We start from the raw sequence: 41,009 nt of genomic DNA, 5'->3' as shown, positions 1-41,009 counted from the left end.
GCGCCCGTCTTCGGACTGGAGACGGCGACCACCGAGTGGGTGATGTTCGACGAGCCGAGCGCGGCGTAGTCGCAGTACGTGCCGAAGGTGCTCGGGCCGCCGTCGGCGCTGAACCAGTAGCGCAGCTTCACCGTCGACAGGTCGATCGGGGCGTTGCCCGTGTTCAGTACCTGGAGTCCCAGCCTGATCTGGTTGTCACCGGTGGCGGAGTCACTGTTCTTGTACCGGACCTTCACCGCGCCGGTACCGGTCGAGCCGCCCGTCTTCGTGGTGGCGGTGACCGCGGCCGACAGGGCCGAGGTGTTGCCGCCCGCGTCCCGTGCCGCGACGGTGTAGCTGTACTGGGTGGCCGCGGCGAGGTCCGGGTCCGTGAACGTCCGGGTGGTGGCGTTCCCCGCCAGCACCCCGTTGCGGTACACGTCGTAGCCGGTCACGGCGACGTTGTCGGTGGAGGCCGACCAGGAGAGCGAGACGCTGGTGGCGGTCGTCGCCGTCACGGTGAGGCCCGTCGGGGCCGTCGGCGCCTCGGTGTCCCCGCCCGGCCCGCCGCCGCCCTCCACCAGCAGCTCGGCGTAGATCGCGAACGCCAGGGCGAGCGCCGCCTGGGCCCAGAACCGGTGGTAGGTGAACGTGGGGGCGGCGCCGCCGTCCAGGTAGGCCTGCACCTTCGGCCAGTCGGGGTCGTCCTTGTACCAGCTGCGGATGTCGATGAAGGTCGACCCCGGCTCGATGGTGTCGCCGTTCGGCATCGTGCCCGACCATCCGGCCGGGATGTACACCTCGTCGTTGAACCGGTTGTAGTCCCGCCGGGTCTCCGGTACGGAGATGCCCTTCGCGGTGGCGTTCAGGGCCATCGCGTCCAGCAGCGCCTTGGCCAGCGCGGCAGCGTCCTCGTCGCCCGACTTGGCGGCGTAGTAGGTGAGCGTCTTGACGTACGCGGCGCCCACACCGACGTCGTTGGCGTAGTCCACCACCGTGACGTGCAGGCCCGCGTTGTTCCCGGGGGACGCGGCGTTCCAGGTGTCGGGCCGGCCCGTCCAGTTGAGGGTGGAGGGGAAGCGGAAGCTGCCGTCGGCGCCCACCGTCGTCTCGGACGAAGCCCAGGCGACCCACTTGGACAGCACCGCCTCGGCGGCCGCGTTGCCCGTCTCGTGGTAGTACGCCGCGAGGCGCTCCATGCCCCACGCCTGGAAGCCGAACCAGTTGTTGCTCGGCGGGTCGTGGTACACCGGCTGCCAGTCGTACGCCATCCCGTAGAAGGTGGGCGTACCGGCAGGCGGCGCGCTGTAACTTCCCTCCCAGCTGTTGGTGCAGCCGCCCGCGAAGGCGCCCTCACTCGACTGCAGCCAGGTCAGGAACTCCAGCTGCCGGGTCAGGCTCTTGGACCAGTCGGTCCTGGCCGTCGCCGACTTGGGGGTGAGCGACGGTACGTTGGACAGAGCCCACGCGGCCAGCGGGTTCTGGTAACCCTGGTGCGAGGCGCCGTCACCGATGCGCCAGGCCCAGCCGCCGCCACTGCCCGCCGCGGCACCGCCCCAGGCGTAGTACCAGGACAGCAGGTAGTGCTGGGAGTCACGGCCGGTGGCTGCCGGGCAGGACGCCGGGTCGGTGCAGTTGCCGACCCGCTTGAAGTACTTGTCGAACATGGCGTAGCGAAGGTAGTCGCCCATCTTGGCGGCCTTCGCCACCGAGCTCGCGACCTCGCTCGCCTTGCCCTGGGCCGACGCCCAGCGGTACGCCCAGTAGGCGGCCTGCACCGCGCGGGCGTCGGCGTCCGGCGCATTCGTGTACTTCCACTGCTTGGCATAACTGGCGTCGCCGACGAACAGATCGAGATATCCGTTGGGGCCGCCGTACTTGAACAGGTCCGTGGTGGGCTGCGGAACCGTCTCCCACACCGACTCCTGAGCACCGCGCTGGTACGTGTTGATGAAAGAGGCCCCGGCGCCCGGCCCGGACTCGCCGCCGGTGCCCGGCTTGTTGCCGTAGCCGTAGACGTTGTCGAGGTCCATCAGCCAGTGCATGCCGTAGACGTCCATTGTCCCGTAGGACGAGGCGAGTTCGGTGGCGAGCGGGTCCGTGCCGACCTTGACCGTCCCGTCCAGTGCGGAGGGGTAGCCGCTGGGCAGCGGATGCTCCGGGGCGTAGGTCGCGGGAGCCGACGGGTTGTAGGAGCCGGCGGTCGACTGGTCCGCGTGCTGGGGAATGATGGTCTTCTCGGCCACGGCCCAGGCCGCGTTGAAGGGCGCCCAGTCTCCGGTCACCCTGCCGTACGCGGCCTCCAGCCACATCCAGAAGCTGACGGCCTCCGACGTGGTCTGGTGCCCGTGGTCGGGGGCCTCGACCATCAGTGTCTCGACCGAGTGGTACGGCAGGCCGTCCGGGCTGAAGTAGCCGTTGGCAGACGACTTGATCTTGCCGTACTGGGTGAGGAAGGCCTGGGTGTAAGGGTCGTCGGCCGCAGCTGCGCGAGCGCCGGTGCCGGCCGCCGGGGAGGCGGGCTTCGCGGCGGCGATGCCCTGTGTCATACCCATGGCGAGGAGGCTGCCACCCAGGGCGCTGCTGAATGTTCTACGTGATATCGACACAAATCCTCCATTGGCGGGTGTCGTTGGGGAAGGGGGGCGGTGGAGGGGAGAGCGATTGCGCAGGGGCGGGTGAGCCGGAGCGGCTCATGTGGCCGACGGTCAGGGTTCGATGCCCCAGGCAGGCTCGCCGTCCAGGTAGACGGTGACCTTCGGAGCGTCCGCGTAGGGTGCGACGGTGTCGTGGCTGTAGTCGTCCGACTCGTCGAAGTTCGACCAGTCCGTCTTGTTCAGGCGGAGCTGGATCTCGCCGGTCGAGGCACCCGGGGCCAGGCTGCCGCCGGAGAAGCCCACTTCGAGGTAGTGGTCGGCGCCGGTCTTCGGGTTTCCCGGAGCGGTCACCCGGTGGGTCACCCGGGAACAGCCGAGCTGTGACCAGTCGCACCAAGTGCTGTATGTGGAAGCCCCGCTGCCGGAGGTGAACCAGTAACGGACCTTCACGTCCGGGAGGCTGATCGTCGTGCCGCCGGTGTTCACGAGTTGGAGGCCGGGCTTGATCTGGTTGTCGCCGGCAGAGGAGTCGTTGTTGCGGTACTGCGCCTTGAGCACGCCGGGATCACCACCCTCCCCCGGGTCGCCGTCGTCGCCCAGAGCGGTGCGCACGGCGGCGTGGGCGGGCTTCGGCAGCAGGTTCTCGTCGTACAGATTGGCCGCCCCCTGACCGGGGAACGTGCTCGGAACCCAGGAGTACTTGTCGGTGTAGTCCCAGACCGTGATGCCGACACAGCGCTCGACCGCCAGGCAGGCTTCGACCACTTGCCGGTAGTACGCGGACTGCGTAACGGTCTTGGCGGCGTCGGCGGGCAGCTGCATGCGCACGTCGAGCTCCGTGACGGCGACGTCGAGGCCGAGGTCGGCGAACCGCTGCATGTTCGCCTGCATCTGGTACGGGAAGCCGTACTGGACGGCCAGATGCGCCTGCATCCCGACCCCGTGGAGAGGGACGCCCTCGTCGAGCAGTTCGCTCACCAGTGCGTACATGGCGTCGCTCTTCGCGCCGAGCCCTTCGATGTTGTAGTCGTTGAGGTACAGCTCGGCGTCCGGATCCGCGGCATGGGCGGCGCGCAGGGCGGTGGCGATGTAGTCGCTGCCCATCGCGGTGTGGAAGGGGCTCGTGCGGAAGGTCCCGTCCTCGTTGAACGGCTCGTTCACCACGTCCCACGCGGTGACCTCGCCGCGGTAGTGCGTGGCCACCTCGGTGATGTGGCCGGTCATCGCCGCCTCTACCTGCCCCGACGGCAGGGCTCCGACCCAGCCCGGCAGCTGGCTGTGCCAGACGAGGGTGTGCCCGCGCACCGTCTGGCCGTGCTGCGCCGCGAAGTCGGTGATCACGTCACCCTTGGCGAAGTCGAACCGGCCCTGGGCGGGCTCGGTGGTGTCCCACTTCATGGAGTTGCCGGGCGTGATCTGTCCGAACTCGGAGCCGAGGACGGCCGCATAGGCGGCATCGGGAAGTTCGGGGTTGTCGGTGGCGGAACCGAAGTACCTGCCCTGGGCGGCTGCCAGTTCGTGCAGCGTGCCCTGCTGGGCGGCGGCAGCCGGTCCGCCCGTCGGAGCGACGATGAGGGCGAGACCGAGGGCTCCGGCCAGGAGGGCCGACAGCCCACTGGTACGGCTGGGTCTGCAGCACTTCACCGAGCTCATGGCAACGCCTTCCTCTGTCGGGCGGGGTGGAGCGTGGCGGGGAGCGCGTCTGCGCCCCCGTCACGCCCTTTGTCCGCCCGGTGCTGGGGGAGAAGGGGAGGGGATTGGAGCGTGCTGTGCAAGCCGTACTGTGGGAGCGCTCCCAAGGTGGCGTGGTGATGGGCACCTGTCAAGTCTTAAATCACAACTGCCTTACGGGCGCGTTAACGCGGCTACACCTTGAACGGGCGCCCCACTGTGCTCAGTTGCCTGCCATGAGGGTGCTGTGCCGTCCGCCGGAGTGGTGATTCCAGCCGGTGCCGGGGGTGACTTCGCGCCGCAGTCGAGGTGTGCCCGGGAGGCGCGGCGAGCGGCCCCGGGGCCGCTCGCATCAGGTCTACGCGCAGCTGTGGCGTGCCGTGCCGGTGACATCGGGAGTGGACACGTTGGGTGACACAGGTGTGCCCTGCGGGAGTCGGTGCATCGGCGTCGGCCACTTTCGGTGGATGACTCGCACGGCGTGCGGCCGATGCCCGTCGCCAGGCGGTGCCGGGAGCCGGGAAGGTCCTGAAGTGACTGGCAGGAGGCGTGGGTGAGTGTGAGCAGCGGGGTGAAAGCGCGAGCGCGGTGGGGGAGCCGGCGACGTGTGCGGGCCCGGATCCGGAACGCGGCGTGGCTCTGCCTGTTCGCGTCCCGATGCTCACGGAGAGTGCATGCGGGTGGCCGGGTGCCGGAACGGTGATCCGCTCCTGGCGGCGTACGCGAAGACGTCCGCGGGGCTGTAGGGCCGCCGGGGGGCCGGGGATGCGGGCGAGCGACGACCTGTCTCCGGCCGGCGGGTGAACGGTGCCCGGGCCGGCCGCGGTCGGAGGCGCTGCGGGGGCTGTCCTCGGCTCTCCCGGTCTCCGGCTCGGCCGCGGGTGATGGTCGTGATCGCGTCCGCCTGTCATCATGTGCCTGACACATAGTCGAATCCCAGGAGCGCCACCGATCATGCGCATGCCCCGCCCTGCTACCGCCGTTCTCGCTACCGCGCTCGGCTTCGCCGGCATTCTCGTCACCGCCCCCGTCGCCGGTGCTGCGGCCCAGGCCGGCTGCCAGTACAAGGTCGTGTGGCCGACCGCCGGTGTCTACGAGAACCCGAATCCGAACAGTGTGGTCGTCAAGACCAAGTACGCCGGTGACATCGTCGGCGCATCAACCTGCGAGGGCGCCTCTTACAACGAGTACGGCTACGTGCTGGTCACCACCGACGCGGCAGCTGACGGACGGGGCTGGGTGCGGGAAGGGGCGGTCGTCCCGGTCTGACGGACCTTCGCGCGCAAGTGCGGTCAGGGCCCAGGAGACCGGCATGGTCACCGGGCCCCGGTGCGGTCGTCGACGTGGAGGGCAGGCACTGCCCTCCACGTTCACCGGCGTCCCGGCCCTCGGGTCGCCCGCCTTCCCCTCACGCTCCCCCCTGAGTGCGGGGAAGGGGCGAGCGCCTCTCGTTCCGGCCGTCCGGCGTGCGTAGTGCTCCACGTGGTCATCGGGTCGACGCGGTCATGACCCGCTCGGCCCACCGGGCGTCCGACGCCGATCTCCGGCCCAGGCCTCGGGCCCCGCGCGGACGCCGAATCAGGCCCGGGCCCGGCGCGGACACCTCTTCGCAGCCGCCATTCGGGACGGCGACATTGCCGCGCTCCTCGGCCGGGTGTCCTGCCGGGCCGCTGTTCAACCGCCTTCGGCGGTGCGCGCACGGTTTCAGTGCGCGCGGACGACAGCGCGGACGCTGTCGATGCTGCCGCAGTCGGCCTTCACGTGCTTCTCCCGGTCGCGGAGGAAGGTCGCGCCGAGTTCGGCGCGGCGCTCCTCCGGCACGTTCTCCCGGGCGCCGTTGAGGATCGTGCGTTCCTCCTCGTCGAGGTGGTGCGTGACGGCTTTCGCGAGCTCCTCCAGCTTCTCGTCCCACTCGTCGGAGCCCACTTCTCGCACTTCCATCAGGGCGAGGAGCGCTTCGTTCCCCTCGTGGTGCTCTTCCTCCCCGTGCTCGATCTCCTCGTTGTCCACGTTGCGGAACCGCTTGAGCGCCGGGTACACCTCGGCTTCCTCGGCCTCTCCGTGAGCGATCAGGAGCGTGGCGAACTCGCTCAGAGCCGCCCGCCGGTCCTCCTCGACACTCCTCATTCGGCGCAGCAGTTCCTCCATGCTGCGATGGTCCGCAAGAATCTCGGCTACCACGTCACGCGTCTCGGACACCACAATCTCCTCTTCTGGACGGTGCTTCGCTGCTACCCCCAGGAGAGGCGGACAAGCGAGACGGCCGCTGGGGGCTTTCCCGGGCCGACATGGAAGAGCAGGAGCACCGCCCGGACAGGGTCCTGGGGCGCCGGTCCCGGGCCGCGCCTCGTCACGGCATCGGCGGCTGCCGGCGGTAGTCGCCCGGTGGCACACCCACGACCCGCTTGAAAGCGACGCTCAGGGCGCTCTCCGAGCCGTATCCGACGGAGTGCGCGATGGCGGCGAGCGTCTCCCTGCCGTCCCGTAGCTGCCGGGCCGCAAGCTCGATGCGCCAGCGGGTGAGGTACTCCAAGGGGCCCTGGCCGACCGTCGCCTTGAAGCGGGCGGCCAGAGTCGAGCGGGAGACCGCTGCGGTGCTTGCCAGTTCGGCCACGGTCCAACGACGCGCGGGGTCCCGGTGGAGGCAGGTCAGGGCCGCGGCGATCACGGGATCGCCGAGACCGGCCAGCCAGCCGGACGCCGCACGGGGATTGCGTGCGAGGTGCAGCCGCAGTACATGCACGAGCATGACGACGGCGAGATGCTCGGCCACCAGCGTGGCGGCCATCGGCCGTTCCGAGAGCTCCTGTTCGATGGCGGTCAGCGCCCATCGCACCGTCTCCGCGTGCTGGGTCTCGGACGGGATATGGATGACCGGCGGCAGTCGGTCGAGCAGCAGTTCCTGGGCACGGGTACCGAAGGAGAATGCACCGCCGATGAGGAACACGTCGTCGCCGTCGCCCACCTGTGCGACGTCGCCCCCTGCCGCGGCGAACACCGGGCCGGCGTCGACGGGCGGGGCCTCCATGTCGCTGCGGAGGGTGAATGCGCGAGGACGGGTGAGCAGGTAGCAGTCGCCCTCCGCCAGGCCGACCGGCTGGTCGACACCGTCGACCTCCAGCAGGCAGGAGCCGCGTCGCACCGCGTTGAACTTCACGGCCTCGGGAGCCTCGAACCGTACGGCCCACTGTCCCCCCGCCGCCATGCTCGCGGACAGACGACCGCGCGGCTGCAGCAGGGTCAGCACATCCTCAAGTGGATCCACGGCACCTTCCAGTCTGGACGCCGGCTGAAGAAACACGGACTTCCAACCATAGATCGTCCAGATCGCTCGACGTAGCGTGGAGCCATGACAACGAACCACCTCCATCCCCGCAACGCCGCGAACGGCGAGTCCGCCCTCCTCACCACTCCCTTCGGCCCCCGCGCCTCGGCAGGCGAGGTGATCGATGGCGTGGACCTCACCGGCCGCCGTGCCGTGGTCACCGGAGGCGCCTCCGGCATCGGTGCCGCTACGGTCCGCGCCCTGGCCGTCGCAGGCGCAGAGGTCACGATCGCCACACGCCGCCCGGAGTCCGCCGAACCGCTGGTCAGAGAGCTGGCCACGGTCGGCGGCGCGGGCCGCGTGCACACGGAGGCCCTCGACCTGTCCGACCCCGCCTCGGCCGTCGCGTTCGCGCGGGAATGGCGCGGGCCACTCGACATCCTCGTCGCGAACGCAGGGATCATGGCCCTTCCCACACGCACTCTCACCGCGGGCGGCTGGGAGGCGCAGTTCGCCACCAACCACCTCGGCCACTTCGCGCTGGCCACCGGCCTGCGCACGGCCATGGCGGATTCCGGCTCCGCCCGGATCGTGGTCGTCAGCTCCGGCGCCCACCGGGACGTGCCCTTCGATTTCGAGGACCCCCACTTCGCGCGGAGGCCCTACGACCCATGGGTCGCCTACGGGCAGTCCAAGACCGCCGGGGTGCTGTTCACGGTCGGCGCCCGCCGCTGGGAGGCCGACGGCATCACGGCCAACGCGCTCAACCCCGGCTACATCCTCACGCGCCTCCAGCGGCACCTCGACGACGACACCATGCGCTCGTTCGGTGTGATGGACGACGCCGGCAACCTGACACCGCTGCCGTACTACAAGACTCCCGAGCAGGGCGCCGCCACCTCGGTCCTCCTGGCGGCCTCACCCCTGGTGGAGGACATCACGGGTAGGTACTTCGAGGACAACCAGGAGGCGCCGACCGTTCGGGACGACGACGATCAGCCCGGCGGCGTCGGCGCCCACGCACTGGCCCAGGAGGCGGCGGACCGGCTCTGGGAGTACAGCACCGAGGCACTCCGCGGAGCTTGACCCGCTCTTGGTCAGCGGGAGCAGGCTTCCTGCTTCGGCTCCGCCACCGGACGAATCCTCAGGGTCGAGGCGTCAGTGCCCGCTCGCCGGGGCGAGCGCCGTGAACCGACGTCACTCGGTGATCTGTGTGTGTGCCGGTCCCGAGCCGTAGCGGTCGAGGAACTCGTCTCCCGGTAGGTCGAGCGCATGAAGTCTGGAGATGGAGAACACCTCCGTACCCTCGCCCACCTCGTCGCCGTCGGGGATTCGGTAGGCCTGCACCATGCCGAGGACCTCGAAGCCGCCCTCCCCGGCGTACTCGGCAGACTCCCGCTCGGCACAGGCGACGGCCTCGTCGAGGGACCGCGCCCGGAACAGCACGACACGTTCCTCGTAGGGACGGTCTTCCCAGGTCAGCCACCTGTGGAAGGTTCTGGCCCCGTACCGGGCCTTGGGCTCTTGCTCCGTTGCCCTGCTGTCATCCCCTCGCGCCACATCGTGATCGTCGCAAAGAGGGATTCACCTCCGCAACAGGCTTCTCGCCGTTGTTGATCGCGTAGGCGACGTCTCAGCCGTTCTCCTGGTGGAGGTGGCCGGCGTGCCGCCGCCGATGAGGTCGAATCCCTCGGTGACGCCGAACGCCCCCGTCCAGACTCCGTGAGACCGGACGACCGCCGCACCGGAGCGTGCGGCGGTCGCCCGCGTCACCGGGTCCGGTCCGTGAGCGGACCGGACCCGCTCACCTCAGTTCCGGCCGCCCATGGCGGGCGGGGCGGCGTCGGCGCCCCATGCCGTAGGCCTGTCGGAGAGCTTGATCGAGATCGTGCCGGAACGCAGCAGGTCCTCGTGGGAGAGCCAGCTCCGACGCAGGTTGCCCCGGAGAGTGGAGACGGAGGAGACGTACTGGAGCTTCGAGGCGTTCGCGCCCGGGGCCACGATGCGGATCTTCCGGCCGTGCTCGGGCCGGATCTCGACCTTCTCGAACATGGGCGCGCTGACGATGTAGGTCGCGGAGCCGGGCTGGGCCTCGAAGACGCCGGCCATGGCGAACACGAGCAGCGACGAGGTGGCGCCGAGATCGTCGTTGCCGGGCATGCCGTACGCGTCGTCGGTGAACAGCGTCCGCATCGCGCGCAGCACGGCCGAGGTCTTCCACGGCGCGCCGGTCCACGCGTACATCCACGGCGTGTGGAAGTCAGGCTCGTTGTTCGGGTTGAAGGCGAAGTTGTTGTGGTAGTCGTACGCGCCGGTCACCCAGGACTCCGAAGCGGCCTTCGCCGGATCGGAGAGCACGGTCGGCAGATCGAAGAACGTGTCGAGCCGCTGCTCGGCCTTGTCCTCTCCGCCCATCAGGCCGAAGAGGGTCTGCGGGTCCTGCTGGGCCAGCCACTGGTACTGCCACGCCGTGCCCTCGTGGAAGGCGCCGGACTGGGTGGGGTCCGGATCCCCGGCGACGGTACCGTCCGCGTTCTTCGTGACCGGGAAACCGGTGAAGCCCTGCGAGGTGACGTCGGTGTCCCAGAGCGTGGCGAAGTTGTCGCAGCGCGCGGCGAGCGTCGCGGCCTCGGCGTGATGGCCGAGGCCGTCGGCCATCGTGGACAGTGCGCAGTCGGCGAGTGCGTACTCGAGCGTGGCCGAGCCCGCCTGGCGGCTGTCGCCGTACAGGTAACCGGGCAGGTTCTGGTAGCCGACCCAGCCGTTCTCGACGTATGTCGGGTTGCCGTCGCGACCCCGGAAGAGGGACTGGTCCGAGGGGACGTCGTTGACGTTCTTCCAGAGCGCGTCGAAGAGTTGACGCGAGGTGCGGTCGTCGAGCAGGCCGCGGTTGTAGAGGTCGACGATCCACGGGGTGACGGGATCGCCGCTCATCACGTTGGTCTCGCCGTTGCCCAGTCCCCAGCGGGGCAGCCAGCCGCCGTCCTGGTGGACGCGCAGCACGGATGCGGCCATGTCGGCGGCCTTGTCCGGGTTCAGCAGGGCCACCAGCTGGTTCTGCGAGCGGTAGGTGTCCCACAGCGAGAACATCTGGTAATACGTGGCGTCCGCGCGGTGCACCTTGTCGTCGAAGCCCCGGTAACGCTTGTCGACGTCGGACCCGATCGAAGGGTGCAGCAGCGAGTGGTAGAGGGCGCTGTAGTACGTGCGCTGATCGGCGGTGCTGCCGCCGGCCACCCGCATGCGGTTCAGCTCGTCCTGCCAGGCGTCGTGCGCCCCGGTGCGGGCCTTGCCGAACGAGGACGGCTGCTCAGCCTTGCGGTTGAGCCGCGCGCCGTCGACCGAGGTGTAGGACAGGCCCACCGATGCGCCGACCCGGTCGCCCTCGGACGGGTCGAACGTCAGCCAGGCGCCCGCGCGCTTGGTGCCGCGCGAGGCTTCGCGCTGGTTCGGGGTGAGGGTGTCGTCGGACCAGGTGCCGAACTTCGAGAACTTCCTGTCGAACGTGGCGCTGAAGAAGACCCGGTAGCGCTCCTTGCCCGTCTCGCCGCAGAAGTTGCCGCCCTGGAGCCACCCTTCGACGGTGTCGTCGCCGACCACCTTGATGCCGCCGGCATACGTGCTGCCGTTGCTCTCGCCGGTCTCGATGAGGACGTTCTCCTCGTCCGAGCCGGCGGGGAAGGTGTAGCGGTGCTGACCGGTTCGTTCTGTCGCGCTGAGCTCGGACCGGATGCCGTTGGCGAACTTCACGCCGTAGTAGCCCGGTGCGCGGGTCTCCTCGTCGTGGCTGAACTTCGCAGCGTACTGGGCCGGATCGGACGAGGTGACCGCCCCGGTGGTCGGCATGAACCGGACATTGCCCATCGTCTGGCAGCCGACGCCCGAGAGGTGCGTATGACTGAAACCGAGGATGGTGTCCTGCGCGTAGTCATAGGACGCGTACTTGTTCAACTGAGTGTCGGGGCTCAGCTGAACCATGCCGAACGGGGCGGCGGCACCCGGGAAGGTGGTCCCGTCGCCGTTGTTGCCGATCGACGTGTCGACGAGCGTGGTGGGGTCATCGGCGAATACCGGTCCCTGTTCCCTGGCATCGGCGACTCCGGAGGTGACGGACGCGGCGGTCAGGGTGGTGGTGATCAACAGGACGGTGAACGCGCGCTTCAGCGCTCTCATCGGGCGAGCCTCTCTTAGACAACGTTGTCAAACTCGATTCGATGATCTTTGCCTTCGTGATGCTGTCCCGTCAACCCGTTGTCGATCACGTTCGGTCCACGAATGCCGCCGTAGGCGTATCCACGGCGCAGGTCCTCGGACGCCGGGATGACGCCGACGCCGACGTGGCCGTGGGCGATCGCGGCGTGCAGTCCGGCACGGTCAGCTTGCTCCGGATACCCGGCGGGATCCATGAAGTCACGGCGGGGGATCCTTGACCGGGTTCACCCGTGCGCGCTGAGTGCACGGCTCGCGGACCCGCGACAGCGCGTCCGGCACGACGTCTCCTTGCTGCCCGTCAGGGTCAGGGGGACGCAGGCGTGTTTCTGGCAGTTCGATCCGGAGGGAAATCGCATGACACCGCAGATCCTGCGCGCCGAGGACAGGGTGCCGACGCCGTGGAGCAACGGCGGAGGCGTGACGTCGGAGGTCGCGGTTCATCCGATGGGCGCGGCGACGGACGACTTCGCGTGGCGGGTCAGCGTCGCCGATGTGGAGCGCGGCGGGCCGTTCTCCGCGTTCCCGGGGGTCGACAGGATCATCACCGTCGTCGACGGACCGGGCGTGACCCTCACCGTCGACGGGGCCCCGCACACGATGGACGCACCGTACGAGCCGTTCGTCCTGTCCGGCGACGCGGTCACGGAGTGCCGGCTGCTCGACGGACCGGTGGTCGCCTTCAACGTGATGGCACGGCGTGCCGAGATGACGGCGCGGGTTCGCGTGGTGCGCTCCGGCACAGCCGTGTCGCCCGCGGCCGGGACCCGTGTGCTGGCAATCGTCCTGGACGGGTCCGCCGTGCTCGAGCGGGCCTCTGTCCGCCTCGGCCGCCTCGACGCCGTCCTGCTCCCGGACGGGCACGGCGAAAGCTTCGGCGTCGAGGGGGTCTTGGCGCTCGTGGACCTCGTGGCCCGCCCCGGTGGCTGACCGCGCCTGCGTCAGGACCTCGAACGCGGCCGTCAGGACCTGCGGCAGGGCCGGCTGCCGGCCTGCTGTCCCACCCCGCGGTGTCATCGCCGCGCCACCGCCCCGGCAGGAGCACGCCGTCGTACGCTGCTGGCGTGCACAGTGTGGAACTGCTTCCCGACGAGGCGACCGACCGGGCCGTCCGGGACGTGTGGCGTCGTCTGGCGGACCTGGGCCTGCCCAGCCAGGCCACGCACCAGCATCCGACGAACCGGCCACACCTCACGCTCGCAACGGCGGACGCCCTGCCGGTAGAGGTCCACGTTCAGCTGCGGCGGACGTTCGCAGGCCTTCCCGTCCCGCTGCGCCTCGATGGGCTCCTGCGCTTCTCAGGCCGCACGCAGGTGCTGGCCTGGGCGGTTCGGCCCGACGACGTCCTGCTGAACCTGCACCGGACGGTGTGGCGCATCGTGGCTGAGGCGTCACCGAGCGGGCGGCTCAACCCGCTGCTCGACCCCGTCCGGTGGGTCCCGCACATCACGCTCGGCCGTGGACGACCCACGGCGTGGGGCGCCCTCGACGCCGGGCCGCTCGTCGTCACGGCGGACGCTTCGGCTTCATCGAGGGGCCGTTGGACCGAAGCCCGGTACTACGACTCGCTCACCCGTACGACGGGCTGTCTGAGCCCAGGTCCGGAGTGACTGCGTCGACCAGGATCTCCGGCCGGCGTCCGGGCGTTGCTCACGCCTGAACACAACAAGGCCGAAGTCGGCTGGGCGGTGGCGGTGACCTCGGCGATGAGCAGGTGAGGACGGCCTGCCGTGCCGAGGACGGCCGCGGTGCGCCCACCACTCTGGCCGGCTCCCCTCCCGGCCACTTCGGCCTGAACCGGCCCTTGGAGCTCGCCGAAGCGGTCCACCGCGGGGAGATAACGCGCACCCGGCTGATGGAGCTCGCGCCGCTGGTCCTCGCTGCGGCCGACGACGGTGACGCCGTGGCCTGCACGCTGGTGGACCGGCTCGCTGCCGAGGCCGTCGCCTTCGTCGCCGCCACCACGGCCCGGCCCGGCTGCGGACCGGACGCGGTGCCGCTGGTCCTGGGTGGCGGACTGCTGCGGTCAGGGTGCGTCCGGCTCCACACCGGCATACGGGAGGCACTGCACGCGGCGCACGGGGACCCGCAGATCGTCATCCCCGACACTCCGCCCGTCGTCGGCGCTCTCACGCTCGCCCTGGACGCGGCGGCGGCGCGTACGCCGGGGGCCGTGCCCGACGTGTCCCTCGACTCCCTCGCTGCCCGGGTCGGACGCTTCCTCGGCTGACACCCGGCGCGGGTGATCGGCGATTTCTTCCGATATGGGCAAACCTTCCCTCCGGCTGTTTCGAATGCCTGGTAGGAAGCGCTGCAGGAATCCCGCATCGAGTGGGTCGACCGTACAGGCGTCCGGCCGCGGATCGAGCTACTTCCGTGGCTGGTGAACCACCCACGGTCAGGGAGATACCCCGTCCGGGTTGCCGACCGCCCGGGCCGCAGCGCCGACGACCGAACCGGAGAGCCGAAGCATTCTCGCGAGGGAGCCCCCATGAGCGGCAAGAAGGTCGCCACACTGTCCCCGCCTCCTGGAGGCGCCCCGCCGCGGGGCGATCCACTGGACGGCATACCGGCGGCGGGTACCGAGAGGATCCTGGCGCAGGTACTGGCCGACGTGATGCATCTGGACCATGTGGCCGCGGACAGTGACTTCTTCAAGGACCTGGGTGCCGATTCGCTGGTGATGGCTCATTTCTGCGCGCGGGCAAGGAAGCGTGCGGACGTTCCGCCGATCTCGATGCGAGACGTCTACGCGCACCCCACCGTCGGCGGTCTGGCCTCGGCGCTCGTGCCTGGCGAGCCTTGTGTTTCCGTCCGGTCCGCTCCCGCTTCCCCGGACGTCTCGGTGTCGCCACCCACGGATGCGACGGGCCGGGCCAGGTACGTCCTGTGCGGGACCCTCCAGCTGCTGACCTTCCTCGCCTACTCATGCCTCATCGGCTTTCTGGGGGTCCGGGGCTACGAGTGGATCTCCGCGGGCTCCGGCGTGACCGATGTGTATCTCCGGTCGGTGGTCGTCGGCGCAGCGGCGTTCTCGGGCCTGGCGGTCCTGCCGGTGGCGGTGAAGTGGATCCTCGTGGGGCGGTGGAAGCCCCAGCAGATCCGCATCTGGAGCCTGGCGTACTTCCGGCTCTGGGTGGTCAGGACACTCACCCGGTCGAACCCCCTCGTGCTCTTCGTCGGATCGCCCGTCTACACCTTCTACCTGAGGGCTCTGGGCGCGCGGATCGGCGCAGGGACGGTCGTCTTCTCCCGCCACGTTCCCCTGTGCACCGACCTGCTGTCCCTGGGAAGTCGCGCCGTCATCCGCAAGGACTCGTTCTTCACCTGCTACCGCGCCCGTGACGGCATGATCGAGACCGGCACGGTCACGCTCGGGGACGATGCTGTCGTAGCCGAGGCATCCGTTCTCGACATCGGGACGTCTCTCGGCGAGCGCGCGCGGCTGGCTCATGCGTCGGCTCTGCACCGTGGGCAGGCGGTTCCCCCGGGCGAGCATTGGCACGGTTCCCCGGCTGAGCGCGCGGACGAGCCGTACGAGGTGGTGGACCCCGCGCCCTGCGGCCCGATGCGCAGGTCGCTCCACGGCTTCGTGCAGTTGCTGAGTGCCCTGCTGGTCTATCTGCCGCTGACGGTGGGCGGCCTGGGGATACTTCTCGCCGAAGCCCCGCAGCTCTCGGCTGTGCTGGAACCCGGACCGTCCATCCTGACGACCTGGGTGTTCTACCGCGACGCGCTGCTCGCCTCGTTCGTACTGCTCTTCGTCGTCGTGCCCCTCGGATTCCTCGTGCTGGCCATCGTCCCGCGGCTGCTCAGCCGCACCATCGTGCCGGACAGGGTCTATCCCCTCTACGGGTTCCACTACGGGGCGCACCGGGCGATCACCCTGCTGAGCAACCGCCGCTTCCTCACCCGGCTCTTCGGCGACAGCTCCGCCGTGGTCCCTTACCTCCGACTGCTCGGGTACGACCTCTCACGCGTGGAGCAGACGGGGTCGAACTTCGGGACCGAGGTGAAGCACGAGACCCCCTACCTGAGCACCGTGGGCACGGGCACGATGGTCGCCGACGGGCTGTCCGTCAACAACGCCGAATTCTCCAGCACCTCCTTCCGCGTCTCCCGCGCCGCTGTGGGTCCCCGGAACTTCCTGGGCAACAGGATCGCGTACCCCTCACGGAGCCGGACCGGTGCCAACTGTCTGCTGGCGACGAAGGTCATGGTCCCGGTGAGCGGAAAGGTCAGGGAGGGCGTGGGCCTCCTCGGCTCGCCGGCCTTCGAGATTCCCCGGTCGGTCCAGCGGGACAGCAGTTTCGACCGCATGAAGGACGGCGAGGAGCTGCGCCACGGCCTGGCCGCCAAGAACAGGCACAACGCCGCTTCCATGGGGCTGTATCTGCTGGTCCGGTGGATCTACGCATTCCTTGTCACCCTGACCGTGTCGGCCTCCGCCGAGCTCTACACCTCGGTCGGTGCCGTGGCGGTCGGGCTGGGCAACGTCCTCGTCGTTCTCGTCAGTACCGCCTACTTCGTGCTGGTGGAACGCGCGGTCACGTCGTTCCACCCGCCGGGCCCGCTGTTCTCCTCGATCTACGACCTGCGCTTCTGGCGGCGTGAGCGCTTCTGGAAGGTGCCGTCGGAGACGTATCTCCAGCTCTTCAACGGGACGCCCTTCAAGAGCCAGATATGGCGGCTGCTCGGCGTGCGGATCGGGCGCCGGGTCTTCGACGACGGCTGCTACCTGACGGAGCGCACGATGGTCTCCATCGGCGACGGCTCCACGCTCAACGCCGGGAGTGTGGTCCAGTGCCATTCGCAGGAGGACGGCACCTTCAAGTCCGACCACTCCACTGTCGGTGCCGGCTGCACGCTCGGGGTCGGGGCGTTCGTCCATTACGGAGTGACGATCGGTGACGGAGCGGAACTCGCTCCCGACTCCTTCCTGATGAAGGGGGAGTCCGTCCCCGAGGGCAGCCTGTGGGGCGGCAATCCGGCCCGCCAGAACGACCGAATCGCCGCTCGGGACCAGGAGGCGACACGATGAACAGGGCCACGGGCAAGGACGCGGAGTACTGGCGGGATGTTCTCACGGCTGGAGGCTTCACCTCTGTGCCGCGCTGGACACGTGCCCCGGAACCCGGCCACGCGGTCGTGGACGTCGACGTTCCCGACGCGCTCGTCACCGGCCTGGAGGCGCTGACGCGGTCGCTGGACGTCTCTCCCACGTCGCCGCTGCTGGCCGCACACGCCAAGGTGCTGTCCTCGCTGTCCGGGGAGCAGGGCGTGACCACGGGCTACATGACTGATTCCGGGCCGATGCCGTGCCGGCTCACCACGCTGCCCGTCACATGGCGGGCGCTGGTACTGCGAGCGGACAGGACGGAGAGGGAACTCCTGGCCCACCAGGACTACCCGGTGGAAGCTCTTCGCAGGGAACTCGGCCTCCCCGCGATCGCTCCCGAGGCGGTGTTCGATCCGGCGGGCGGCGGCGTCACGGTCCGGGACGCGGCGCTGCAGGTGGCGGTCGTCCCGCACGACGACGGGCCGGTGCTGCGGCTGCGATACAGGACGGACCTTCTCGACGAGGAGTGCGCGACCCGGATCGCCGGCTACCACCTCACCGCGCTCACCATGATGGCTGCCGACCCTGGTGCGGTACACGGGCGGCAGAGCCTGCTGTCGCACGAGGAGCACCTCCACCAGGTGGACGGGCTCGCGGGACCGCACCGTGTCCTTCCCGACCTGCGGTTCCACGAGTTGTTCGCACAGCGGGTACGCATGCATCCGGACCGGGTCGCGGCGGTCCAGGGCGAGCGGCGCTGGACCTACCGAGATCTCGACATCCGGTCGGACAGGCTGGCCCAGGCCCTGCTGGGCGCGGGGCTCGCCCGACAGGGCGTCGTCGCCGTGGTGAGCGAGAGGAACCTCGAATGGCTGGTCGCGATCCTGGCGGTGTTCAAGTCCGGCGGCGTCTACCTGCCGGTCGAACCGCGTTTCCCGGCTGATCGCATCGCCACCATGCTGAGCCGTGCGGACTGCCGGCTGGTGCTCACCGGACCCGGCAGCACCACCACACTCGACCGCGCCGTCACGTCACTGCCGGGCGTACGGATCTGCCCCATCGGGGCCATGTGCGAGCAGGCCCGCGAGGACACAGGTCCTCATGCGGCGGTCGGCTCCGGCGATCTCGCCTACGTCTTCTTCACCTCCGGATCGACCGGCGAACCCAAGGGCGCGATGATCGAGCACGCGGGCATGCTCAACCACCTCTTCGCGAAGATCGACGACCTGGGGATCAGGGAGAGCGAGGTGGTCGCCCAGACCGCGCCCCAGTGCTTCGACATCTCGCTCTGGCAACTGCTCTCCGCCCTGCTCACCGGCGGACGGACCCTGCTGATCGGCCAGGAGGCGATCCTGGACGTCAGGCGGTACGTGGACACGCTGGTGACGGGCCGGGTCGGGATCGTTCAGATGGTGCCGTCCTACCTTGACGCGGTCCTGACCTTCCTGGAGCAGTGTCCGCGCGAAATGCCCGATCTGCGCTGCGTCTCGGTCACCGGCGAAGCCCTCAAGAAGGACCTCGTCCGACGCTGGTTCGCCGTGATGCCCGGAGTCAGGCTGGTCAACGCCTACGGCCTGACGGAGACGTCGGACGACACCAACCACGCCGTCCTGGAGCGGGTCCCGGACACCGACGGGGTGCCGATCGGCCGCCCGGTCAACAACGTGCGCGTCTATCTCGTCGACGAGCACCTCTCCCCGGTGCCGCTGGGCGCCCCTGGTGCCATCGCCTTCTCCGGCGTCAGCGTGGGCCGCGGATACATCAACGACCCCGAGCGGACCGGTGCGGTGTTCCTGGAGGATCCGCACCGAGCCGGTGAGCGGCTGCACCTCGGCGGCGACTACGGCCGATGGCTCCCCGACGGGCAGCTCGCATTCCTCGGCCGCCGTGACGCCCAGGTGAAGATCCGAGGGTTCCGGATCGAGATCGGTGAGATCGAGAACGCGCTGCTGCAGACGGCCGGCGTGCACGACGCCGCCGTGGTGGTCGCCGACCGCGACGGGCTCGGGCCGCACCTCATCGCCTTCTGCAGCGGCCCGCGCCCCCTGAGTCCGGGCGTTCTGGGGGAGCGACTCGGGGACACCCTGCCCGCCTACATGGTCCCGTCGGTCTTTCACTGGCAGGAGACGCTGCCACTGACGGCGAACGGGAAGATCGACCGCCGTGAACTGACCGTACGCGCCGCGTCGTCGGACTCCTCCACCGCCCACGAGGACGTCGACATGCCGCGCACCCCCACCGAACAGCGACTGGCAGAGGTCTGGGCCGACGTGCTCGGAGTGCCACGGGACGTGGTGGGCCGGAAGGACAACTTCTTCGACCGCGGCGGCACTTCGCTGTCGGCGGTCAGGCTGGCGATCTCCCTGGACCGGGAGGTCTCGCTCAAGGACCTGGTCCGCCATCCCGTACTCACCGACCTGGCCTCGCTCGTCGACGGACGCTCCACCCCCTGACCGATCACAACCCTGAGGAGATCACCATGACTTCTGTGGACATGACCCTCCAGCCGCTCGCTCCTGAACGGGACCGGGGCCGTACCGCGATGGTGCGGGTTCCCGCAGGCGACGACCCGGCCACCTGGCTGCCGGGAGCCAGGGACGGGCTCCGCGTCGCACTCGACGAGCACGGTGCCGTCCTGGTCCGCGGGCTGGACCTGCGGAATCCGGAGGCCGTCGCTGAAGTGCTGCGTCTCCTGGACGTCGAGGCGGTCGTGGAGCGTGAGGCATTCGCCACCAGGCAGACCTACCACCCCGGCGTCTACTCGTCGTCCGCATGGCCTCCCAATCAGCCGATGTGCATGCACCACGAGCTGAGCTACACGCTGGACTTTCCCGGCCTGCTGCTCCTCGTCTGCCTGTCCGAGCCCGGCACGGGCGGGACCACAGGTCTCGCCGACGCGGCCGGGGTGCTCGAGGACCTGCCGGACGAACTGACCGAGCGGTTCGCACGGGAGGGGTGGCTCCTGACCCGCAGCTACAACGGTGAGATCGGGGCGACGGTCAGCGAGGCGTTCGGGACCGACAGCCGGGAGGCCGTGGAGAGCTACTGCCGCGACCACGCCGTCTCCTACGAGTGGCAGCCGGACGGCGGCCTGCGCACCGCGCAGCGCCGTAGCGCCGTGGTGCGCCACCCGGTCGACGGACGACGCTGCTGGTTCAACCAGATCGCCTTCCTCAACGAGTGGACGCTCGCACCCGAGGTGCGCGGCTTCCTCGTCGAGGAGTACGGAGCGGACGGCCTGCCCTTCAACACGTGGTACGGCGACGGCGAGCCCATCGAGGAGGACGTCGTCCGCCGCATCAACGCGGTGTACGAGGAGCGCACGGTGAGCCGGCCGTGGGAGGCCGGTGACCTGCTCCTCGTCGACAACATCCGCACCGCGCACAGCCGGGAGGCGTTCGAAGGCCCGCGTGACGTCGTCGTCGCCATGGCGGCGCCGACCCGGCTCGACACCTGTTCGCCCACGATCGGAAGGACTCCGTGATGAACGCCGCCCCCACCCTCTCCGCAGGAGGCCCCACGGCGGAAGGCGCCACCGTGCCTTCGTTCGCGGTGATACCCGGCAGCCAGGTACGGCACGCGCTCGAGGGACGCGAGAAGGAGATCGTGGAGGTGGTCGAGGCCGCCTACAAGCTGCACGGAGACGCTCGCACGGTGAACCCGCCCTCCTCCTTCCTCCGCTTTCCCGACCGCCCGACGTCCCGGATGATCGCGCTGCCCGCGTCCCTGGGCGGCGAGTCACCCGTCGACGGACTGAAGTGGATCTCGAGCTTCCCCGCCAACGTCAGGTCCGGGATCCCGCGCGCCTCCGCAGTGCTGATCCTGAACGATCCGGGCACCGGCTATCCGTTCGCCTGTCTGGAGAGCTCCATCATCAGCGCGACGAGGACCGCGGCTTCCGCCGCCGCTGCCGCCGACAGGCTCAGCCGCGACCGGCCCCGCCCCACGCGTGTCGGATTCTTCGGCACGGGTCTGATCGCCCGTTACATCCACACCTTCCTGGAGGGCTCCGGCTGGTCGTTCGACGACATCGGGGTCTACGACCTGTCCGCCGACAGCGCCGCCGGCTTCCGCCTCTACGTGGAGCAGTCCGGCAGTGCCGCCGCCGTCACGGTCCACCACTCTCCGGAGGAGCTGATCCGCACGAGCGATCTCGTGGTCTTCGCGACCATCGCTGACCAGCCGCACGTCGACGACCCGGCGTGGTTCGACCACAACCCCGTGGTGCTCCATGTGTCCCTGCGGGATCTCGCCCCGAGGGTCCTGCTTGCCTCGACCAACATCGTGGACGACATCGACCACTGCCTCCGGGCGGCCACCTCCCCCCACCTGACCGAGCAGCTCACCGGAGACCGGGACTTCGTCCAGGGCACCCTGGACGACGTGATGGAGGGGCGTGTGACCCCGCCCGGCGACCGGCCCGTGGTCTTCTCACCCTTCGGCCTCGGGGTGCTCGACCTCGCGGTCGGCGGTTACGTCTACGAGCGCGTCGCACGCTCCGGCGAACTGCGCGTCATCGACGACTTCTTCCACGAACGGCGCCGATACGGATGACAGAAGCTGCACCGGGCCAGGAGAGCCCGCCCACCCACCGTGCAGCAACCGGAGGAGGAGTTCGTCGTGTCGGTCATCACCGTTCCCCAGGCATTCAACGAGGAGGAGCTCTATGTGGACGTCGAGCCGGTGTTCGGCCACCCGCTGCTCCTCAAGTGCGAAGGCTTCAATTTCGCCGGCTCGATCAAGCTGAAGGCGGCTGCCGAGATGGTCGCCGCGGCCGAGCGCGACGGCTCCCTGACACCTGATTCGGTGCTGGTCGAGTCCTCCTCCGGGAACCTCGGTGTGGCGCTGAGCATGATCGCGGCGAGCAAGGGGTACCGCTTCGTCTGTGTGACCGACGCGCGTTGCAACCTCGCCACGAGACTGATGATGGAGGCGCTGGGCAGCGAAGTGCACATGGTGGACGGCCGGGAGGCCAACGGAGGCTTCCTCGGTGCCCGGCTGGACCACGTCCGTCGGCTGTGTGCGTCGGACGACCGGTGCGTGTGGCTGAGTCAGTACTCCAATCCCGCCAACTGGAAGGCCCACTACCGGACGACGGCGCCACAGATCGCACACTCGTTCCCGAAGCTCGACGTCCTGTTCGTGGGTGCCGGGACCACGGGGACGCTGATGGGGTGCGCGCGCTGGTTCCGGACCTGGAACAGGCCCGTGCAGATCGTCGCGGTGGACACCGTCGGTTCGGTCGCCTTCGGCGGGACGCCGGGACGCCGGATGATCCCGGGCCTCGGCATGAGCATGCGGCCGCCCCTGCTGGACGAGTCGTACGTGGACGACGTGGTGCTGGTCGAGGAGGCGGACACGATCTGGGCGTGCCGTCGCCTCGCCAGGCACGGCTTCCTCTTCGGCGGCTCCACCGGCACGGTCGTGAGCGGGGCGGTCGAATGGCTCGCAGGCAGGAGGGCGCGAGACCTCACGGCAGTGGCCGTGGCCCCGGACCTCGGCGAGCGCTACCTCGACACCGTCTACCAGGACAACTGGGTCCAGGACCTGTACGGGGACATCCCGCCGGACCTCGCCGGGCGTGCCCCGGAAGCTTCGGGGCCGCGCGGCCCGCAACCGCCCGAGCGCTCTTCGCGTACTCCGTCGGGCAGCGGGCGCACGGGCTGAAGAGCGACCGCTGGTCCTCCGCCACGCGGCACGAGCGAAGGGGGTGCGGAGTGGGCGCCGCTCATCCTCACCTCGCCGCCCGAAGCGTCAGCATCCGGCTCGCGTAGCCACCTTGCCGAGCCTGTGCGGGCGCACGGTGCGAAGTCCGCCGCCTCTGAGGGCGATACGCGCCGAAGGGCTCACCACGAGATTCGGGAGGATGCGTGGCTCATGTACATGACCGCCTTGAGCCACCGGCCCCGCCCTCCCGTAGCCCTGACGCGGGCGGCCCCTCCATGCCGCGCGGTTCCTCTGCTCGGCCCATGGGGGTACATGCACGCAGTCGGTGACAAGGAGGGAAGTCCCGCTGATTGGGGGCATACGTCCTTTCGTGAGGATCATCAGCGAGCGTCCGCAGCCCGAAGCACGCAGGAAGTGGCAGAGCCATTCAGCCGCCGTGGCGGCCGTGGCCGTGACGGCGGTGGCCGGCGCGCGGGCCGTCGACGCGGACAGTGCCTGGTACAAGGCGCTGGACAAGCCGCGGTGGCAGCCGCCGTCCTGGGCGTTCGGTGCGGTGTGGACACCGCTCTACGCGTCTGTCGCCTGGGCCGCCGGCCAAGGGCTCAGCCGTGCCCGCGGTTCCGAGCGCGCCCGCCTGGCAGCCGGTGTGGGAGTGAATCTGGCCTTGAACGTGGCGTGGAACCATCTGTTCTTCCGCCGCAGGAGCCCGCGGGCCGGTCTGGCCGGCACCGTGCTTCTGGATGTCAGCAACATCCACCTCGCCCGCCGCCTGGCGGCCACCGACCGCGCGGCCGCCGCCGCCCTCGCCCCCTACGCCGCCTGGTGCCTGTTTGCCACCGCCTTGAACGTCTCGCTCGTGCGACGCAACCGCGCCGGATGACGTGTGGCAGGCGCCGTCGTCGGTGAGGATCCCTCGCCGCAGGCGAGGCGGCACGGTTCGTCTGCGGCGGTGTCGGCAGGGATTCCTGCCGACACCGCCGCAGGCCGTTCTCAGTTCTGGTTCAGCGGGAGTGCGATGTCGACGACCTGGCGGCCGGCCGGGAACGCGCCGACGAGGGACGTCTCGCCGTCGAGGATGTTCACCCGGTAGAAGCGCTGCTCACCGCCGGTGGTCAGAGCCGCGAACCCGCGGTTGGAGCCGTCGGAGGCCTTGTAGTAGATGTCGAATCCGGCCCGGGGTCCGGCGTTCACTCCCAGGTTTCCGGCGGGCGCGAGGGTTCCGGCGTTGGCCGGGGACTGGAGCGAGACCCGGTCGTTGACCGTGTCGATGTCGAACAGGGTGGTGGCGGTGTCCGCGTCGAGGTCGTTGTTGGTGTAGGCGGCCCCCGTGACTCCGAGCGCGGTGGACGGTGGTGCGGTCGGGTTGGTGAGCGTGCCGTCGACGGTGGTGTTCCGAGGGGCTGCGGGGTCGTCGATGTTGTGGCGCAGGTTCTGTCCGGTGTCGCTGATGACGCGCAGCCGGTTTGCGGCGGGGTTGAAGTCGACGCCGAAGTTCCTGCCCGTCAGGGCGACGGTGAGCTGCGAGACCTTGACGGCCTGAGCGTCGCTTTTCACGGTGTAGACGCCGCCGCGGTCGCCGACTCCGTAGAGCTTGCCGTTCTGGACACGGAAGTCGATACCGACCAGCTTCCTGTCCGCCCTCAGGCCGGACACCTTGCCGAACGACCAGCTGTCGCCGGGATTCGTGACCCGGAAGCCGACCAAGCGCTGGTCCGAGGTCAGCCCCACGCTGACGAGGCCGGGCGAGGCCGCGCGTTCGCGCGGACCGAACGGGGTGGGATCGGTTCCGGCCGACGCGAGAGCGGGCGCGGCGAGGGACAGCGCGATGACGCCGGCGGCGGCCGCGGAAAGAAGACGAGTACGCACGGTTGCACTCCGAGCAATAGTCCGACCGCCCACGGAGCGGGGCGGGTGCACCCGTCGTTCGGCGCCACCGTCGCCATGGTTTGGATCTCGGGCGCAATATGCCCCAAATGGCGCACATGGGGTGATCCGCGAGCCGCACTTCGAGGGTGGCGAACGTTTCGCGGCGCAGGACGGGCCTGGACGGCCAGGACTACTGCGTCAAGGCCGCGCCGCGAGTCCGGAGGCGACGCGGCCGGCATCTCATCAGGGCCGGCCGCCGATGAGATGCCACGCCGACTCCGGCCGGCGGACCCTGAGGCCTCGCGTCACCACCGGCCCCACGGACCCACCTGCCCGGTCGAGCCACTCGGGTGCCTCGAACGGGCAGGGATCGCGGACTCAAGCGGTGTTAGTTGCCGTGACCTTCGGAGTAGCCGTGGTCCTCGCCCTTGCCGTCGTCGTGGCCACCCTTGTCGTCGGAGTAGCCCTTGCCGTCGTAGTCACCGTTGATGCAGGTGTTACCGAAGCTCGGGTTCAGCAGACCGATGACGTTCAGCGAGTTGCCGCACGCGTTGATGGGAACGTGGATGGGAATCTGGACGACGTTGCCGGACAGCACGCCCGGGGAGCCGTAGGCGATCCCCTGTGCGCCGGCGTCGGCGCTGGCAGCGCCCGCCCCTGCGAACATCAGGGCGCCTGCAGCCGCGGTCATGACTGCCGCGCTTCCGAGCTTGAACATGAAGTCTCCCGCAGAGTGTGAGTGCCACCGCCTGGATGCGGGGGCTTCATTCACCATGCAGGTCCGTCTCCGCCGAGTTCCTCGACGCGCCCGTCCGTCGCCGCCGTTCCCCGCAATGGACGAGCCCTACAGGGTTGCCACAGCCACGCGGTCTGTGCCGGCGCCGTCGGCTGCCACGTGGCGGCCGGACGACGTCGAGGCCGGGGTCGCGAGGACACCCTGGACGAGGGAGATGGGCAGGAGTAGTTTCCCTGCTACGCAGGTCCGCGATCGATGAGGGGTGCAGCTCCTCCTCGGAGCATCTGACCTGGGGTGTTGCTACGACCGCCGGCCAGCCCGGGGTGTTGTCACGGGCGTGCCCGGTCGGGATATTCGCTGGTCGCCGCTTGCTGATGGTGGTCATACTGCCGCGATGGATCCAGTGACTCTTGAGACCGGCCGTCTGGTGCTGCGGGCCTTCACGCCGGCCGACGAGGATGCGGTGTACGAAGCCTGCCAGGACGAGGACATCCAGTTCTACACCCCGGTGCCGGTGCCGTACCGGCGTGCGGACGCGGAGAAGCTCGTCGGCGAGAAGCTGCCCGCACAGTGGGCCGAGGACAGGGACTGCACTCTCGGCGCGTTCCGCAAGGACACCGGCGCCCTGGTCGGCTCGTACTGCCTGACCCTCATCAGCCGCGGCGTCTGGGAGCTCGGCTACTGGGCGGTCAAGGAACAGCGCGGACGCGGGTACTCGGTCGAGGCCGCTCGGGCCTTGTGCGACTGGGGCTGGGCCACCCTCGACGTCCACCGCATCGAGTGGTGGGCCATGGCCGGGAACACCGGCTCGCGTGCCGTCGCCGAGAAACTCGGCTTCACCGTCGAAGGGACACTGCGAAATCGCGGCATCGCCAACGACGGCGAGCCGCACGACTGGTGGGTGGGCGGACTGCTGAGGCCCTGACGCTCGGCCCGGTGCTTCGCCGGGCTGTGCGACGTGCGGACACACCGGTCTCCGGTACAGGCAATATCTCCGCCGGAGCAGGCCTTTCGTCCCGGGCAACGGTACGAAAGGTGATCAAAACGGGGGCAATTCACCTCCCCGCATGCCGAAGTCCGTGGCTCGGGCTGCTGGACCGCAGCGGTTCCTCGTGGGTCACCGCACGTAGCTCAGGACGAGGAGGCTGCCGGCCGAGGGGAGCCCGACGGCAGGGGAGGGTGAGGCGAAGCGCCGGCCAGTCGTCCACGCGCTCGAATCCGATGGAGTCGGCAGGAGAGGGTAGACGTCCGGCATGACTGCTCCTACCGGGATGTTTGCCGAGTTGGCGCAGGACGCCAGACCGGACGGACCGCCGTGGCTTCCATGGGTGCTCGTGGCGTTCGTCGTCGTCAGCCCGTGGATTCTCTAAAAGCTGTATCAGGGCGGCTACTTCACCAAGCGGCGCTGACCTGGTCCGCGGTGGGTGCTGCGGCGATACTCCTCCGGCAGGTCCGCGACCCTGCTCCTGGGCGCGGACGCTGCCGATGGCGCGGTCGCGGGCCAGGAGTTGGGTGGCGTGCGCGCGGCCGAAGCCGCGGAGGCGTGGACCAGGGTGGCTCACACGGTTGGTGCTCCCCGGAGAGGTGCGGGGGCGTCAGCGGGGTTCGAGACGCAGCGTGGAGGAACGGGCCCGCTCGGTCAGGACGTGCTCGACGATGCTGGTGTACCGGCCGTACTTCTCCCGGTAGGCCGCGTCCACGCCGGCGTACTCGCCGGGGTCGGCGTCGCGGAAGGTGACGTCGGCCCGGACACCACCGGCCTTCACGCGCCCCTGGTGACGGGACCGGGTGCCCCGGTACCAGGGGCCGTCGACGCCCTTGACCGAGCGGACGTAGAGCCGGTCACCGGCCCGTACGACCCACATGGTCACGGGCGCGCGGAGAGTGCCGTCGCCGCGTTCGGATTCCAGGTCCAGTTCTTCCGCCGCACCGATGCTGGTCAGGTCGGAGTCGTTCCAGGTGGTCATGGTTCTCACCTTCCATGGGCGGGAGAATGCGGGCAATCTCCGGACGCCCGGCGAATGGGGCTCGGGCAGGCTGCGGTCGCGCGGGTGGGACGTCAGGCTTCGGGGATGGCACGGCCGTAGTCGGCGAGGGTGACGGCCTCCGGGTCCGGGCCGCCGCGGCGGCCGGTCTCCAGCGCGTCCAGGGCGGCCAGTTCGTCGGAGGTGAGGTCGAAGTCGAAGACCTCGATGTTCTCGGCGATGCGGTGGCGCTTGGTGGACTTGGGAATGACCGAGCGTCCCTGCTGGAGTCCCCAGCGCAGCAGGACCTGGGCAGGGCTCTTGCCGTGGGTCTCGGCGATTCGGGTGACGGCCGGATCCTCCAGGACGCTTGTGCGGTGCTCGCCGTAGCCCGGGTAGAAGGTGATGCCACCGATGGGGGACCACGCCTGGTTGAGGACGCCGTGGGTGTCGTCGAAGTCGAGGACCTCGCGCTGCTGGAAGTAGGGGTGGATCTCCAACTGGTTGACGGCCGGGACGACGCTCGTTGCGTCGATGAGGGCGGTCAGGTGGTCGACCATGAAGTTGCTGACGCCGATGGCGCGGACCTTGCCGTCGGACAGGAGCTTTTCCAGGGCGCGGTAGGCGGCGACGGTCCTGTCGAAGTCGGACGGCAGGGCCTGGTGGAGGATCAGCAGGTCGATCCGGTCGACGCCCAGCTTGGCGGCGCTCTTGTCGAAGCCGTGCAGGGTCTCGTCGAAGCCGTAGTCGCTGATCCAGATCTTCGTCTCGACGAAGATGTCGTCCCGCGGGACGCCGGAGTCGCGCAGGGCCTGGCCGACCTCGCGTTCGTTGCCGTAGGCGGCGGCGGTGTCGATGTGCCGGTAGCCGAGGTCGAGCGCGGCCGTGACGGCGGCCATGGTCTCGTCGGGCGGTGTCTGGAAGACGCCGAGTCCGAGCGCGGGCATCTCGACGCCGTTGTTGAGGGTGAGGGTCTGCATCAGAGGGTCCTTTCGTTACGGGATGCCCGTGAGGGCACGATGAGGGTCAGAACGGTCGCGACGGCCAGGGCGAGCAGCACGGTGGAGCCCGTCAGGGCCGCGCCCGCGCGGGTCGCGATGTCGGATGCCCTGTGGCCGGTGGAGACGTGGGCGGCCATGGCGGTCAGGATGCTCAGGCTCAGCGCGCTGCCGATCTGGTGCACGGTGTCGACCAGGGCCGCGCCGGCCCCCGCGTCCTCCGCGACGCCGTCGACGCCGCTGGAGGTCATGGGGGCCAGCGCCAGCCCCTGGCCGGCGCCGATCAGCATCATCGGCAGTGCCACACCCGTCAGGTGGGGCGTGTGCAGGTTGAGCAGGCTCAGCCAGGCCATGCCCACAGTCGTCAGTGCGACCCCCGCGGCGAGTACCCGCGGCCTGCCGAACCTCTCCAGCAGCCGGGACACCCTGACCGCGAAGGCGAAGTTGACCAACGTCATCGGCAGGAAGGAGAGCCCGGCCTGCAAGGGAGTCCATCCGTAGACGCTCTGCACGAACCGCGCGGTGAAGAAGAAGAAACCCATCATCGCGCCCATGTAGAGCATTCGGGTGACGTAGGCGCCGCCGCGCTCGCGGCTCGCGAAGAGCCGCAACGGCACGATCGGCTGCGTGGCCCGCCGCTCCACGCCGACGAACAGGACCAGCATCGCCGCGCCCGCTCCGAGGGGGAGCAGGGTGGCCGGTGTCGTCGAGCCGTGGTCGGCCGCGTTCACGATGCCCAGGACCAGCGCGGCCGATCCCAGGGTGGCCAGGTGTCCCCCGTATCGCTCGGCACTCCGGGAACGCCGGGACGGCCCGGATCGGCTGCCGGCCCGGCAAAGGCGTCGCCGGTCTCGTGGGTGGCTGCTGCGCGCACGGTCTTTCCTCGCGTCGGTCGTCATTCGGGCCCTGTCCCGGGCCGCCAGTCTTTGGCTTCTGCCAGGTAACGGCACCTCGGCGGGGGAGTGGGAGTCACTGCCTTTCCAGGTACTGGCAGTACCTCGCAGGTCCGACCCGGCGGACCTACCGTGGAAGGGCCGCCATACCCCCGCAGACCGATCGAGAGGAGCCTGCCGTGCTTTCGTACCCGATGTCGGGCCCGGCCCGTCGGCCGAGGCGACCGGCTCGCCCCGGGCCGGACCGGTGCTCTGCCACAGCACTGCTGGGCCGCACCCGGCCTCTGCCCGGGCCGAGCCCGCTCCGCACGGGCTCGGCCCGGGCACAGCCCGCCGGGCGCGGGAGCGAGGACGACACCAGGACCAGTGCATGGCCGACAGCATGAAGAAGGACGTGGCCGCGGAAGTACGGGAGTTCCTGGGCACCCGGCGCGCACGGCTCACCCCGCAGCAGGCCGGGCTCCCGGTCTACGGCGGGAAGCGGCGCGTCGCGGGGCTGCGCCGGGAGGAGGTCGCACTGCTGGCGGGCATGAGCGTGGACTACTACATCCGGCTGGAACGCGGGAACCTCTCGGGTGCCTCGGACTCGGTGCTCGAAGCCCTCGCGCACGCCCTGCAGCTCGACGAGGCCGAACGCACCCACCTCTACGACCTTGCCCGTGCGGCCACACCGTCCGGCCGACGGCACACGGCGACCTCGTCGCGGGTACGGCCGACGATCATGCGCCTGCTCGACTCCATGGCCGACGTGCCGGCCTACGTCCGCAACGCCCGCTTCGACGTCCTGGCCGCCAACACACTGGGCCGGGCCCTGTACGCGTCGGTCTACGACTCGCCGCTGTTCGCGCAGCGCGGCCCGGTCAACAGCGCCCGCTTCATGTTCCTGGACCCCGCGAGCAGGGAATTCTGGGCCGACTGGGACAAGGGAGCCGACGACGCCGTCGCCTTCCTGCGCACGGAGACGGGCCGCTCGCCGCACGACAGGGCACTCACCGACCTGATCGGTGAACTGACCACCCGCAGCGACGACTTCGCACGCCGTTGGGCCCGGCACGACGTGAAGTTCCACCGTTCCGGGGTGAAGCACCTGCACCACCCGCTCGTCGGCGACCTCGCGCTGCCCTACGAGGCGATGGAACTGCCGTCCGACCCCGGCCTGCGCCTGAACTTCTACACCCCCGAACCGGACTCTCCGGAGCGCGAGGCCCTCAACCTCCTCGCCAGCTGGGCGAGCACCGCCACCGGCGTCCCCACGGCGAACGACTGACCACACACGAATTGAGGAGAACCGTTCCATGCAGTACCGACCGCTCGGCCGCACCGGTGTCCAGGTCAGCCCCCTCTGCCTCGGCGCGATGATGTTCGGCCCCTGGGGCAACGAGGACGAGGCCGACTCGATCCGGATCATCCACCGCGCCCTCGACGCGGGCGTCAACTTCGTCGACACCGCCGACGTGTACTCCGCCGGTGTCTCGGAGGAGATCGTCGGCAAGGCGCTCGTGGGACGCCGCGAGGACGTCTTCCTGGCCACCAAGTTCTTCATGCCCATGGGCCAGGACGACCCCAACAGGCGAGGCGGCTCACGACGCTGGATCATCCGCGAGGTCGAGAACTCCCTGCGCCGACTCGGCACCGACCACATCGACCTGTACCAGGTCCACCGCCCCAGCCCCGACACCGACGTCGCGGAGACCCTCGGCGCCCTCACCGACCTCGTCCGCCAGGGCAAGGTCCGCTACCTCGGCTCCTCCTCCTACTCCGGCTCGCAGATCGTCGAGGCCCAGTGGGCCGCCCGCGAGCGGAACCTGGAGCGGTTCGTGACGGAGCAGCCGCCGTACTCCGTCCTCGTCCGCGGCATCGAGGAGGATGTGCTCCCCACCGCGCGCCGTCACGGCATGGGCACCCTCACCTACAGCCCGCTCTCCGGCGGCTGGCTCTCGGGCCGCTACCGCAAGAACGCCACCGAGGGTCCGGCCTCCTCCGCCCGCCCCCAGGCCCGGTTCGACATGAGTACCCCGGCGAACCGTCGCAAGCTCGACGCCGTCGAGCAGCTTGCCGTCCTGGCGGAGAAGGCGGGCCTCTCCCTGATCGAGCTGGCCGTCGCCTTCGTCGTCAACCACCCCGGTGTCACCTCGGCGATCATCGGTCCGCGCACCATGGAGCAGTTGGAGGCGTTCCTGCCCGCCGCCGACATCACCCTGTCCTCCGACGTGCTCGACGCCGTCGACGAGATCGTCGCCCCCGGACTCACGGTCAACCCGGTCGACAACAGCTACGGCGATTTCGAACTGCGGGCCGATCAGCGGCGCCGCTGAGACGATGCTGCTCAAGCCGCCCGGACCGCGCCCACGATCGCCGCGGCAAGACGCACCAGCGACACCAGACCTCCGGGGCCGAACACGAGTATCCACAGGGCAGGCTGCCCCGGCGAGGACCGGTCCGCGGCGGTCACCAGGGCGACCGTGGCCGTCAGATGGGCGCAGGTGAACACGAGCCTGGCGGTGCGGTGGCGCAGCGGGAGCAGCGACGACAGGAGCCAGAGCAGGCCGATGAGCAGGACGAGCAGGATGAGTCCCATGTGGCGGACGGTCTCCGTACGGAAAGGGTCCGGCCGGCCGCGCGGAGGCGGCCGGCCGGACGTCTGTCGGGGTCGGGCGGGGGAGCGGGTCAGTAGCTGCTGTATCCCGAGTCGAGCGGGATGCTCTTGTCCAGACAGAAGTGTGCCGGGGAGGGATCGGTTCCGGCGGATGCCGGTGCCGTGATGTCCCAGGGATTGCCGCTCTGGTCAGTGCCGAAGTTGCACGGCCCGAACGGGTTGGGCCACAGCGGGTAGTCCTGGTTCGGGTCGGGAATCTTGCTGAAGTCCTGGAAGTCGCCCTTGATCACGGGCGCCGCGCCACCGGCGGTGCCGTCCAGCTTCATGGCCGTGCCGTCCAGGTAGAGGTACTGGTCGGGCATGTGACTGGAGCGGAGGTAGGGGCGGCCGCTCACCTTGCGCACCGACCCGTCGGCGCAGACCTTCAGGCTCAGCTCCTGCCAGATGGGCGGCGCCTGGCCGAAGGCCGTGCCGACCAGGGGGGAGAGCAGCTCGGTCTGGAAGAAGTTGGACCAGATGCCGTCCGCCAGTTCGGCCACGGCGTCAGGTACACGGCTGTCGCTGTCGGCCTTCTTCTGCCAGTTGTCGACGTTCTGCTTGGGCGCGTCGGCGCTCAGCATGGGCCGGTATCCGATGGAGCCGCCCGATGTGTACAGGGTGGCGACACAGGTGCCTCCGGTCTCCACCGGGGTGTCGTCGTCCTTCACCACTGTCGGCTTCTTCCCGGCGTAGGCGTAGGAACGGCCCGGGAGGACGCCGGTTGCCAGTGGATCGGCGGCGTGACTCTTGTTGTCGTGCTGGTTGAGGTTCTTCACCGAGTAGCGAAGGTCGGGCTTGGCGATGCCGTAGTCCGTGGCGAGCGCGGAGAAGGTGTCCAGCATGAACTTCGGCAGGTGCGTATTGCCCGTGCGGTTCCCGTAGTCGACGTACTCACTGCCCGGGATGACGGTGCCCGCGCTGTCCTTGACGAACGAGACGGTGGTCCGCGCGCGGATCTTGTAGGAGTTGTCGTCGGTGTCGAACCTGGTCGGCTTGGTGGAGCTGGTCGGCCGGTCGGTGTACGGGTTGGCGAACCCCACCCAGGTGCCCTGGCTGGTGCCGTCCGGGTGGTTGACCGGGTCGGTACCCGCAGCCGTCACCTGGGAGCGCCAGGCGGTCATCGCGCTCTTCGTCGCCGGCATCACGCACCCGGTGGTGGGACCCGCGGTGCACGAGGGCAGAGAGGTGATACGGCCGGTGAGGTCCGTGGCCCAGTCGTAGAGGTTCTGGCGGCCGGAGAGCGGTCCGCCGATCCAGGAGGCCGGGGCGGAGGTGTCGATGTTCTGGTCCTCGTCGAAGAGGGCTACGGCGTCGACGCTGCGTTCGACGTAGGTGCCGGTGATGGGGACGAAGGCGACAGCGTCGAAAGCGATGTCCTCGTCGCCGGTGCCGTCGGACGTCACGGAGCTGAGCGTCACCTTGGGGACGTTACCGAACATGAAGGCGCCGATCGAGACCCACCGGTTGCCGTTGCCCGGCTGCCGGACGATGCGGGAGCGCACACCGCTCTTGGTGGTGACGTCGTACTGGGCGAGCTGAGTCTGCGCCCCGTGGTCGGGCAGGTGGACCAGGACCCGGGCCGGCTGGCTGAGGGTCTTGTTGAGGGTCCAGGTGCCGGTGACCTTCATCTTGCCGCTCTCGGCGCCGGCCTGGCGGGTGTGCGCGAAGGAGAAGTGGCCGCCGTAGCCCGCTCCCAGCTGATGGAAGTCGATCTTCGAGGGGTAGAGGCCCTTGGAGTCGGCGGCGAAGTTGAGGCCGAACGTGCCCTGGTTGGTGGTGGGTGTGGTGCACCCGGGACGGACGGACGGTGTGCCGTCCGGGAGGTCGTCGATGACGAGAGCGCCCGAGGGGAGGCCCGAGGTGGAGCAGTTGGGCGGGTAGGGGGTGCCGTCGGGCTGTTCGGCGTAGGTGCTGTCGAAGCGGACGAGCTCGTTGCCGCAGGAGTAGGAGCAGTCGCTCTTCCAGGTGCTGCTCTGGTGGTACCAGCACTTCAGATCGTACTGGCCGGACGCGTTCTTGTGGGCGCAGGGACCGGCCTTGGAGCCCGACACCTCGGGGGCGTTGGGCGTGTACGACTTGCCCGGCTCGCAGGTGTTGCTCGCGTCGCAGAACTGGTTCACCGGCGGCTTGGCGTTGGCGCGGTTGAGCGGGGCGGTGACCACGTCACCGTTCCACCAGGCGGGACGGTACGCGGAGATGGGGGTGTTGGGTGCCTCCAGCAGCTCCGGCGGGTGGCCCGCGAAGCCGATCACCTTCTCCGGGTAGGGCCAGTCCTGCGGGTGGGCGGCGTCGGCGTAGGAGGTGTCCATGAAGGAGGCGCGGTTGGCGGGGTACTCGGGGTTGGCGGGGTTGTTGGCCCATCCCACTCCCCAGGCGCCGCTGTTCTTGGCGCTGTCGGCCTGCGGGTAGAAGCCCGAGTTGTAGGCCCAGAGTGCGAAGAACCAGTTCTCGATCTTGACCGGATCACCGTTGTTGATCTTCATCCCGGCGTTGCGGATCTGGTTCCACTTGTCGGTGAGGATCTGCAGGCCGGCCGCGACGTTGACCGCGTAGTCCAGGGCGACGGCACGCTGGGTCTGGTAGGCCCAGGCGGTGTCGGAGGGCCCCTTCTCCTTGCCGGCGAGACGCATGTGGTCGGTCACCTGGGTGATGCCGTAACCGCAGTCGGCCTCGGCCCAGTTGATGTCCCAGTCATCGGCGCTGCTGCTGTTGTAGATCTCCAGCCCGTAGTAGTTGCCGATGAGGGGGTTGGCGGTGACGCCCGGGACGGCGAAGCGGGCCGCCTGCCACATGTTGGACTCCTGGGCGGTGATGCCGAGCATCACCTGCGCCGGGACGTGATCGCCGTCGACGAGCGCCCTCTTCGGGAAGAGGGTCTGCGGCGCGTACGCCGGCATGCCGAGGTTCTTCCAGTTGGCAGGGCGCGACGCCTTGGCGTTCAGGGTGCCCATGATGGCCTGGTCGACGGCCCACTCCACCTGGCGAGGCTTGGGCTGCATGGCCTGGTTTCGAGGGTCGTTGCGCGGGACGGAGCAGTACCGCTCGTCCTCGACGGGGTTGCTCGGCGAGGCGGCCGCGGCGAGGCCGCTCGTCGCCCGGGCCTTCTTCCCCGTGCCCGTGCCCAGGCCGGGCGTGGGCGCAACGCCCTGCTCGGCGTCGGCGCCGACGACCGCGGCAGGGTCGACGACGAAGGTCATCGTGCGCTTGCGGCCGGGCAGGCTGACGCCGAGGGTGACGGGCCGGGGCTCGGCCGCCCCCTCGGAGGTGACCCGGGAGTCCTTGCCGTCCGTCCAGGCGGTGCTGGTGATGACGGCCCGGCCCTTGGTGGACGCGCGGGCCCCCTGGGGAGCGTCGAGCAGCCGGACCGCCTTGGGCAGGGCGCTGGCGGTGGCACCGCGCTCGGTGCCCGTGAGGTAGACGCGGCCGTCGGCGGAGCGGGTCACATCGACGGCATCGAGCTTGCCGTGCCCCAGCGACGCAGCCTTGCGCCCGGAGTCGGGAGACTTCAGCTGCCCGGCGCTCAGGTGACGCACGGTCGCCCGGTCACCGGAGCGGTCCAGGAAGGTCAGGCCGCCGTCCTGGTCCGGTGTGAGGCGGAAGGGCACGGCGTCGGTCGCTGCCAGGGTCGAACGGCGGCCTTCGGCGGAGACGGAGACGATCCGGGAGGTGTCGGCCGCCACGATGCGCCCTCCACCTGCGGGGACGGCTGAGGTGAGCTGTCCGGTGACCTCGACGGGCGCAGCGACCTCACCGGTCGCGGCGTCGACGCGCAGCAGCCGGGTTGAGGACTTGTCCTCGCCACCGCTCTGCGTGAGCACGGCCTCCTCGCCCGTGCCGCAGCCAGGGTTGTAGTACGCCAGGCTGACCTGGCGCCGGAGCTTCGTGACGTCACCCGTGGTGAGGTCGACCACGGCGGCGAAGGCACCGCGGGCGAACAGCTCGGCCTTGTTGGTGAAGGTTCGGGGCGCGTAGACCACCACGGCCCGTTCGCCGGAGGCCGTCACACAGGCATTGCCGATCCAGGCGTCGGTGTCGAAGCCTGGCTCGGCGAGGGTGGCAGCCGTTCGCCAGGCGTACCCGGCCCGTTCGTCGGCGACCAGCAGGTGCAGGCCCTGCGCATCCCCGGTAGTGGTCCACATCCGGTCCCGCGAGGTGCGCCAGCCCCGGCCGAGCGCGGTGTCACGATCCTTCTCGGGTATCCCGGCCTCCGCAGCGTCAGGCCGACGCTCGGGCGTGTCGGCGCCCGGAGAACCGCTCCAGGGAGTGTCCGTCGCGGCGCCTGACGCGGCCGGCTTCGGTGCGGGGGGCGCGGGTGCGGCGGCCGCCTGCAGGGTGCTGGCCAATAGTCCTGCCAGCACGACGGGTACCGCCGCTACGAGGCGGAGGCCGCCTCTGGGTCTTGGCATGGGGGTTCACTCTCTGTCCGCGCTGTCGACGCTGCTTCGGTGCGAGCGGACATCCGGGGCGCCATCGGGCGGGAGGAGGCTCGCAGCCGACCATGCTGGAACCTGCGCGTCTCGGCACGCTCTCCGCGCCGTCTCACGGACCGAGGACCGGTCACAGCCTCCGCCCCCGTCCGGTGCCGCTCTGCGATGCCTCCGCGTGCGGCGTACGCCTGGGAGGTGCGGACAGGCTCACCGACTTGGACCGACGGGCGCTGTCGCCGCTGCTCCGGACGCACGTGCATCCGCGGCCGGTTCGAGCGGGACATGAACAGCTGCCTCGACCCGGAGGACGTGGGACTCTCCTCGCGACAGCCACTCAGTGGCGTACCGCCGGTCACCGCCCGCTTCCGGGCCCACGCCGACCGGATGCCGCCGGTCAAGCATCCGCCGCGGCGTCACCCGCAGTCGAAGACGGCTCCGTAGCGGAACCGTTGCGCGACGCGGCGAAGGCGGCGAAGGGAAGTCGGTACGCTCCCTCTTGGCCTCGAAGGCCCAACTGCTGTGAACAGGGGACGAATCACCATGAGTAGCACACCTTCCGCCAATCACTTCAAGCCGCTCCAGGAGGGCGACCCGGCTGTTGTGGGCGGCTATCGCCTGGTGGCCGTGCTCGGCACGGGTGGCATGGGCAAGGTGTATCTCTCCTATACGCCGGGTGGCCGGCCCATCGCGCTCAAGGTGATCCGCCCGGAGTTCAGCGAAGACCCCGAGTTCCGGAGGCGCTTCAAGCAGGAGGTGCTTGCCGCGCAGCGGGTGCAGGGTCTGTACACGGCGCCGGTCATCGACTTCGACACCGACGGCGCTCAGCCCTGGCTCGCCACCGCCTACGTGCCGGGCCCCTCTCTCGCGCACGCCGTGGCCGAGCACGGTGCACTGCCGCTGCGCAGTGTGTTGTTGCTGACCGTGGGGGTCGCCGAGGCGCTCCACGTCATCCACGGCGCACGCATCATCCACCGCGATCTGAAGCCCGCCAACGTGCTCCTGGCCTCCGACGGTCCTCGCGTGATCGACTTCGGTATCGCCCGCGCGGCCGACACCACCGCGCTGACCGGTACCGGCGTCAGCGTGGGGACCCCGGCATTCATGGCGCCCGAGCAGGCGTCGGCCGGCACTGTCACCCCAGCCACCGACACCTTCGCCCTGGGACAGATCGCGGCCTTCGCGGCGATCGGCTCTCCCGCCTACGGCAGCGGGCCCTCGCACGCGGTGCTCTACCGGATCGTCCACGAGGATCCCGACCTCGGACGGCTGCCCGCGGAGCTGTTGCCCTTGGTGGCCCGCTGCCTCAGCCGCGACCCGGCCGGCCGGCCGAGCCTGACCGAGATCATCGAGCTGTGCCACGAACTGTCCCCCGTCGCGCTGCGCCAGGGTGAGGACTGGTTGCCACAGGCGGTCGCCGGATCGATCACCGAGCGCCTGCGCCTGCCCGAGCCGGCCAGAACTCCGCCGCCACAGCCCGCCGTCGCGCCGACACCGACCCAGTTCTCTCCGCCGAATCCGGCGCCGGGCGCAGTGGACCCGTACGCGCCGACCGGCTTCGCCATGCCCTCCGCGCCGACCCGGAGCGCGCCGAGAGGGCCGGGAGCGGTACCACCGCCCGGGCACCCGATGCACCCGACGCAGGGCCACCACGCCCCGGTGCCCGGCTACCCGACGCCTACCACGCGCCCGGCGGGCCGTCACACGCAGCCCCCCGTCAACCACGTCACCTACGCGCCCCCGGCGCCCCGGAAGCCGAAGCGCACCGGGCTGATCGTGGCCGCGTCGGTCGTGGGCACGCTTGCCATCCTGGGAGTCATCGGCTCCCTGCTGCCGGACGGGTCCGACAAGGACAAGAACAGCGGGGCCAACTCGCCGAGCCATAACAGCAGTAGCGATACGAGCGGCGTCGGGACCTCAGGTGGGGACCAGCAGAGGGCGGACCCGAAGCCGGTCTCGTACAAGGGCATCGACCTGACGGAGAGCTACGAGATCATGCTCGCCGACAGCCCGCCACGCCCGGTCGAGAGCGAGGACGTGGCCTATGGCGACGGAGATCTCTACTTCAGCGTCGTGCGTTTCCTGGAAGAGGCAGCGATCGGCACTGACAACGGGAAGCTCGTCCTGCTGAACAACACACAGAAGGGCTCCCTGCAGACCTGCCGAACCGAGACGCGCTACACCGAAACGATCCGCCTCGACCAGCTCAGCAACGGGTCGGAGATCTGTGTGCTCAGCAGCGCCGGCCATATCGCGGTGGCCACCTACCGTGGCAAGTCGGGCGAGAACGACCCCGGCTCGTACGTCACCATCGACCTGCAGATCTGGCGCAACGCCGAGCAGGCCAAGGAGAACTGACGACCTCGCGCCGGGCTGCCCTCACGGGCGCCTGGGCAGTGTGCTCGGGCCTCCCGAGCTGGGCAGGGTGTAGGGCCAGGCCGGCTTGGTGGGCCGTATCGATCTGACGAATGGTGAGTGGTCCTGCTTGCGTCCGGGGACAGCGCACGAATGGCGTTGAGAAGCGAGAGCACCTGACATGGTTCGGCCTCTCGTCGACCGCGTGCCGAGGCGACCCTGCCCGTGGCAGAATGACGGGATGCTGATCCGAAAGGCCGATGCCGCGTAGGCGTCCGAAGGGGCTGCGCGCCGAGCGTTGGCGGCCCGCGAGAGGTCGCCCGGTTCGCCGATCGGTGGTGTCACCGCGGCGACTCGCGCAGCGATCCGGAAATCGGAGGAGGACCGGCCGGGGGCTGTGGCTGCTGCCCTGGCCGAGTGTCGGCGCCATCTGAATCAGCCGGGGCGCGTGCTGCCGGATCCGATGATGGGCTGCGAGTGCTGTGATCCCCTGGTGGCGCGGGACCTCTTGGAAGACGTGCTGCAGTGGCTTCCCCGCGGCGCTCGGGACGACTTCGGCAGGATCGTCGGCACGCTTGATGCCGAGTTCGACCGCCGGACCGTCCCCCTCAGCCCTCACCTCACGCTGGCAAGCCCGTGGGGCGCGTGGGGGTGGTGGCGTCAGCGCTTCCTGGAGAACTGAAGGGCCCGTCGGCTCCGTTCGTCTGCGGCGACGTAGCTGTCCATGAGTGTGGGCAGCAGCTGCCGGTCTTCGGTCCGTTCGTTGTTCAGCGGTTCCTGACGGCAGCCGAGGGTGGGGATTCGGCCCGCCCTGTAGTCCGGCTCCGGTGGTCACTAGGTTCGGATGATGACGATCACGTATGAGTGGCGAGCCGACGTCGACAACGCGGCTCTCGACAAGCTGCACGCCGAAGGATTCGATCATCCGGTCGGGCGGACGGACTGGACCTCGAGACTTGAACGTCACAGTCTCGGCTGGGTCTGCGCCCGGGAAGATGATCGGCTGGTGGGCTTCCTCAACGTCGCCTGGGACGGCGGCGTCCATGCGTTCGTGCTGGACACGGTCGTGGCTCGGCGCAATCGTTCGAGCGGGGTGGGAGCCGCGCTGGTCAGGGTTGCTGCTGAGAGGTGTCGTGCCGCAGGGTGCGAGTGGATGCATGTCGACTTCGAAGAGCACTTGCGATCGTTCTATTTCGATGCCTGCGGCTTCAGGGAGACGGCGGCAGGACTGATCGCCCTGTGACCTCGGGCCTCCCCGCCCTGGGGACGTGTCCAGGAGCCGGGAGGGAAGGTGCTCAGCTGGCGACGTGCTCTTCGGCGGATGAGCGATGGCACGGCTGTCACCTGCCGGGGCCCGGGGTGCGTCGTACGTCGAGTTCCAGGAGAAGACGACGTCCCGGACTGCGGGCACCTGTAGGAGCGCACCTTGTCCCAGCAGGCGGGCCGGCACCAGGACGCCGCCCCCCGGTCGTCGTACCGGCCTGTGCGAGGCTGACCGGCATGACTACAGACCGATTCGAAGTGGGGCGTCAGATCGCCGCTGCCCCGGACAAGATCTTCGCGCTGCTGAGCGACCCGTCGGGCCATGTGGCGATCGACAGCTCGGGGATGCTGCAGTCCGCCGACGGCGAACCGGTGCGCGCGGCCGGCGACGAGTTCGTCGTGCACATGGACAGGGAGTCGCTGAACGACTACCCGCTCGGCAAGTACGACGTCACCGTGATCATCACGCGGTTCGAGCAGGACGTCCTCATCGAGTGGACCATCTCCGGTCAGGTGCAGCCCCCGATGCGGCACCTCTACGGCTACCGGCTGGAGCCCGCCGAGGGCGGCACGCTGGTGACGTCGTACTACGACTGGAGCGAGATCGACGAGCGCTACCGGGAGGCGGACATCTTCCCGATCATCCCCGAGGCGGGACTGCGCGCGACCCTCGGCATCCTGGCGCGGACGGTGGAGTAGGAGATACCCGCCCCACCCGGCCCCGCCCCACCCGGCCCCGCCCCACCCGGCCCCGCTCCACCCCACCCGCCCCGCCCCGCCCGGCCCCGGGCCCGCCCGGCCCCGCCCCGCCGGGCCCGGGGCACCTCGGACCGAGAGGATCAGGCGGGATTCGGGGCGGGCATCGCCGGAGCGACCGCGACCTTGCGGGTCTCGCGCAGCATCAGCAGTCCGTTGACCACCATCAGCGTCGCGGTCAGGCCGTGTACGCCGAGCGCGGTGGCGACGGAGCCGTGATGGGCCAGCACCGTGGTCATGTCGCCGTAGGCGGCGAAGGCCTCCACCAGTAGCACCCAGCCCAGCGCCCGGCGGTGGCCCGTCACCAGCAGGATGCCCAGGACCAGGGCCAGGACGACGTCGCGGATGCCCTTGATGATCAGGAAGCCGCCGCCGTCGCCGGACGGCCGGCTCGGCAGGCCGAAGCCCGGTGCCGTCGTCTCCGGGCTCAGGATGAACTCCGTCCCGAACCAGAGGATGAAGAGGATGAAGACGGCGGTCAGGACGGTGTTGATCTTCTTCAGCGACACTGTTCGATCTCCTTGCGGGACTTCGCGAGTGGAGCCTGATGAGTTGTGTGGGGCCTGGTCGGACGGCCTGAGCCCGTGGGCTCAGGCGAGGGCGGCGACCAGCAGGGCGAAGGCACCGATGATGATGGCGACGCGGATGTAGTGGAGGCCGTCCCAGCGCTTC

At 69.8% G+C, this 41,009-nt stretch carries 34 protein-coding genes (1 of these 34 cut by a window edge); 18 read left to right on the top strand and 16 right to left on the bottom strand.

The genetic code is table 11. From position 1 onward, the window contains the following. Together ACFUNE_RS32015 and ACFUNE_RS32010 are read right to left on the bottom strand one after the other, a co-directional pair. Positions 1-2,534, bottom strand: a 2,534-nt coding sequence (locus tag ACFUNE_RS32015) for a glycoside hydrolase family 48 protein (RefSeq protein ID WP_383575252.1), incomplete at its 3' end; no start/stop codon positions are given. A 153-nt stretch (positions 2,535-2,687) separates the two neighbouring features. Continuing rightward, complete coding sequence (locus ACFUNE_RS32010) at positions 2,688-4,229, bottom strand: endo-1,4-beta-xylanase (RefSeq protein WP_383575250.1); 1,542 nt, start codon at positions 4,227-4,229, stop codon at positions 2,688-2,690. 972 nt (positions 4,230-5,201) lie between these two features. Here ACFUNE_RS32010 and ACFUNE_RS32005 point away from each other — a divergent pair. Further along, positions 5,202-5,516 carry a glycosyltransferase gene (locus ACFUNE_RS32005; protein WP_383575248.1) on the top strand — a complete coding sequence of 105 codons (315 nt, stop codon included), beginning with the start codon at positions 5,202-5,204 and terminating at the stop codon, positions 5,514-5,516. Between the two features lie 435 nt (positions 5,517-5,951). Here the strand turns inward: ACFUNE_RS32005 and ACFUNE_RS32000 are convergent, their stop codons facing one another. Further along, positions 5,952-6,446, bottom strand: a complete 495-nt coding sequence (locus ACFUNE_RS32000) for a hemerythrin domain-containing protein (protein WP_383575246.1) — start codon at positions 6,444-6,446, stop codon at positions 5,952-5,954. A gap of 151 nt (positions 6,447-6,597) precedes the next feature. Next, a complete protein-coding gene (locus ACFUNE_RS31995; RefSeq protein ID WP_383575244.1) occupies positions 6,598-7,512 on the bottom strand; it encodes an AraC family transcriptional regulator in 915 nt (304 codons plus the stop codon). Between the two features lie 84 nt (positions 7,513-7,596). Between ACFUNE_RS31995 and ACFUNE_RS31990 the strand changes: the two genes are divergently transcribed. After that, positions 7,597-8,598: an SDR family NAD(P)-dependent oxidoreductase gene (locus ACFUNE_RS31990; RefSeq protein WP_383575242.1), complete on the top strand. Its 1,002-nt coding sequence runs from the start codon at positions 7,597-7,599 to the stop codon at positions 8,596-8,598. Positions 8,599-8,709: 111 nt separating this feature from the next. Here ACFUNE_RS31990 and ACFUNE_RS31985 read toward each other — a convergent pair whose 3' ends face one another. From ACFUNE_RS31985 to ACFUNE_RS31975, 3 genes are all read right to left on the bottom strand, one after another. Further along, positions 8,710-8,958 (bottom strand): hypothetical protein, encoded by a 249-nt coding sequence (locus ACFUNE_RS31985; RefSeq protein ID WP_383575240.1) that lies wholly within the window; start codon positions 8,956-8,958, stop codon positions 8,710-8,712. Positions 8,959-9,321: 363 nt separating this feature from the next. Continuing rightward, positions 9,322-11,685, bottom strand: a complete 2,364-nt coding sequence (locus ACFUNE_RS31980) for a GH92 family glycosyl hydrolase (RefSeq protein ID WP_383575238.1) — start codon at positions 11,683-11,685, stop codon at positions 9,322-9,324. A 14-nt stretch (positions 11,686-11,699) separates the two neighbouring features. Beyond that, positions 11,700-11,918, bottom strand: a complete 219-nt coding sequence (locus ACFUNE_RS31975; RefSeq protein ID WP_383575236.1) for a hypothetical protein — start codon at positions 11,916-11,918, stop codon at positions 11,700-11,702. Positions 11,919-12,078: 160 nt separating this feature from the next. Here ACFUNE_RS31975 and ACFUNE_RS31970 point away from each other — a divergent pair, with 160 nt between their 5' ends. The 9 genes from ACFUNE_RS31970 to ACFUNE_RS31930 all read left to right on the top strand — a co-directional run bounded on the left by ACFUNE_RS31970 (position 12,079) and on the right by ACFUNE_RS31930 (position 23,327). Further along, on the top strand, positions 12,079-12,651 hold the full coding sequence (locus ACFUNE_RS31970) for a HutD family protein (RefSeq protein WP_383575234.1): 573 nt from the start codon (positions 12,079-12,081) through the stop codon (positions 12,649-12,651). Between the two features lie 134 nt (positions 12,652-12,785). Next, the gene (locus tag ACFUNE_RS31965) at positions 12,786-13,331 is read left to right on the top strand and encodes a 2'-5' RNA ligase family protein (RefSeq protein WP_383575232.1); all 546 of its coding nucleotides are present in this window, start codon (positions 12,786-12,788) and stop codon (positions 13,329-13,331) included. Between the two features lie 104 nt (positions 13,332-13,435). Continuing rightward, positions 13,436-13,951, top strand: a complete 516-nt coding sequence (locus ACFUNE_RS31960) for a hypothetical protein (RefSeq protein ID WP_383575230.1) — start codon at positions 13,436-13,438, stop codon at positions 13,949-13,951. 261 nt (positions 13,952-14,212) lie between these two features. Continuing rightward, positions 14,213-16,762, top strand: a complete 2,550-nt coding sequence (locus tag ACFUNE_RS31955) for a Pls/PosA family non-ribosomal peptide synthetase (RefSeq protein ID WP_383575228.1) — start codon at positions 14,213-14,215, stop codon at positions 16,760-16,762. Then, positions 16,759-19,233: an amino acid adenylation domain-containing protein gene (locus tag ACFUNE_RS31950; protein WP_383575226.1), complete on the top strand. Its 2,475-nt coding sequence runs from the start codon at positions 16,759-16,761 to the stop codon at positions 19,231-19,233. The genes ACFUNE_RS31955 and ACFUNE_RS31950 overlap by 4 nt, the downstream gene beginning before the upstream one ends. A 26-nt stretch (positions 19,234-19,259) precedes the next feature. Then, positions 19,260-20,264, top strand: a complete 1,005-nt coding sequence (locus tag ACFUNE_RS31945; protein ID WP_383575224.1) for a TauD/TfdA family dioxygenase — start codon at positions 19,260-19,262, stop codon at positions 20,262-20,264. Then, positions 20,264-21,334, top strand: coding sequence for a 2,3-diaminopropionate biosynthesis protein SbnB (sbnB, locus tag ACFUNE_RS31940; protein WP_383575222.1), 1,071 nt, complete (start codon positions 20,264-20,266; stop codon positions 21,332-21,334). The genes ACFUNE_RS31945 and sbnB overlap by 1 nt, the downstream gene beginning before the upstream one ends. Positions 21,335-21,400: 66 nt before the next feature. Then, positions 21,401-22,447, top strand: coding sequence for a 2,3-diaminopropionate biosynthesis protein SbnA (sbnA, locus tag ACFUNE_RS31935; RefSeq protein WP_383575220.1), 1,047 nt, complete (start codon positions 21,401-21,403; stop codon positions 22,445-22,447). Between the two features lie 370 nt (positions 22,448-22,817). Continuing rightward, positions 22,818-23,327, top strand: coding sequence for a TspO/MBR family protein (locus ACFUNE_RS31930; protein WP_383575218.1), 510 nt, complete (start codon positions 22,818-22,820; stop codon positions 23,325-23,327). A 110-nt stretch (positions 23,328-23,437) separates the two neighbouring features. Here the strand turns inward: ACFUNE_RS31930 and ACFUNE_RS31925 are convergent, their stop codons facing one another. Both ACFUNE_RS31925 and ACFUNE_RS31920 read right to left on the bottom strand, forming a co-directional pair. Further along, a complete protein-coding gene (locus ACFUNE_RS31925) occupies positions 23,438-24,313 on the bottom strand; it encodes a DUF4394 domain-containing protein (RefSeq protein WP_383575216.1) in 876 nt (291 codons plus the stop codon). Between the two features lie 388 nt (positions 24,314-24,701). Beyond that, positions 24,702-25,031: a chaplin gene (locus ACFUNE_RS31920; protein WP_383575214.1), complete on the bottom strand. Its 330-nt coding sequence runs from the start codon at positions 25,029-25,031 to the stop codon at positions 24,702-24,704. Positions 25,032-25,443: 412 nt separating this feature from the next. Between ACFUNE_RS31920 and ACFUNE_RS31915 the strand changes: the two genes are divergently transcribed. Beyond that, positions 25,444-25,974 (top strand): GNAT family N-acetyltransferase, encoded by a 531-nt coding sequence (locus tag ACFUNE_RS31915; protein WP_383575212.1) that lies wholly within the window; start codon positions 25,444-25,446, stop codon positions 25,972-25,974. A gap of 670 nt (positions 25,975-26,644) precedes the next feature. On the opposite strand, the gene ACFUNE_RS31910 is transcribed toward ACFUNE_RS31915, so the two are convergent. From ACFUNE_RS31910 to ACFUNE_RS31900, 3 genes are all read right to left on the bottom strand, one after another. Beyond that, on the bottom strand, positions 26,645-27,016 hold the full coding sequence (locus ACFUNE_RS31910) for a DUF2255 family protein (protein WP_383575210.1): 372 nt from the start codon (positions 27,014-27,016) through the stop codon (positions 26,645-26,647). 92 nt (positions 27,017-27,108) lie between these two features. Continuing rightward, positions 27,109-27,993, bottom strand: coding sequence for an aldo/keto reductase (locus tag ACFUNE_RS31905; RefSeq protein WP_383575208.1), 885 nt, complete (start codon positions 27,991-27,993; stop codon positions 27,109-27,111). Next, a complete protein-coding gene (locus tag ACFUNE_RS31900) occupies positions 27,993-28,742 on the bottom strand; it encodes an MFS transporter (RefSeq protein ID WP_383575206.1) in 750 nt (249 codons plus the stop codon). The genes ACFUNE_RS31905 and ACFUNE_RS31900 overlap by 1 nt, the downstream gene beginning before the upstream one ends. A 532-nt stretch (positions 28,743-29,274) precedes the next feature. On the opposite strand from ACFUNE_RS31900, the gene ACFUNE_RS31895 reads away from it, so the two are divergent. Both ACFUNE_RS31895 and ACFUNE_RS31890 read left to right on the top strand, forming a co-directional pair. Continuing rightward, the gene (locus ACFUNE_RS31895) at positions 29,275-30,171 is read left to right on the top strand and encodes a helix-turn-helix transcriptional regulator (protein ID WP_383575204.1); all 897 of its coding nucleotides are present in this window, start codon (positions 29,275-29,277) and stop codon (positions 30,169-30,171) included. 28 nt (positions 30,172-30,199) lie between these two features. Next, the gene (locus ACFUNE_RS31890) at positions 30,200-31,219 is read left to right on the top strand and encodes an aldo/keto reductase (RefSeq protein WP_383575203.1); all 1,020 of its coding nucleotides are present in this window, start codon (positions 30,200-30,202) and stop codon (positions 31,217-31,219) included. 11 nt (positions 31,220-31,230) lie between these two features. Here the strand turns inward: ACFUNE_RS31890 and ACFUNE_RS31885 are convergent, their stop codons facing one another. Together ACFUNE_RS31885 and ACFUNE_RS31880 are read right to left on the bottom strand one after the other, a co-directional pair. Beyond that, positions 31,231-31,482, bottom strand: coding sequence for a hypothetical protein (locus tag ACFUNE_RS31885; RefSeq protein WP_383575201.1), 252 nt, complete (start codon positions 31,480-31,482; stop codon positions 31,231-31,233). A gap of 89 nt (positions 31,483-31,571) precedes the next feature. Next, positions 31,572-35,882 carry a hypothetical protein gene (locus ACFUNE_RS31880; protein ID WP_383575199.1) on the bottom strand — a complete coding sequence of 1,437 codons (4,311 nt, stop codon included), beginning with the start codon at positions 35,880-35,882 and terminating at the stop codon, positions 31,572-31,574. A 624-nt stretch (positions 35,883-36,506) separates the two neighbouring features. Here ACFUNE_RS31880 and ACFUNE_RS31875 point away from each other — a divergent pair. From ACFUNE_RS31875 to ACFUNE_RS31860, 4 genes are all read left to right on the top strand, one after another. After that, positions 36,507-38,321, top strand: a complete 1,815-nt coding sequence (locus ACFUNE_RS31875) for a serine/threonine protein kinase (RefSeq protein WP_383575197.1) — start codon at positions 36,507-36,509, stop codon at positions 38,319-38,321. A gap of 394 nt (positions 38,322-38,715) precedes the next feature. Then, on the top strand, positions 38,716-39,000 hold the full coding sequence (locus ACFUNE_RS31870) for a hypothetical protein (RefSeq protein WP_383575195.1): 285 nt from the start codon (positions 38,716-38,718) through the stop codon (positions 38,998-39,000). Between the two features lie 165 nt (positions 39,001-39,165). Next, positions 39,166-39,561: a GNAT family N-acetyltransferase gene (locus ACFUNE_RS31865; protein ID WP_383575193.1), complete on the top strand. Its 396-nt coding sequence runs from the start codon at positions 39,166-39,168 to the stop codon at positions 39,559-39,561. A gap of 257 nt (positions 39,562-39,818) precedes the next feature. Beyond that, positions 39,819-40,280: an SRPBCC family protein gene (locus tag ACFUNE_RS31860; protein WP_383575191.1), complete on the top strand. Its 462-nt coding sequence runs from the start codon at positions 39,819-39,821 to the stop codon at positions 40,278-40,280. 140 nt (positions 40,281-40,420) lie between these two features. Here ACFUNE_RS31860 and ACFUNE_RS31855 read toward each other — a convergent pair whose 3' ends face one another. Next, entirely contained in the window at positions 40,421-40,846 is a 426-nt protein-coding gene (locus ACFUNE_RS31855) for a DUF4267 domain-containing protein (RefSeq protein WP_383575189.1), read from the bottom strand. Positions 40,847-40,927: 81 nt separating this feature from the next. Beyond that, on the bottom strand, positions 40,928-41,009 hold the 3' portion of the coding sequence (locus tag ACFUNE_RS31850) for an anthrone oxygenase family protein (protein ID WP_383575187.1). The gene runs 365 nt beyond the window's last position; only the last 82 of its 447 coding nucleotides appear in the window; its start codon lies beyond the right edge, outside the window; it ends in the stop codon at positions 40,928-40,930.

This window comes from Streptomyces sp. NPDC057287, from assembly GCF_042667905.1.
Taxonomy (GTDB): Bacteria; Actinomycetota; Actinomycetes; order Streptomycetales; family Streptomycetaceae; genus Streptomyces.
Note: the sequence above shows the minus strand (reverse complement) of the source record. Positions and strands in the feature narration are given on the sequence as shown.

Bases quoted from the DNA above. Each gene is read 5' to 3' on its own strand.
- ACFUNE_RS32010 (WP_383575250.1), bottom strand. From the start codon at position 4,229: ATGAGCTCGGTGAAGTGCTGCAGACCCAGCCGTACCAGTGGGCTGTCG.
- ACFUNE_RS32005 (WP_383575248.1), top strand. From the start codon at position 5,202: ATGCGCATGCCCCGCCCTGCTACCGCCGTTCTCGCTACCGCGCTCGGC.
- ACFUNE_RS31990 (WP_383575242.1), top strand. From the start codon at position 7,597: ATGACAACGAACCACCTCCATCCCCGCAACGCCGCGAACGGCGAGTCC.
- ACFUNE_RS31980 (WP_383575238.1), bottom strand. From the start codon at position 11,685: ATGAGAGCGCTGAAGCGCGCGTTCACCGTCCTGTTGATCACCACCACC.
- ACFUNE_RS31975 (WP_383575236.1), bottom strand. From the start codon at position 11,918: ATGGATCCCGCCGGGTATCCGGAGCAAGCTGACCGTGCCGGACTGCAC.
- ACFUNE_RS31970 (WP_383575234.1), top strand. From the start codon at position 12,079: ATGACACCGCAGATCCTGCGCGCCGAGGACAGGGTGCCGACGCCGTGG.
- ACFUNE_RS31955 (WP_383575228.1), top strand. From the start codon at position 14,213: ATGAGCGGCAAGAAGGTCGCCACACTGTCCCCGCCTCCTGGAGGCGCC.
- ACFUNE_RS31950 (WP_383575226.1), top strand. From the start codon at position 16,759: ATGAACAGGGCCACGGGCAAGGACGCGGAGTACTGGCGGGATGTTCTC.
- ACFUNE_RS31945 (WP_383575224.1), top strand. From the start codon at position 19,260: ATGACTTCTGTGGACATGACCCTCCAGCCGCTCGCTCCTGAACGGGAC.
- sbnB (WP_383575222.1), top strand. From the start codon at position 20,264: ATGAACGCCGCCCCCACCCTCTCCGCAGGAGGCCCCACGGCGGAAGGC.
- ACFUNE_RS31920 (WP_383575214.1), bottom strand. From the start codon at position 25,031: ATGTTCAAGCTCGGAAGCGCGGCAGTCATGACCGCGGCTGCAGGCGCC.
- ACFUNE_RS31915 (WP_383575212.1), top strand. From the start codon at position 25,444: ATGGATCCAGTGACTCTTGAGACCGGCCGTCTGGTGCTGCGGGCCTTC.
- ACFUNE_RS31910 (WP_383575210.1), bottom strand. From the start codon at position 27,016: ATGACCACCTGGAACGACTCCGACCTGACCAGCATCGGTGCGGCGGAA.
- ACFUNE_RS31905 (WP_383575208.1), bottom strand. From the start codon at position 27,993: ATGCAGACCCTCACCCTCAACAACGGCGTCGAGATGCCCGCGCTCGGA.
- ACFUNE_RS31895 (WP_383575204.1), top strand. From the start codon at position 29,275: ATGGCCGACAGCATGAAGAAGGACGTGGCCGCGGAAGTACGGGAGTTC.
- ACFUNE_RS31890 (WP_383575203.1), top strand. From the start codon at position 30,200: ATGCAGTACCGACCGCTCGGCCGCACCGGTGTCCAGGTCAGCCCCCTC.
- ACFUNE_RS31885 (WP_383575201.1), bottom strand. From the start codon at position 31,482: ATGGGACTCATCCTGCTCGTCCTGCTCATCGGCCTGCTCTGGCTCCTG.
- ACFUNE_RS31875 (WP_383575197.1), top strand. From the start codon at position 36,507: ATGAGTAGCACACCTTCCGCCAATCACTTCAAGCCGCTCCAGGAGGGC.
- ACFUNE_RS31865 (WP_383575193.1), top strand. From the start codon at position 39,166: ATGACGATCACGTATGAGTGGCGAGCCGACGTCGACAACGCGGCTCTC.
- ACFUNE_RS31860 (WP_383575191.1), top strand. From the start codon at position 39,819: ATGACTACAGACCGATTCGAAGTGGGGCGTCAGATCGCCGCTGCCCCG.